37 protein-coding genes and 1 rRNA gene (1 of these 38 cut by a window edge) are annotated in these 43,018 nt (G+C 74.9%); 10 read left to right on the top strand and 28 right to left on the bottom strand.

Annotated elements, in window-relative coordinates; genetic code table 11:
• Nucleotides 1-85: ribosomal RNA gene (locus ACFCZN_RS12795) — 16S ribosomal RNA — on the bottom strand; the annotation flags it as partial.
• A 528-nt stretch (nt 86-613) separates the two neighbouring features.
• Here ACFCZN_RS12795 and ACFCZN_RS12790 point away from each other — a divergent pair.
• On the top strand, nt 614-1,222 hold the full coding sequence (locus ACFCZN_RS12790; protein ID WP_430557030.1) for a GNAT family N-acetyltransferase: 609 nt from the start codon (nt 614-616) through the stop codon (nt 1,220-1,222).
• A 64-nt stretch (nt 1,223-1,286) separates the two neighbouring features.
• Here ACFCZN_RS12790 and ACFCZN_RS12785 read toward each other — a convergent pair whose 3' ends face one another.
• From ACFCZN_RS12785 to ACFCZN_RS12760, 6 genes are all read right to left on the bottom strand, one after another.
• Nucleotides 1,287-2,264 (bottom strand): sugar phosphate isomerase/epimerase family protein, encoded by a 978-nt coding sequence (locus tag ACFCZN_RS12785; RefSeq protein ID WP_430557029.1) that lies wholly within the window; start codon nt 2,262-2,264, stop codon nt 1,287-1,289.
• 79 nt (nt 2,265-2,343) lie between these two features.
• Nucleotides 2,344-3,345 (bottom strand): sugar phosphate isomerase/epimerase family protein, encoded by a 1,002-nt coding sequence (locus ACFCZN_RS12780; protein WP_429766845.1) that lies wholly within the window; start codon nt 3,343-3,345, stop codon nt 2,344-2,346.
• A 58-nt stretch (nt 3,346-3,403) separates the two neighbouring features.
• Entirely contained in the window at nt 3,404-4,597 is a 1,194-nt protein-coding gene (locus ACFCZN_RS12775; protein WP_430557028.1) for a Gfo/Idh/MocA family protein, read from the bottom strand.
• Nucleotides 4,598-4,664: 67 nt separating this feature from the next.
• Nucleotides 4,665-5,726 (bottom strand): substrate-binding domain-containing protein, encoded by a 1,062-nt coding sequence (locus ACFCZN_RS12770; protein WP_429766848.1) that lies wholly within the window; start codon nt 5,724-5,726, stop codon nt 4,665-4,667.
• A gap of 103 nt (nt 5,727-5,829) precedes the next feature.
• Nucleotides 5,830-6,834 carry an ABC transporter permease gene (locus tag ACFCZN_RS12765; RefSeq protein WP_430557027.1) on the bottom strand — a complete coding sequence of 335 codons (1,005 nt, stop codon included), beginning with the start codon at nt 6,832-6,834 and terminating at the stop codon, nt 5,830-5,832.
• A complete protein-coding gene (locus tag ACFCZN_RS12760) occupies nt 6,831-8,384 on the bottom strand; it encodes a sugar ABC transporter ATP-binding protein (RefSeq protein ID WP_429766851.1) in 1,554 nt (517 codons plus the stop codon). Before ACFCZN_RS12760 ends, ACFCZN_RS12765 begins: the two co-directional genes overlap by 4 nt.
• 77 nt (nt 8,385-8,461) lie before the next feature.
• On the opposite strand from ACFCZN_RS12760, the gene ACFCZN_RS12755 reads away from it, so the two are divergent.
• The gene (locus ACFCZN_RS12755; protein WP_429766852.1) at nt 8,462-9,643 is read left to right on the top strand and encodes an ROK family transcriptional regulator; all 1,182 of its coding nucleotides are present in this window, start codon (nt 8,462-8,464) and stop codon (nt 9,641-9,643) included.
• Between the two features lie 174 nt (nt 9,644-9,817).
• Here the strand turns inward: ACFCZN_RS12755 and ACFCZN_RS12750 are convergent, their stop codons facing one another.
• Both ACFCZN_RS12750 and ligA read right to left on the bottom strand, forming a co-directional pair.
• Nucleotides 9,818-10,924 (bottom strand): hypothetical protein, encoded by a 1,107-nt coding sequence (locus ACFCZN_RS12750; protein WP_430557026.1) that lies wholly within the window; start codon nt 10,922-10,924, stop codon nt 9,818-9,820.
• Nucleotides 10,925-10,946: 22 nt separating this feature from the next.
• A complete protein-coding gene (ligA, locus tag ACFCZN_RS12745) occupies nt 10,947-13,340 on the bottom strand; it encodes an NAD-dependent DNA ligase LigA (RefSeq protein WP_430557025.1) in 2,394 nt (797 codons plus the stop codon).
• 144 nt (nt 13,341-13,484) lie between these two features.
• On the opposite strand from ligA, the gene ACFCZN_RS12740 reads away from it, so the two are divergent.
• A complete protein-coding gene (locus ACFCZN_RS12740; RefSeq protein WP_430557024.1) occupies nt 13,485-14,972 on the top strand; it encodes a flavin-containing monooxygenase in 1,488 nt (495 codons plus the stop codon).
• 45 nt (nt 14,973-15,017) lie between these two features.
• On the opposite strand, the gene ACFCZN_RS12735 is transcribed toward ACFCZN_RS12740, so the two are convergent.
• From ACFCZN_RS12735 to ACFCZN_RS12715, 5 genes are read right to left on the bottom strand one after another with little or no spacing between them, the layout of a single operon-like run.
• Nucleotides 15,018-16,247: a hypothetical protein gene (locus ACFCZN_RS12735; protein WP_429766859.1), complete on the bottom strand. Its 1,230-nt coding sequence runs from the start codon at nt 16,245-16,247 to the stop codon at nt 15,018-15,020.
• A complete protein-coding gene (locus ACFCZN_RS12730; protein ID WP_429766861.1) occupies nt 16,244-16,861 on the bottom strand; it encodes a GTP-binding protein in 618 nt (205 codons plus the stop codon). The genes ACFCZN_RS12735 and ACFCZN_RS12730 overlap by 4 nt, the downstream gene beginning before the upstream one ends.
• Nucleotides 16,842-17,192, bottom strand: a complete 351-nt coding sequence (locus ACFCZN_RS12725; protein WP_429766862.1) for a DUF742 domain-containing protein — start codon at nt 17,190-17,192, stop codon at nt 16,842-16,844. The genes ACFCZN_RS12730 and ACFCZN_RS12725 overlap by 20 nt, the downstream gene beginning before the upstream one ends.
• Complete coding sequence (locus ACFCZN_RS12720; RefSeq protein ID WP_429766864.1) at nt 17,189-17,650, bottom strand: roadblock/LC7 domain-containing protein; 462 nt, start codon at nt 17,648-17,650, stop codon at nt 17,189-17,191. The genes ACFCZN_RS12725 and ACFCZN_RS12720 overlap by 4 nt, the downstream gene beginning before the upstream one ends.
• Nucleotides 17,647-19,023: an ATP-binding protein gene (locus ACFCZN_RS12715; protein WP_430557023.1), complete on the bottom strand. Its 1,377-nt coding sequence runs from the start codon at nt 19,021-19,023 to the stop codon at nt 17,647-17,649. Before ACFCZN_RS12715 ends, ACFCZN_RS12720 begins: the two co-directional genes overlap by 4 nt.
• A 191-nt stretch (nt 19,024-19,214) precedes the next feature.
• On the opposite strand from ACFCZN_RS12715, the gene ACFCZN_RS12710 reads away from it, so the two are divergent.
• Nucleotides 19,215-21,446, top strand: a complete 2,232-nt coding sequence (locus ACFCZN_RS12710; RefSeq protein ID WP_430557022.1) for a prolyl oligopeptidase family protein — start codon at nt 19,215-19,217, stop codon at nt 21,444-21,446.
• 39 nt (nt 21,447-21,485) lie between these two features.
• Here the strand turns inward: ACFCZN_RS12710 and ACFCZN_RS12705 are convergent, their stop codons facing one another.
• The 6 genes from ACFCZN_RS12705 to ACFCZN_RS12680 form a co-directional block, all read right to left on the bottom strand.
• Entirely contained in the window at nt 21,486-22,565 is a 1,080-nt protein-coding gene (locus tag ACFCZN_RS12705) for a Gfo/Idh/MocA family protein (RefSeq protein ID WP_430557021.1), read from the bottom strand.
• Nucleotides 22,562-23,365 carry a ThuA domain-containing protein gene (locus ACFCZN_RS12700; protein WP_430557020.1) on the bottom strand — a complete coding sequence of 268 codons (804 nt, stop codon included), beginning with the start codon at nt 23,363-23,365 and terminating at the stop codon, nt 22,562-22,564. Before ACFCZN_RS12700 ends, ACFCZN_RS12705 begins: the two co-directional genes overlap by 4 nt.
• A gap of 76 nt (nt 23,366-23,441) precedes the next feature.
• Complete coding sequence (locus ACFCZN_RS12695; RefSeq protein WP_430557019.1) at nt 23,442-24,452, bottom strand: LacI family DNA-binding transcriptional regulator; 1,011 nt, start codon at nt 24,450-24,452, stop codon at nt 23,442-23,444.
• A 208-nt stretch (nt 24,453-24,660) separates the two neighbouring features.
• Nucleotides 24,661-27,138 carry a glycoside hydrolase family 65 protein gene (locus ACFCZN_RS12690; protein WP_430557018.1) on the bottom strand — a complete coding sequence of 826 codons (2,478 nt, stop codon included), beginning with the start codon at nt 27,136-27,138 and terminating at the stop codon, nt 24,661-24,663.
• Nucleotides 27,135-27,881 (bottom strand): HAD family hydrolase, encoded by a 747-nt coding sequence (locus tag ACFCZN_RS12685; protein ID WP_430557017.1) that lies wholly within the window; start codon nt 27,879-27,881, stop codon nt 27,135-27,137. Before ACFCZN_RS12685 ends, ACFCZN_RS12690 begins: the two co-directional genes overlap by 4 nt.
• 181 nt (nt 27,882-28,062) lie before the next feature.
• On the bottom strand, nt 28,063-29,112 hold the full coding sequence (locus tag ACFCZN_RS12680; RefSeq protein WP_430557016.1) for a hypothetical protein: 1,050 nt from the start codon (nt 29,110-29,112) through the stop codon (nt 28,063-28,065).
• Nucleotides 29,113-29,267: 155 nt separating this feature from the next.
• Between ACFCZN_RS12680 and ACFCZN_RS12675 the strand changes: the two genes are divergently transcribed.
• A complete protein-coding gene (locus ACFCZN_RS12675; RefSeq protein ID WP_429766880.1) occupies nt 29,268-29,762 on the top strand; it encodes an ester cyclase in 495 nt (164 codons plus the stop codon).
• Between the two features lie 30 nt (nt 29,763-29,792).
• Nucleotides 29,793-30,605, top strand: a complete 813-nt coding sequence (locus tag ACFCZN_RS12670) for a TrmH family RNA methyltransferase (protein WP_430557015.1) — start codon at nt 29,793-29,795, stop codon at nt 30,603-30,605.
• 28 nt (nt 30,606-30,633) lie between these two features.
• On the opposite strand, the gene mnmA is transcribed toward ACFCZN_RS12670, so the two are convergent.
• The 6 genes from mnmA to glp all read right to left on the bottom strand — a co-directional run bounded on the left by mnmA (nt 30,634) and on the right by glp (nt 38,501).
• Entirely contained in the window at nt 30,634-31,758 is a 1,125-nt protein-coding gene (gene mnmA / locus ACFCZN_RS12665) for a tRNA 2-thiouridine(34) synthase MnmA (RefSeq protein ID WP_430557014.1), read from the bottom strand.
• Nucleotides 31,755-32,942, bottom strand: coding sequence for a cysteine desulfurase family protein (locus ACFCZN_RS12660; protein ID WP_430557032.1), 1,188 nt, complete (start codon nt 32,940-32,942; stop codon nt 31,755-31,757). Before ACFCZN_RS12660 ends, mnmA begins: the two co-directional genes overlap by 4 nt.
• 216 nt (nt 32,943-33,158) lie before the next feature.
• Nucleotides 33,159-35,426 (bottom strand): PhoX family phosphatase, encoded by a 2,268-nt coding sequence (locus ACFCZN_RS12655; RefSeq protein ID WP_430557013.1) that lies wholly within the window; start codon nt 35,424-35,426, stop codon nt 33,159-33,161.
• Between the two features lie 164 nt (nt 35,427-35,590).
• Nucleotides 35,591-36,685, bottom strand: a complete 1,095-nt coding sequence (locus tag ACFCZN_RS12650) for a molybdenum cofactor biosynthesis protein MoaE (protein ID WP_430557012.1) — start codon at nt 36,683-36,685, stop codon at nt 35,591-35,593.
• Complete coding sequence (gene moaC / locus ACFCZN_RS12645; RefSeq protein ID WP_429766887.1) at nt 36,682-37,215, bottom strand: cyclic pyranopterin monophosphate synthase MoaC; 534 nt, start codon at nt 37,213-37,215, stop codon at nt 36,682-36,684. The genes ACFCZN_RS12650 and moaC overlap by 4 nt, the downstream gene beginning before the upstream one ends.
• On the bottom strand, nt 37,212-38,501 hold the full coding sequence (gene glp, locus ACFCZN_RS12640; protein WP_430557011.1) for a gephyrin-like molybdotransferase Glp: 1,290 nt from the start codon (nt 38,499-38,501) through the stop codon (nt 37,212-37,214). The genes moaC and glp overlap by 4 nt, the downstream gene beginning before the upstream one ends.
• A gap of 91 nt (nt 38,502-38,592) precedes the next feature.
• On the opposite strand from glp, the gene ACFCZN_RS12635 reads away from it, so the two are divergent.
• Genes ACFCZN_RS12635 through ACFCZN_RS12620 form a run of 4 tightly spaced genes read left to right on the top strand, consistent with a single transcriptional unit; the run spans nt 38,593 to nt 41,627 of the window.
• Nucleotides 38,593-39,000: a TOBE domain-containing protein gene (locus ACFCZN_RS12635; protein WP_429767122.1), complete on the top strand. Its 408-nt coding sequence runs from the start codon at nt 38,593-38,595 to the stop codon at nt 38,998-39,000.
• Complete coding sequence (gene modA / locus ACFCZN_RS12630) at nt 38,997-39,758, top strand: molybdate ABC transporter substrate-binding protein (protein WP_430557010.1); 762 nt, start codon at nt 38,997-38,999, stop codon at nt 39,756-39,758. Before ACFCZN_RS12635 ends, modA begins: the two co-directional genes overlap by 4 nt.
• A 7-nt stretch (nt 39,759-39,765) precedes the next feature.
• Nucleotides 39,766-40,575 carry an ABC transporter permease gene (locus ACFCZN_RS12625; protein WP_429766892.1) on the top strand — a complete coding sequence of 270 codons (810 nt, stop codon included), beginning with the start codon at nt 39,766-39,768 and terminating at the stop codon, nt 40,573-40,575.
• Nucleotides 40,572-41,627 carry a sulfate/molybdate ABC transporter ATP-binding protein gene (locus tag ACFCZN_RS12620; protein ID WP_430557009.1) on the top strand — a complete coding sequence of 352 codons (1,056 nt, stop codon included), beginning with the start codon at nt 40,572-40,574 and terminating at the stop codon, nt 41,625-41,627. Before ACFCZN_RS12625 ends, ACFCZN_RS12620 begins: the two co-directional genes overlap by 4 nt.
• Here the strand turns inward: ACFCZN_RS12620 and ACFCZN_RS12615 are convergent.
• Both ACFCZN_RS12615 and cobA read right to left on the bottom strand, forming a co-directional pair.
• The gene (locus tag ACFCZN_RS12615; protein ID WP_429767124.1) at nt 41,615-42,748 is read right to left on the bottom strand and encodes a uroporphyrinogen-III synthase; all 1,134 of its coding nucleotides are present in this window, start codon (nt 42,746-42,748) and stop codon (nt 41,615-41,617) included. The two genes, ACFCZN_RS12620 and ACFCZN_RS12615, sit on opposite strands and share 13 nt — an antisense overlap.
• A gap of 37 nt (nt 42,749-42,785) precedes the next feature.
• Nucleotides 42,786-43,018 carry the 3' portion of a uroporphyrinogen-III C-methyltransferase gene (cobA, locus tag ACFCZN_RS12610; protein ID WP_430557008.1) on the bottom strand. It continues 571 nt past the right edge of the window, so 233 of the gene's 804 nt are visible here — the last part of the coding sequence; its start codon lies off the right edge, out of view; it ends in the stop codon at nt 42,786-42,788.

Below are 43,018 nucleotides of genomic sequence, written 5' to 3'. Positions count from 1 at the left end.
GCAAGCTGGGACTTCACCGTTCGACTTGCATGTGTTAAGCACGCCGCCAGCGTTCGTCCTGAGCCAGGATCAAACTCTCCGTAAAAGAAGAGAAACACCACGAACCCCCGAAAGAGCCCGCAGCATTCAACGATACTGGCCAGACCAAGCTGAACTGCTCAGTCCGATCCAAAGGAACCACAAAGGGTTCAAAAATTTGGCATTGACTATCAAACACACTGTTGAGTTCTCAAACAACCGACGCACACCGCAGAACCAGAACCACTCTCAGTTCCGACCCCGCCGGGGCAACCCCTCAAACTTACCAGACTTTTTCGGCCGTTCCGACCGCCCGTTTCCAGTCGATCGAACTGCCCGAAGTCGTCGGAAAGCCCCCACACCGGTGCTCGGGGCGCACGAATGCGACCTGATCCTCGATGTGAGTTCCAGCCCCGGTCGGCCACCTGAGCTCCGGTCTCCCGGATCGTGCTCCTTGGTGTCCGTCTCCCTGTCGGGCTGACGTCGTAGAACATTACACGCTCCGGAGCGCGCGGCCAACTCCGTCCGCGGTGACGCGGGGCACACCCCACCCCGCCCTCGGACGAGGGCTGGGGACCGGGTCCAGAATCGTGCCGTGAGCACCCCGCAGACCGCCCCTCAGCCCCCGGCGTCCGTCGTCGTCCGGCCCGCACGTCCCGACGAGAGCGCCCACGTCGCGTGGCTCGCCGCGCTCACGTTCCCGCTGGCGTGCCCGCCCGGGACCTCCGTGGCCACGATGGCCGCTCACGTGGCCACCCACCTGTCCCCTTCCGCCGTCCGCGGGTGGGTCCGGTCCGACGCGCACGCTCTCCTGGTCGCCGTCGACGAGGAGCTCGACGCGCGCGCCGACGGTCCGACGGCTCCCCTCGGCTACGCGCTCGTGTCCCTCGGCGAGCCCTCCGGCGACGAGGAGCAGTGCGTGCTCCGCTCCGTCGTCGGGACCGCCCCGTACGTCGAGCTCTCCAAGATCTACGTGCACCCGGACGCGCTCGGCAGCGGGGTCGCGGCGCGGCTGCTCGACGCGGCCGTCTCGGCCGCCACAGAGCTCGGCGGCGACGCGCCCGTGTGGCTGGGCACCAACGCGCAGAACGCCCGGGCGCAGTCCTTCTACCGCAAGCACGGCTTCGAGGTCGCCGGCACGCGGACCTACGACGTCGGCGGCGTGCGGCACGACGACGTCGTCATGATCCGTCGACCGGCCTGACCGCGCGCGACACGGCGGGCGGGGCGACTCGTGCGCCTTCCCGCCGGCCGCGCTCCCGCCGTCCTCAGCCCCGCAGCGCGAGGATCGCGTCGGCGCTGCGCTCCGCGTTGCCGAAGGAGTCGACGGGGAACGGCGGCTCGGCGACCGTCGACGCGTTGTCCTGCTCCCAGATGCCGTGCTGGCGTCCGGACCCGTTCAGCGCGCCGAGGAACGCCTGGTAGTCGAGGTCGCCCACCCCGAACTCGACGATGTCGTAGCCGTTCGACGACTGCGGGTTCACGCGCCCGTCCTTGAGGTGGAACATCGGGTAGCGGTCCCGGTGGGCCAGCACGTACTCCACCGGCTCGAACCCCGGGTAGAGGTGTCGGCCGACGAACGCCCAGAACACGTCCATCTCGAGGAAGACGGCCGCCGGGTCCGTGTTCTCCAGGAAGACGTCGTACAGCCGCGTCGCAGGGTCGTCGGTCGCGAAGCCGAACTCGTGCTGGTGGTTGTGCTGGTAGAACTTCAGCCCGCGCGCCGCGGCCGCCGCGCCGAACCCGTTGAACTGCTCCGCGGCGTCGAGGTAGCCGCCCACGGTGCGGTCGCTCGTCGGCGCGTTCGCCGTGCCGACGTGCCCCGTGCCGAGGGTCTCGGCGATGTCGAGCTCGGCCTCCATGTTCCGGGCGAAGTCGGTGATGCCTCGGTGCGACCCCACGGCGACGAGGCCGTTGTCGTCCAGCAGCGTGCGGATCTCGGCCGGCGTGATCGCCCCGACCGCGCCCTGCGTGTACCCGGCGAACTCCACCTCCCGGTAGCCGAGCGTCGAGAGCCGCTCGAAGACCGCCCGGAACCCGAGCGCGTTGACCTTGTCCCGGATCGAGTACAGCTGGATCCCCAGCTTGCCCGGCGGGACGAGCCGGCGTCCTCCGCCGGCCGCGAGCGCCGACGAGGCCGTCGCCGCGCCCAGGCCCACGGACGTGACGGTCGCGGCACCCACCGCGACGGTGGAGCCCGCCAGGCGCAGGAACGTCCGGCGGTCGAGCTCGGGACGACCGGTCATGCTGATCCCCTTCGATCAGGACGCCGGACCACCCGGCGCCACGCCGCCGCGAGCCGTCACGAGCTGCGGGAGGTCGGTCTCAGCGCTGCGAGAACGCCGCGTCGAAGGCGGCCTCCGGGGCGTCGAACGCGAGCCGACGCACCAGCTCCAGTGCCTCGGGGGCGCCGACCAGGCGGTCCATGCCGGCGTCCTCCCACTCGATCGAGATCGGCCCCGCGTACCCGATCGTGTTGAGCATCCGGAACGCGTCCTCCCACGGCACGTCGCCGTGGCCCGTGGAGATGAAGTCCCACCCGCGCCGCGGGTCCGCCCACGGCAGGTGGGACGACAGGCGCCCGTTGCGGCCGTTGCCCATCCGCTTCTTCGTGTCCTTGCAGTCCACGTGGTAGATCCGGTCCTTGAAGTCCCAGAGGAAGCTCACCGGGTCGAGGTCCTGCCACACCATGTGCGACGGGTCCCAGTTGAGGCCGAACGCCTCGCGGTGCCCGATCGCCTCCAGCGTGCGCACGGTGGTCCAGTAGTCGTAGGCGATCTCGCTCGGGTGCACCTCGTGCGCGAACCGCACGCCCACCTCGTCGAAGACGTCGAGGATCGGGTTCCACCGGTCGGCGAAGTCCTGGTAGCCCGCCTCGACCATCGCCTCCGTGGCCGGCGGGAACATCGCCACGTACTTCCAGATCGACGACCCCGTGAACCCGACGACGGTGTCCACGCCGAGCCGCGCCGCCAGGCGCGCGGTGTGCTTCATCTCCTCCGCCGCGCGCTGCCGCACCCCCTCCGGGTCGCCGTCGCCCCACACGACGTCCGGCAGGATGTCGCGGTGCCGCTCGTCGATCGGGTCGTCGCAGACGGCCTGGCCCTTGAGGTGGTTGGAGATGGCGTACACCTTCAGCCCGTGCCGCTCCAGCAGATCGAGGCGGGACTGCACGTACGCGTCGTCGTCCCACCGCCACGGGTCCAGGTGGTCGCCCCAGCAGGCGAGCTCGAGGCCGTCGTAGCCCCAGCCCGAGGCGAGCCGGGCCACCTCCTCCAGGGGCAGGTCGGCCCACTGGCCCGTGAACAGGGTGATCGGTCGTGCCATGGTGCGGTTCTCCTCGTCGAGATCGGCGGTGCAGGTGCAGGCGTCGGGCGGGGCGTGGTCAGCCGGGCAGGTCGACCCAGGTGTGGCCGGCGTCGGAGCTGCGCTCGACGGCGTCGAGCACGCGCTGCACGGCGAGGCCGTCGGCGAACGACGGCGTCGGCTGCTTCCCCGCCGCCAGGTCCCCGACGAGGTCCACGACCTGATGGGTGAACGCGTGCTCGTAGCCGAGCCCGTGCCCGGCGGGCCACCAGTGACCGCCGTAGGGGTGCTCCGGCTCGGTGACGACGATGCGGCGGAAGCCCGCCACCTCCGCGTCGTCCTCCGCGTCGAAGTAGTGCAGGAGGTTCATGTCCTCGAAGTCGAAGGCGAGCGAGCCACGGGTGCCGCTGACCTCGAGCCGGATGGCGTTCTTGCGCCCCCACGCGTACCGCGTGGCCTCGAAGGTCGCCGTCCCTCCGCCCGACAGCCGCCCGAAGAAGATCGCCGCGTCGTCGACGGTGACGGGACCCGTGCCCTCCCCCGCCTCCCCGGACAGGCCGGAGAACGACGCCGGGACCGGCCGCTCGCGCACGAACGTCTCGAGCATGCCCGCCACGCCGACCAGCCGCTCCCCCGTGACGAACTGCGCCAGGTCGACGACGTGCGCGCCGATGTCGCCGAGCGCCCCGGAGCCGGCCTTCGCCTTGTCGAGCCGCCACGACAGCGGCGTGGCCGGGTCGGACAGCCAGTCCTGCAGGTACTGCGCGCGCACCTGCCGCACCTCGCCGATCCGCCCCTGCTCGACCAGGCGGCGCGCGAGCTGGATCGCCGGGACGCGGCGGTAGGTGAACCCCACCGACGCGTACACCCCGCGCGCGGCCGCGGCGTCGGCCGCCCGGACCATCTCCTCCGCCTCGGCCACCGAGTTCGCGAGCGGCTTCTCGCACAGCACGTGCTTGCCCGCCTCGAGCGCCGCGACGGCGATCTCGGCGTGCGTGTCGCCCGGCGTGCAGACGTCGACGAGGTCGACGTCGTCGCGCGTCAGGAGCTCGCGCCAGTCGGTGACGGCGTCGTCCCAGCCGAGCCGGTCGGCGGCCGCCCGCACCCCGTCGGCGCTGCGGCCCGCCACGACCCGCATCCGCAGGGCGAGCGGGAGGTCGAAGAACCGCGGCGCGGTCCGCCACGCGTGCGAGTGCGCGGCCCCCATGAACGCGTACCCGACCATCCCGACGCCCAGCGTCGGCGTGCCCCCTGCCGTGGCGTGCTCGCTCATCGAGCGACCTCCGTTTCCTCGTGCGGCTGTCGTGCGTCCGTGCGTGCTCTGCGGGACCCGTCCGACCTCAGGACCGGAACCCGATGGACATGTACTGGTCGACGTTGTCCGCCGTGACCACGGGGGCGAACAGCTGGGTGGTGCGCGGGACCCCGGCCGAGACCAGGTCGCCCATGTTCTTGTCGTGCACCACCAGGCGGGCCAGCTTGATGCCGTCGGCCGCCTGCGTCGACGGGTAGACGACGGTCGCCTTCAGCACCGAGTCGTCCGCCTGGATGTGCTCCATGACGTCGAGGGAACCGGCGCCGCCGACCATGAAGAACTCGTCGCGGCCGGCGTTCTCGATCGCGGCGAGCACGCCGACGCCCTGGTCGTCGTCGTGGTTCCAGATGGCGTCGATCTTCGGCTCCGCCTGCAGCAGGTTCGACGTCGCCGTCTCCCCGCCCTGGACCGTGAAGTCGGCGGCGACCCGGCGGTCGACGTCGAGCCCGCAGTCGGACAGCGCGTCCTCGAAGCCCTTGCTGCGGTCCTGGGTGAGCGGGAGCGACTCGATGCCCTGGATCTCGGCGACGATCGCGTCCGGGTTGTCGCCGAGCTGCTCGCAGATGTAGGTGCCGGCGCTCACGCCCATGCCGTAGTTGTCGCCGAGCACCGTGGCGCGCGCGGCGAACGGGCTGGAGAACTCGCGGTCGACGTTGATGACCGGGATGCCGGCCTCCATCGCCTTGGTCGCGACCTCGGTGAGCGCGGCGCCGTCGAACGGCAGCAGCACGATGGCGTCGACCTTGTCGTTGATGAACTGCTCGATCTGGCTGATCTGGACGTTGACGTCGTTGGTCGCCTCGGCCTGCCGGAGCTCGACGTCCGAGTACTGCCCGGCGGTGTCGACCGCCGACTTGGTGATGGCGCCCATCCAGCCGTGGTCGGCGGCGGGGGCGGAGAAGCCGATGACGACCTTCTCGCCCGGCTCGTCGTTGCCCTCGGCGGCGACCTGCGGGGCGGCCGAGCCCTCGTCCTCGGGCGGCTCGTTGCTGGTGCAGCCGGCGGCGAGCAGGACGGCGGACACGGCCACCGCGGCCACCGCGGCGCTGCGCCGGGCGCGACTGTTCAGCAAGGTGCGTGCGGACATGTGATCATCCTCGATTCGGTCCGGCCGACCCGGGCGGGTGGCCCGGTGCGGGATGGTGCGGGGTGCTGCAGGGACATGCGGGGAGGGACAGGGCGGCGGCGCGTCAGGTGGACGCGGAACGCCGGGCGAAGCGCTGCTGGAGCAGGACGGCGACGACGATGATCGCGCCCTTGGCGACGTTCTGGGCGGAGATCGACAGGTTGTTGATCGTGAAGACGTTGGTCAGCATCGCGAAGATGAGGACGCCGATCACGGTGCCGACGATCGTGCCGCGACCGCCGATGAGCAGCGTGCCGCCGACGACCACGGCCGCGATCACCTCGAGCTCGTAGTACAGGCCGTTCGTGGAGGTGCCCGCCGTGGTGCGGCCCAGCATCATCACGCCCGCGATGCCGGCGGTCAGCCCGGACAGCGCGTAGATGTACAGCAGGTGCCGCTGCACCTTGATGCCCGCGAGCCGCGACGCCTCGAGGTTGCCGCCCACGGCCACCGTGCGCCGTCCGAAGGTGGTGCGGTTGAACAGGAACCACCCGGCGATGGCGACCACCGCGAAGATCCACACGAGCACCGGCACGCCGATGACGTCGGCGCGGAAGAAGTCCAGGAACCCGTCCACGCTGACGACCTGGGTCTGGCGTCCCGAGATCATCTCCGCGAGGCCGCGGGCGGCGATCATCATCGCCAGCGTCGCGATGAACGACACGACCTTGCCGTACGCGATGATCAGCCCGTTGACGACGCCCGCCGCGGTGCCGACCACGAGCGCCGTGAGCACCATGACGGTCCAGTGCACGTCCTCGGCCATCGTCTGCGTGGCGAGCGTGCTGGCCCACACGGAGGCGAGCCCGGTCAGGGACCCCACCGAGAGGTCGATCCCGCCGGCCGTGATGACGAAGGTCATCCCGATGGCGAGGACCCCGGTGACCGATGCCAGCCGGAGGATGGTCATGACGTTGTCGAGGCTGGCGAAACGCTCGCCGCCCGTGATCACGCCGACCACGGCGACGAGGACCAGGGCCACGACGAGCCCGATCGTGCGGCCTGCCGGGCCCGACAGCCACGAGGGCCGCGACGTGCCGGCGGCCGGCGACTCCACCTGGGTGCTCATGCGGTGGTTCCTTCCATGACGAGGTCGAGCACGCCGTGCTCGTCGATGTCCTGCGCGGGTGCCCGGTGCACGACGCGCCCTTCGGAGACCACGAGCACGTGGTCGGCGAGGCCGAGGACCTCGGGGATCTCGCTGGAGACGACGACCACCGCCGTCCCGGCGTCGGCGAGCCGGCGCACGAGGGAGTAGAGCTCCGACCGCGCGCCGACGTCGACGCCGCGGGTGGGCTCGTCGAGTAGCAGCACGTCGCAGCCGTGGACGAGCCACCGGCCGAGCAGGGCCTTCTGCTGGTTGCCGCCGGACAGGGTGCGGGCCGCGCGGTCGACGTCCGTGGGCCGCAGGTCGAGGGCCGCGACCTGCTCGCGCGCCGCCGCGCGCTCGGCGCGCTCGTCGAGCCAGCCGCCTCGGGCGAACCGGGCGAACGTGGAGAGGGTGACGTTCCGGTAGACGGGCTCGTCGAGGACGAGGCCCTGGCTCTTGCGCTCCTCGGGGCACAGGCCGATGCCGGCGGCCACCGCGGCGTCGACCGACCCTGCGCGGAGGGTGCGGCCGTTCACCGCCACGCTGCCCGCCGTACGCCGCCGCGCGCCGTAGAGCGTCTCGAGGATCTCCGAACGTCCCGCGCCGACGAGGCCGGCCAGACCCACGATCTCCCCGGCCCGGACCTGGAACGAGACGTCGTCGAACGTGCCCCCGAGGCCGAGCCCCTCGACGTCGAGCACCACCGGGGCGTCGTCGGGGACGCCCGGGCGCTCCGGGAACGCGTACTCGACGTTGCGCCCGGTCATGAGGCGGATGAGCTCCGCGGTGGGCGTGGTGGCCGCCGGGAGGTCGCGGCCCACCGTGCGCCCGTTCTTGAGGACCGTGATGCGGTCACCGATCTCGCGGATCTCCTCCAGGCGGTGGGAGATGTACACGACCGCGACGCCCTCCTCCGTGAGCGCGCGGACCACGCGGAAGAGGTTGCGCACCTCCCCGGCGTCGAGCACGGCGGACGGCTCGTCCATGACGATGACGCGCGCGTCGTGGGACAGGGCGCGCGCCATGGACACGACCTGCTTGCCCGCGGCCGAGAGCTGGCCGACCTCGCGGTGGGGCGCGATCTCGGGGTGGCCGAGCCGCGCCAGCAGCTCGCGCGTGCGGGCGGCGACCTCGCGCCGCTGGGTGAACCCGCCGCGGTCGAGCTCGTGGCCGAGGAACACGTTCTCCGCGACGGTCAGACCGTCGACGACGTCGAGCTCCTGGTAGATCGTCGCGACCCCGCGCTGCAGGGCCGCGACCGGGTGCGGGATCACGACCTCCTCGCCGTCCAGCACGATCCGGCCGGCGGTGGGCTGGTGCGCCCCCGCGAGGACCTTGATGAGCGTGGACTTCCCGGCGCCGTTCTGACCGAGCAGGCAGTGCACCTCGCCCGGCAGCACGTCGAGGTCCACCCCGTCGAGCGCCTTGGCGCCCGGGAAGTGCTTGACGATGCCCTCCATGCGCAGCAGAGGGGCGGGGGCGTCGCTGCCCTCCGGCGGTGCCGCGTCGTCGCGGTCCACGTCGACCATGAGTCCGAACCTAGGCCGCACTTCTGTCGATCGTCAAGCAAAAGACGGGTGTTATTCGATCGTGATTGACTACGGTCATGACGGAAGGCGCAGCGATCGGGCCTCGCACCCCCGGGGCCGGCGAGATGTTCCAGCTCCTGCGCGACGGCCGGGCCCGCACCCGAGCCGAGCTCGCGACCCTCACCGGGCAGGCCCGGTCCACCGTCGCCGGGCGGATCGACGCCCTCATGGCGGCGGGCCTCATCGCCCCCGCCGGCGAGGCCACCTCGACCGGGGGACGCCCGCCCGCCACCTTCGCGTTCAACCCGTCGTCGCAGGTGGTGCTGGGCGTCGACCTCGGCGCCACCCATGCCCGGCTCGCCGTGACCGACCTCGCGTCCACCGTGCTCGCCGAGCTCGACGCGCCCCTCGCCATCGCCGACGGGCCGGAGCCCGTGCTCGGCTGGGTCGCGGACACCGGGCGCAAGCTGCTCGAGACCGCGGGCCGCTCGCTGGGCGACCTCGCCGGCGTGGGCGTCGGGCTGCCCGGCCCCGTCGAGCACGCGACCGGGCACCCGAACAACCCGCCGATCATGCCCGGCTGGGACGACGCGGACGTGCCCGGCATCCTCCGCGGCCACTTCGACGCGCCGGCGCTCGTCGACAACGACGTGAACATCATGGCGCTCGGCGAGCACCGCATCGCCTGGCCCGACGTCCCCGACCTCATCCTCGTCAAGGTCGCCACCGGCATCGGCGCGGGCATCATCGCCGACGGCGCGCTGCGGCGCGGCGCGCAGGGCGCCGCGGGCGACGTCGGGCACATCGCCGTGCCCGGGGCGGAGGACATCGTCTGCCGCTGCGGCAACGTCGGCTGCCTCGAGGCGATCGCGAGCGCGCAGGCCCTCGCGGTCCGGCTCCGCACCGAGGGCCTGGACGTGTCCGGGCCCTCCGACGTCGTCGCGCTGGTCCGGGGCGGCGACGTGACCGCAGGCCGCGCGGTGCGCCAGGCCGGGCGCGAGATCGGCAGCGTCCTCGCGGCGACCGTCAGCCTGCTCAACCCATCCGTCATCGTGCTCGGCGGCATCCTCGCCGAGGCGGGCGAGCACCTGCTCGCCGGGATCCGCGAGGTCGTCTACCGGCGGTCCCTGCCGCTGGCCACCCAGCACCTGCGCATCGCCGTCGCGCGCACCGGCGCGCAGGCCGGCGTGCTCGGCGCCGCCGCCATGGCCGCCGACCACGCGCTGTCCCCCGAGGCCGTGGACGCGCTCACGGCCTGAGCGCGCCGCCCCTACGGTGCGCGGCACGACCTCGGCGCCCACCGGACGCCTCGCCTCTCCGATCACCCCGCCGGCCGAGGACGGGTCGGTCGACATGGGCGGCCTTGGGGCCTCGTCGGCACGGCCGTGTCCGCCGGCGCGGACGGCGTCGTCGTGCAGGCGACGACGCCATCGTCAGGCCGCGCGCTCGAGCACCGCGACGTGCAGGTCCAGCAGTGCCGCCGTGCGCTCGCTCGGGCCGCGACCGAAGCCGCACTCGGTCGCGACGCCGACGGTCCGGCCGCCCAGCACCTGCGCGGCGGCGGCGAGGCGGCGAGCGGCGCCCTCGATGCCGTCCTCGTGGTGCAGGACGCCGAGGTAGAGCTCGGTGGCCGGGTCCAGCGCGAGGTCGCCGAGCGGGGCGACGTACGCTACGTCGTCGCGGTCGATCGGGACGGGCAGGTGCACCCAGGTGATCGGGCGCGGCAGCGCCGCGACCAGCGCGTTCGCCATCTCCACCAGGTGGCCGGTGTCCGCCGGCTCGACGAAGTGCTTCTCCGCCACGTCGCCGTAGCAGAGGTGGAAACCGAGCTCGACGCCCTCCGGCACGTGCGCCGCGAACCGCGCCGCCCGGGTCGCGCACCCCTCGACGACGCCCTCGTCCCCGCCGGCGCCGGCGTCGAACCACGCCCGCGCGGCGCCGCCGCCGAGGTTCGCGCCCTCGACGAAGGCGAACTCCGTGGCGAGGTCGACCTGCACGGCGAGGTCCTCGGACGGGACCGCCGCGAGGATCTCCTCGAGCTCACGCACGAGCGCCGCCTCGTAGACCGGGTGCACGGCGGCGCGGTCGGCGGGCGCGACGAACGTCGTCACGGCCGCGAGCGGCGAGGGCAGGCAGACCTGGAACCGCGTGCCGGGCGCGATCACGCCCTCCGCGCGCAGGGCGACGAAGTCCGCGTACGAGGCGCGCGCCGCGTCCGCGTAGCCCAGCGGCCCGAAGCGCAGCCCGTCCGCCGGCACCGAGCCGTCGAGCACGTGCGGCCGCACGTCGAAGCCCGCCACGACGACGGGCTCGTCGCCCACGCGGACCAGCCCCTCGACCGCCTCGAACCGCGAGCCCTGGAACAGGATCCAGTGGAACCGCTCGCCCACCTCGCCGTCGGGGATCCGGCGGACGTGCGCGCCGAGCCGCGCCGCGACGGTGCGCAGGGTGTCCCGCGCGGAGGGCAGGTTCACGGAGCCCACGAGGTGGGCGCCGCGCAGGCTCGGGGCGGTCTGGTTCGGGGCGAGGGTGTCCGGCACCCGCGCATCGTAGCCCCGGGCGTCAGCCGTCCAGCGCCGCGGGTCCGCCCTCCAGCAGCCGGGTGAACGCGGCCTCGTCGAGGATCGGCAGGCCGAGCTCCTCCGCCTTCGCCGCCTTCGAGCCGGCGTTCTCGCCCACGACGACGTAGTCCGTCTTCTTCGAGACCGACCCCGCCGCCTTGCCGCCCGCGGCGAGGACGGCCTCCTTGGCGCCGTCGCGGCTGTACCCCTCGAGCGAGCCCGTCACCACAACCGTCAGGCCGGCGAGCGGCCCGGTCGGCCCCTCGTCCGCCTGCGCCGCCATCGCCTCCGGCCCCGGGTGGTCCGGGATCCAGGTGCGCACCCCGGCCGCCTGCCAGCGGTCGACGATCTCGCGGTGCCACTCGACGTCGAACCAGGCCAGCAGCGCGTCCGCGATGATCGGGCCCACGCCCTCGACGGCGGCGAGCTCCTCGCGCGTCGCCGCGCGGACCGCGTCGAGCGAGCCGAACCAGCCCGCGAGCGCTCGGGCCGCCACGGGCCCGACGTGCCGGATGTTGAGGCTGACGAGGATGCGCCACAGGTCCTTCGTCTTGGCGAGCTCGAGCTCGTCGAGGAGCTTGGTGGCCGCGGCCGTCGGCTCGAGCTCGGGCAGGGTCTCCCCCGCCGCCTCGGCCTCGGCGCGGCGGGCCTTGGTGTAGGTGACCTTCTTGCGGAACGGCGTCCTGCGCCGGGCCACGCCGTCGTCGTCGAGCTTGGGCAGCCCCGTCTCGGCGTCGCGCACGACGACCTCGATGGGCAGCAGCTGGTCCAGCGTGAGGTCGAACAGGCCCGCCTCGGTGCGCAGCGGCGGGACCTCGGGCACCTCGGGCTGGGTGAGCGCGGACGCCGTCACCTCGCCGAGCACCTCGACGTCCAGGCCCCCGCGCGAGCCGATGTGCTCCACCCGGCCGCGCACCTGCGCCGGGCAGGACTCGGCGTTGGGGCAGCGCAGGTCGACGTCGCCCTCCTTCATCGCCCGCAGCGGGGTGCCGCACTCGGGGCACCGCTCGGGCATGACGAACTCCTCGCGCGGGTAGCCGTCGTCGGCCAGCGCGGTGACGGGCCCGAGGATCTCGGGGATGACGTCGCCCGCCTTGCGCAGCACGACCATGTCGCCGATGCGCACGCCCTTGGCCTTCACGACGTCCCGGTTGTGCAGCGTCGCCTGCCGCACCGTGGACCCCGCCACCAGGACCGGCTCCATCACGGCGTACGGCGTCGCGCGGCCGGTGCGGCCCACGCCCACCTGGATCGCCACGAGGCGGGTGGTGACCTCCTCCGGCGGGTACTTGTAGGCGATGGCCCACCGGGGTGCGCGGCTCGTCGCGCCGAGCCGCCGCTGGTCGCCCAGCGCGTCGACCTTGACGACGATGCCGTCCAGCTCGTGCTCGATGTCGTGGCGGTGGGCGCCGAACCACTCGATCATCTCGACGACGCCGTCGATCCCCTCGACGACGCGGTTGTGCGGCGAGACCGGCAGCCCCCACCGCGCGAAGTGCTCGTACGCCTCGGACTGCCGGGCCAGCTCGGTGTGCTCCCCCGCCGTCCACTGCAGGGCGCCGATCCCGTGCACGTAGAGGCGCAGGGACTCCACGCGGGCGACCCCGGCCTCGAGCTCCATGCCCTCCTTCTTGTCGAGCAGCTGGCGCAGCCCGCCGGCCGCCGCGTTGCGCGGGTTGGCGAACTGCGGGAAGCGGCGGAGGGCGGCGACCCGGGCGCGCTCCTCGTCGAACGGGCGGGCGGACGTCGTGCGCCCGTCGTGCCGCGCGCGGGACTCGGCGACGACGCGGTCGCGCAGCTCCGCCTGCAGCGCGTTCAGCCGCTCGAACGAGGCGACGGGGATGAAGACCTCCCCGCGGACCTCGACGAGGTCGGGGTGGCCCTCGCCCGCCAGTCGTCGCGGGATGTCGGCGATCCGGAGCGCGTTCTGCGTGACGTCCTCACCGGTGCGGCCGTCGCCGCGCGTCGCCGCGCGCACCAGCCGGCCCTTCTCGTACAGCAGGGCGATCGCGAGGCCGTCGATCTTCACCTCGGACAGGTAGCCGACGCGCTCGGCGCCCAGGTCGCGGGCCACGCGGGCGTCCCACGCCCGCAGCTCGTCGACGGAGAACACGTTGTCGAGGCTGAGCATGCGCTCGACGTGCTCGACCGTCGCGAACCCGGCGGCGGCCGCGCCGCCCACCCGCTGCGTCGGCGACTCGGGAGTCTGCAGCGCCGGGTGCGCGGCCTCGATCGCCTCCAGCTCGTGCATCCGCGCGTCGTACTCGGCGTCGGACACCCGGGGGGCGTCGTCCTCGTAGTAGGCGCGCTGGTCCTCCTCGACGAGGGCGACCAGCTCGGCCCAGCGGCGCTGTGCGGTGGCCTCGTCGAGCAGGGTGTTCTCGGTGTCCGTCACGGGCCCATCTTGCCGCGTGCCGCCGACACCGGCCGGGTCGGGCACCTCGACCCGCCCGACCTGCGAGAAGGCCTGTCCCGATGCTGTCCGAACCGCTACGATTCTGGCGTTTTGGCCCCCTCTCGACCGACAGCAAGGACGCCCATGAAGATCGCCGTCGTCGGCGCCGGCTTCGCCGGCCTGGCCAGCGCCAAGGTGCTCCGCGAGTTCGGGCACGACGTCACCGTGCTCGACAAGGCCCCCGACGTCGGCGGCGTGTGGAGCGCGAGCCGCCGCTACTCGGGCCTCACCACGCAGAACAACAAGGGCTCGTACGCCTTCTCCGACCTGCCCATGCCGAAGGACTACCCCGAGTGGCCCAGCGGCCAGCAGGTGCAGGCGTACCTCGAGCGGTACGTCGACCTCCACGACCTGCGCGGCTCGCTCCGGCTGTCGACCGAGGTGGTGCGCGCCGAGCTGACCCCCGCGGAGGACGGCTGGTTCGTCACCGCGCGACGCGCGGGCGAGCCGGTCGGCGAGCCCGAGCGCTTCGACCACGTCGTGGTCGCGAACGGCATCTTCTCCGACCCGGTGATCCCGCGCTTCGAGGGCCTGGCGCAGCTGCTGCGCGCCGGCGGCAAGGTCGTCGCCTCGAGCCAGCTCACGTCCCTCGAGGACGCGCGCGGCAAGCACGTCGTCGTCGTCGGGTACGGCAAGTCCGCGTGCGACGTCGCCGCCGAGATCGCCCCGGTCGCCGCGAGCACCCAGGTCGTCGCGCGGCACCTGCTGTGGAAGCTGCCCAAGCGGCTCGGCAACGCGCTCAACTACAAGTACCTCCTGCTCACCCGGATGGGCGAGGGCCTGTTCCGCTACGAGACGCTGTCCGGCGGCATGGAGAAGTTCCTGCACGGCCCCGGCGACCGTGTGCGGAAGTCGATGCTCGCCAGCGTCGGCGCGGTGTCGGTCAAACAGTTCCACCTGGAGAAGCTCGGGCTCGTGCCGCGCGGCGAGTTCGCCGACATCGCCCGCTCCACCGTCTCGCTCGCCACCGACGGCTTCTTCGAGCAGGTGTCCGAGGGCAGGATCGACGTGCACCGCGAGTCCGAGATCGAGCGCCTCGCCGTCGACGACGACGGCGCCCCCGTCGCCGTGCTCGACGACGGCACCACGGTCCGCGCCGACCTCGTGGTGTGCGGCACCGGCTTCCACCAGCGCGTGCCGTTCCTCGACGACGACCTGCAGGCACGCCTGCTCGACGACCGCGGCAACTTCCAGCTCTACCGGCAGGTGCTGCCGCACGACGTGCCGCACCTGACCTTCGCCGGGTACAACTCGTCGCTGTTCAGCCCGCTGTCGGCCGAGGTCGCAGCGCTGTGGACCGCCGCCCACCTCGCCGACGCCGTCGACGTGCCGCCCGTCGAGGAGCGGCGCGAGCTCGTCGCGAGCCGCGTGGAATGGATGGAGAAGCGCACGGAGGGCAAGCACGCCCGCGGGACCAACGTCATCCCGTTCTCGCTGCACCAGATCGACGAGATGCTGACGGACCTCGACCTGCAGCTGCCCGCGACCACCCGCGCCGGCCAGTGGCTGCTGCCGGTGGACCCGAAGGCGTACCGGCACCTGCCCGGCCGGCTGCGCGCACGGATCGGCTGACCGCGGGCGGATCGGCCGACCCGTCAGGGTCCGCCGGTCCGCCGGTCACCGGAATCGGACGGGCAGCTCCTGCGGGTAGCGCGCCCACGCCGAGCGCACCGGCTCGACGTCGGCCGGCGCGACGGTGAGCTCCATGTCCGCGACCCGGGCGAGGAAGTGCCCCACGACGGTCCGGGTGATCAGCGGCGCCGTCCGGTGCGCCGGGCACGCGTGCGCGCCCGTCCCCCAGGTGAGGTGGAAGCGCGCGTCGACCTGCTCCCACGGGTCAGCGGCGCGGACCGCACGGTCGGCGTTGGCGGCCGCCACCGCCGGCACGACGGCGTCGCCCGCGGCGATCGCCTGACCGCCCAGCTCGCCGTCCGCGAGGGCGTAGCGCGGCCGCAGGTGCGGCAGCGGGGGCGCGTCGCGCGCCACCTCGTCCAGCGCGTCGTCGAGCGAGAGGCGGCCGCCGTGCAGGCGGGCGGCGAACGCCGGGTCGGCGAGCAGCCGCTGCAGCGTCGTGGCGATCCACGCGATCTCGGCGTCGTGCGCGGTGGCGAACACGAGCCCGACGGCGGCCATCACCTCGAGGTCGTTCTCGTGCGCGGGGTGCGCGAGCAGCGCGGACGTGAGGTCGTCGCTCGGTTCCGCGCGACGCCCGGCGACGAAGCCCGCGAGCAGGTCCTCCGCCTCGACGGACGCCGGGTGGGCGTCGTCCGCGCCGGAGCGCTGGGCGACGGTGAGCTCGTGCATCCGGCGCGCGTCCGCGAGCGTCATGCCGAGCAGGTCGGCCAGCACCCGCACCGGGACGTCGACGGCGTACTCCGCGACCATGTCCGCCGTGCCGCGGGCGGCCAGGCGGTCCAGCGCCGACGCGCACGCGACGTCCGTCGTGCGCCGCACGCGGCGGTCCTCGACGGCGTCGAGCGCGTCGGCCAGGGGCGTGCGCAGCCGCCGGTGCTCCGCGCCGTCGCGGTCGTGGGCGCCGTCGCGCGGCGCGAGGAGCGCGCGGGTCGCCGAGCGCCGACCGACCAGGCCCTCCGCCTCGTACCGCCAGTGGCGCGCGTCGCGGGAGAACATCGCCTCGTTGCGCAGGACGGCGGCGACCTCGGCGTGGCCGAGCGCGAGCCACGCCGGCACGCCCGGCTCCAGGTCGACGGGCGCGAGGGCGCCCCAGCGCGAACGCAGCGCCTCGTACCGAGCCGCCGGGTCGGGCGCGCCCGCCAGGTCGGCGAGCAGCGGCCGGTCGGCCACGTCCTCGAGCCGCACCACGCGCACCGCCCCGGTGAGGCTCATGCGGCGTCGCCTGCGCGCGCGAGGCGCACCGCGTGCGCGACGAGCGCCTGGAGCGCCTCCACGGCCTGGCGTCGCTCGCGCAGGTCCCCCGCGACGACGGGGGTGTCCGCCGGCAGGTCGAGCGCGGCGCGCACCGCGTCGGTGGTGTGCCGCGGCGCGTCCGGGAACTCGTTGACCACGATGGTCACCGGCAGCGCCGTGTGCTCCTCGAGCTGGTCCAGCACCTCGAAGCTGTCCTCCAGCCGCCGCGTGTCCACGACCACGAGGGCGCCCACCGCGCCGTCCGCCAGCCCCGCCCACAGGTCCCAGAAGCGCTTCTGCCCGGGCGTGCCGAACAGGTAGAGGGCCGTGGTGCCGCCCACGGTGACGCGCCCGAAGTCCATCGCGACCGTCGTCGTGGTCTTCTCCCCCAGCCGCGGGTCGACGCCCAGGCTGGCCGCCGTGATCGTCTCCTCCGTGCTCAGCACGGGGATCTCGCTCACCGCGCCGATGAGCGTCGTCTTGCCGACGCCGTACGCGCCCACCACGAGCACCTTGACCGACCGCTCGACGGTGGACGCGAGGTGCAGGGAGGCCGGGTCGACGGGTGGCGCCTCAGAACCGGCGGAGACCATCGAGGACCTCCTCCAGCAGGTCGACGCCCGGCAGGTCGTGGGTCGCCGGCGACCGGACCGCCAGGTAGCCGGCGTCGAGCAGGTCGGAGGCGAGGACCGCGACCAGGCTGGTGGGCAGGCGCAGGTACGCGGCGAGCTCGGCGAGGGCCAGCGTGCCGCGGCAGGTCTCGAGCAGGGCCCGCTCGTGCCGGCCCGCGCCGACGGGCAGCTCGCGGCCGTCGTCCACCGCGCACAGCAGCGTCTCCGGTCGCAGCGTGTTGCGGCTCGGGTGCGCGCGCCCGCCCGTGAGGACGTACGAGCGCACCGGGTGGTCGCGGTAGCCGTCCGTCATCGCGCCTCCCCGTCGGCGGGCACGGGGGCGGGGACGGCGGCGGGGCGCAGGACGTCCGTGCCGAGCGTCCGCTCGCCGATCATCAGCACCTGGGCCTGCATCTGCTGGGCCACGAGCCCCGGGTCGACCGCCGCGTCGGTGACGACCGCCAGCCGCGAGCCGTCGCCCGCTCCGCGCACGAAGAGGAAACCGCCGTCGAACTCGACGAGCACCTGGCGCAGCGCGTCGCCGGCGCCGAACTCCCGCCCCATGCTCATGCCGAGCGCGACGAGGCCGGCGCACGCCGCGGCGACCTTGTCGGCCGTGTCCGGGGGCGTCACGTCCGTGCGGACCTTCACCAGGCCGTCCGAGCTGAGCACGACGACGTGGCGCACGCCGCGCACCCCCGCGACGAGGTCGAGCATCCAGCTGTCCGGGTGCGCGGGCGCGGGCGTCGCATCGGTGGTCGGGGTCGTCATGAGTCCTCCGAGGTCACGTCCGGCACGGCGGACGGCTGCTGGCTGGGATGGTCGGTGGTCGGGGCGCCGTCGGCGGTGGCGTCGCGGTCGGCGGAGAAGAACGCGCCGATCCACGCGCCGGCCTCCTCCGCCGTCTGCGCCGGGACGGCCGCGGTCGGGGCGGACGGGGGCGCGGCGGGCACCGCGCGCTGGGTCCCCGTGGCGGTGCCGCGGCGCGAGCGCCGCTGCGGCAGGGCCGGGGCGCCGTCGGGTCCCCGCGTCGTGCTCTGGGCCTCGGCCGCCGCCGTCTCCGGCGTGGCCGGGGCCTGGGGGGCGGGCCCGGGCCACGGGTCGTCGACGCTCGGGGCGAGCGTGCCGGGAGCCGCGGCCGCCGCGGTGACGAGCTCGGCGGGCACCATGACCACGGCGCGCAGGCCGCCGTACACGGACTCCGTGAGATCCACCCGCAGGTCCAGGGCGCGGGCGTACGACCCGACGACCGCGAGGCCGGTCTGCGGTACCTCGCCCAGGTCGGCGATGCCCACGGGCCGCGCGCCGGACGCGACGGCGCGCACCCGCTCGAGCTCGCGGGCGGCCATCCCGACGCCGCAGTCGTCGACCTCGACGACCGCGCCCCGCTGCACCTGCCGGATCGCGACGAGCACCTGGGTGCTGGGCGGCGAGCACTGCGTCGCGTTGGCGAGCAGCTCGGCGAGGACGTGCACGACCGGCTCGACCGCACGCCCGACGACGGCCAGCCCCGGGTCGCCGGAGACCTCGACGCGCTGGAACGCCGTGATCCGCCCGGCGGCTGCGCGCACGACGTCGGGCAGGGCGAGCGGGTCGTCCCACGTCTGCCCCGGACGCCGGCCGCAGAGCGCGACGAGGTTCTGCGCCTGACGGGCGTGCTGCGCGGCGGCGTGGTCGATCCGCATGGACGTCTGCAGCACGTCGGGGTCGGCCGCGTGCCGCTGCACCATGCGCGCCGCCTCCTCCTGGATGCGGTGCGCCGACGCCTGCACCTTGCGCCCCAGGGCGACGACGGCGGTCTCGACGGCGGCGCGCTGGTCGTCGCGTGCCTCGCGGGTGCGCGCGAGCCCGGTCGTCGCGTCCTCGAGCGCCCCGGCGGCCGTCGCGAGCTCGGCCGCCAGCGCGTCGCGCTCCGCCCGCAGCGCCGCCCGGTCGCGGTCGCCGCGCGCGACGGCGCGGGACAGGGCCACGGCCGCGACGACGACGAGCAGCGCGGCGGCGCCGGACAGCGACGCCGCGCCCGCGGGCGACAGCCGGTCGCCGAGCAGCGGCACGGCCGCGAGGCAGAGGACGGCCGCGGCCGCGCAGAGCTGGGCCGGCACGCGCGTCGTCGCGCGCGCTCCGGCAGAGGTCGTCGTGCTCACCGCACCCCCGTGGGTGGAAGGATCGGGTTCCGGCGGACGTGACCGTGCCGCTCCGAAAGCGGCGTTCTCCGCGAAACCCTTGGAACGTCCATAGCGGGATCAATGCCCTGACCAGGAGTTTCTACCACGGGCACCCCCCGGGTGAAAGGCACCCGCGCCCCTCGGCGCGCCCGGCGGCTAGGGTGCCGAGCATGACCGCCGAGCACGTCGACACCGCCGCACCGTCAGCCCCGCCCGCCGCGCCGCCGTCCCCGCTCGACCCGGCCCGGCCGGACCCGTTCGCGTGGCTCGAGGAGGTCGAGGGCACCGAGGCGCTGGCGTGGGTGCGCGGCCGCAACGACCACGCGCACACGACCGTGGGTGCCGCCCCCGGGTTCGCGGAGACCGAGGCGGCGGTCCGCGAGGTGCTCGACTCCGACGAGCGCATCCCCGACGTCTCCCGGATCGGCGACCACCTGTACAACTTCTGGCGCGACGCCGCGCACGAGCGCGGCCTGTGGCGCCGCACCACCCTCGGCTCCTACCGGACCGACGCGCCGGAGTGGGAGACCGTGCTCGACCTCGACGCGCTCGCCGCGGCGGAGGGCGAGAGCTGGGTGTGGCACGGCGCGTCGCTGCTGCGCCCGACGCCCGAGCAGCTCGCGGCGGGCGAGCCCTGGCGCCGGGCACTGGTCGACCTCTCCCCCGGCGGCTCGGACGCGGACGTCACGCGCGAGTTCGACCTCGTCGCCAAGCGGTTCGTCCCCGCCGCCGAGGGCGGCTTCGAGCGCGACACGGCGCGCGACGACGGCCGCACCGGCGCCAAGGGCGGACTGGCGTGGGCCGACGAGGACACGGTGTACGCCTTCACGGACTTCGGCCCGGGCACGACGACGCCGTCGGGGTACCCGCGCATCGCGAAGCTCTGGCGCCGCGGCACGCCGATCGAGGACGCCGTCGTCGTCTACGAGGGCACCGACGACGACATGTACATCTCCGCGCGCCGCTCGCGCACGCCAGGCTTCGAGCGCGACCTCGTGAGCCGCTCGATCGCCTTCTACCGGTCGGAGACCTTCCTCGTCGAGGCGGTCGGGACGCCCGAGCAGCGGCTGGTGAAGATCGACGTGCCCGAGTCCGCGGAGGTCGGGCTTCACCGCGAGTGGCTGCTGGTCGAGCTGCGCGACGACTGGGCGCCGGCGGGCACCACCTACGCCGCGGGCTCGCTGCTGGCCGCGCCGGCGGACGCGTTCCTGGCCGGCTCGCGCGACCTCACCGTCCTGTTCGAGCCCACGCCGTCGACGTCGCTGGTCGGCGCCACGTGGACCCGCCACCACCTGGTCGTCAACGTGCTCGACGACGTGAAGAACGCCGTCCACGTGCTCACCCCGCCCGCCGGCACGTCCCCCGGCACGGCGGCCGGCGCGCCCTGGACCCGCTCGGAGCTCCCGCTCGGCGGCGGGCTGCTCACCGTCGGCGTGCGCGCCGTCGACGCTCTCGACAGCGACGACGTCTGGGTCACGACCACCGGCTACCTCACGCCGTCCACCCTCGCGCTGGCGACCGTCGCGGGGCCCGGGGCGGAGCCCGGCGCGCCCGAGCCGCTCAAGGCCGCGCCGGCGTACTTCGACGCCGACGGCATGGTCGCGGTGCAGCACTTCGCAGCCTCCGACGACGGCACGCGCGTCCCGTACTTCGTCGTGGGCCGCGAGGACCTGGTGGACCCGTCCGACCCGACGACGCCGGGGACCGCGCCGACGCTGCTGTACGGGTACGGCGGCTTCGAGATCCCGCTGCTGCCGGGATACTCCGGCACGGTCGGGCGGGCGTGGCTCGCCCGCGGCGGCGTGTACGTCGTCGCGAACATCCGCGGCGGCGGCGAGTACGGGCCCGCGTGGCACCAGGCCGCGCTGCGCGAGCGGCGGCACAAGGCGTACGAGGACTTCGCCGCCGTCGCGCGCGACCTCGTGGCCCGCGGCATCACGACGCCCGGGCACCTCGGCGCGCAGGGCGGCTCCAACGGCGGGCTGCTGGCCGGGAACATGCTCACGCAGTACCCCGACCTGTTCGGCGCGGTCGTGGTGCAGGTGCCGCTGCTCGACATGAAGCGGTTCTCGCACCTGCTCGCGGGCGCGTCGTGGGTGGCGGAGTACGGCGACCCCGACACCGACGACTGGGAGTTCGTCCGCACCTTCTCGCCGTACCACCTGCTCGACGGCGACCGCGCCTACCCGCCGGTCCTGTTCACGACGTCGACCAAGGACGACCGCGTGCACCCGGGCCACGCGCGCAAGATGGCGGCGCTCATGCTGGCCACGGGCGGGCCCGGCGCGGACGTCACGTACTACGAGAACGTCGAGGGCGGCCACGGCGGCGCGGCCAACAACGCGCAGGCCGCGCACATGTCCGCCCTGGCCTGGACGTTCCTGCGCGAGCGCCTCGCCTGACCGGCCGGGCCCCGGCGGGCAACCCGCCGGGACCCGGTGTCAGGCCGGCCCGAGGGCCGCGCGCACCGACGTCCACGACGCGAGCTGCACGCGCACGTCCTCCCGCGTCTCCGTGGCGAGGGCCTCGGCGTAGGCGCGCTCGAGCAGGTCGTCGACGAGGACCCTCGCGCCCGTGGCGGCCGACTCGACCGCCGCCGCCACCATGACGAGGCTGAGCACGTTCTCGTGCACCTCGCCCATGGGCGTGGGACCGCCGTCGAGCGCCGCGAGGAAGGTCGCCAGCGACCCGGCGATCCCGTCGCCGGGGTCCGCACCCTCCGCCGCGTCACGCGGCCCCTCGACGACCGGCTCGTGGTCGCCGTCCCAGCGGGCGGTGCCGTCGCGGCCCGACAGCCGCCAGGCCCCGTTCCACGACGTCTCCTGGCCGGGGCTGCACCAGCTGCCCGTGTAGGAGTAGCGGACGCCGCCCGTCATCTCGAAGATCGCGGTCGCCGCGGCGTCGCCGTCGTACCAGCTCCACGACGGGTTGAACTCCTCGCAGTACACCGAGACGGGCTCGGCACCCAGCAGGAACCGGGCGGTGTCGAAGGGGTGGATCGCCATGTCGAGCAGCAGCGGGTGCGCCATCGCGTCACGGAACCCGCCGAAGCGGGGCGCCTTGAAGAACTCCGTGGTGAGCACCCCCAGGTCGCCCAGGGTGCGCGCCTGCTCCCGGAAGGCGAAGAGCTGCCGGTTGTAGCGGCGCGACTGGCTCACCACGAAGAGCTCCCCCGTCACCTCCGCGGCCGCGACGAGCGAGAGCGCGCGCGGCACCGACTCGGCCACGGGCTTCTCGCCGAGCACGGGCAGCCCCGCGAACAGCGCGGCCGTGGTGACGGGGTGGTGCGCGGCCGGGACGGTGACGTTCACGACGGCGCGCGCACCGGTCTCCCGGGCGAGCGCGACGGCGTCCGTCCCGACCGGGACGTCCGCGAGCCCGGCGTCGGCGAGCGCCCCGCGGGCGGCGTCGAGGTCGAGGTCGACGACGCCGGCGAGCTCGGCCCCCGGCTCGGCCCGGATGGCGGACAGCCAGGCCCGGCCCATCCCCCCGGCGCCGACGAGGACCAGCGGCACGCTCACCGCGCGGCCTCCGCGGCGGCGGCGCGGGCTTCGTCGTCCAGCGCGCCGCCGTAGCCCTGGCCGCGGTAGAAGTCCTCGGTCTCGTAGCGCAGCAGCGTGGGGGTCGTGCGCTCGGGACGCACGGTCACGGCCCACCCGACGGCGTTGGAGATGACCTTGCGGACCCCGTCGTGGAAGTACGTCGGGTACTCCTGGTCGCCGGGGCGGAAGTAGAAGATCTTGCCGAAGCCGCGCCGGTAGGTGATGCCGGAGCGGAAGACCTCTCCGCCGGAGAAGGTGCTGAGGAAGACGGTCTCGTCCGGGGCGGGGACGTCGAAGAACTCCCCGTACATCTCGTCCTCCTCGATGATCATGGGGTGCGGGATCCCCTGCGCGATCGGGTGGGTCGGGTCGACCGTCCACACCAGCTCCCGGTCGTGCTCCGCACGCCAGCGCAGGGTGCAGGTGGTGCCCATGAGCTTCATGAAGATCTTCGACCAGTGCCCGGAGTGCAGGACGACGAGGCCCATGCCCTCCAGCACGTGGCGGTGCACCCGCTCGACCACCTCGTCGGCGACCTCGCCGTGCGCGGCGTGGCCCCACCAGGTGAGCACGTCGGTGTCGCGCAGCACCTCCTCGGTGAGCCCGTGCTCGGGGTCGTCGAGCGTCGCGGTGCGCACGCGCACGCCGTCGCCGAGGTTCTCCTCGATGCCCTGCGCGACGGCGCCGTGCATGCCGTCGGGGTAGCGGGCGGCGACCGACGGCTCGAGCTGCTCGTGGCGGTTCTCCCCCCAGACGGTGACGCGGATCGGTGCGGTCATGATGTCTCCTTCGCTCGGTGCCGGGTCGGTGCGGTGGCGGGTCGGTGCGTGGCCGTGGGTGGCAGGTCGGGCCGGGTCAGCCGGCCGCCGGCGTGGTCCGTGTCGACCTGCGCCGCACCAGCACCGCGGGCGCGAGCTCCCGCTCGCCGCCGGGCGGCGCGTCGCCGTCGAGCAGGGCGAAGACGCGCTCCATCACGCGCCTCGAGACGTCGCGCGGCCGCGGCGACGTGGCGGTGAGGCCGTGCGGCTCGGCCTCGGCGTCGAGGGCCAGACCGACGACGTCGACGTCCCGACCCGGCCGGCGACCCCGGTCTGCCAGCGCGCGGAACGTCGCGGGGACCGCGGTCGCGAGCACGAGGCCGGGCACCTCGCCGGACGCGAGGGCGCCGTCGACGACCCGCCCCACGTCCGGCTCGCCGGCCGGCTCGTGCCAGCGCAGCTCGACGCCGCGCCCCGCGGCCGCCGTGCGCGCCCCGCGCTCGAACCGCGGCACGAAGTTGACGCCCTGCGCGGTGACGTCCGGCCCCCAGCCCAGCACGTCCACCGTCCGGTGCCCCAGGTCGGCGAGCTCGGCCACGAGCAGCCCGCCCGCGGCCTCGAAGTCGAAGTCGAGGCAGTCGAGCCCCTCGGCGTCGTCCGGGATCCCGATGAACACGACGGGCAGCGGCAGCTCCCGCGCCACGTCGACGCGGTCGTCGTCGGTGCCGACCCCCATGACGACGAGGGCGTCGCACAGCGAGCGACCCGCCACCCGGCGCAACCCGGACGGGCCCTCGTCGGCGGTCACGAGGAGCACGTCGTGGTCGCGCCGCCGCGCGGCCAACAGGATCTCCTCGACGAACACCATGAGACGCTGCACGCTGGAGTCCGGGTCGACCGGCACCACGACCGCGACGGTGCTGGTGCGGTGCCCCGCCAGGGCCCGCGCCCCGGCGTGCGGCTCGTAGGTCAGGCGGTCGATGGCGTCCTGGACGCGCCGCCGCGTCTCCGGGGAGATCGGGCGCTTGCCGCTCATGACGTAGGAGACCGTCGACTGCGACACCCCGGCCTCGCGCGCGACGTCGGCGCTGGTCGGCCCCTTCGGCACGTCGTCTCCCGTCGTCGGCGGACGTCGCCGGGTCCCGGCGAAGGTCATCGATGCGCATCGATGCGCACTGGTCGACGACCCTAGCGACGCGCCGCCGGGGCGGCAAGGGTGTCGGCGGGCCTGCGGGTCGGGGGGGGGGGGGGGGGGGGGGGGGGTTGGGGGGGTGGACTTTGGGGGGGGGGGGTTCGGGGCGGCCTCGACCGGCGGCTCAGGAGTGCGGCACCGTCGCGGTGATGAGGGTGCCGTCGTCGCGGCGGTTGCCGGACAGGGCACGCAGGCTGGGGCGCCCCGGCCGCACCGGACCCTGGCCGTCGAGGGCGACGACGACCGGCTCGTCCGCGGTGACCGCCACCTGCTCGCCCCGCACGAAGACCGTCGCGCCCTCGCCGGTCTCGGCGACGAGCTCGAGCTCGTCCGTCCGCACCGTGACGCGCAGGCGCGACCCCTGCCACTGCACGCGGAAGGTCAGGGCCTCCCAGCCCTGCGGGAGGCGCGGGTCGAACGACAGCACCCCGTCGTGGTCCCGCATGCCGCCGAAGCCGAACGCGAGCGCCGACCAGGTGCCGCCCGCCGACGCCACGTGGACGCCGTCGGCGGCGTTGTCGTGCAGGTTCGCCAGGTCCACGAGCAGCGAGGACACGAAGTACTCGAGCGCGAGCTCGTGGTACCCGACCTCGGCCGCGACGATCGACTGCACGACGCCGGACAGCGTCGAGTCGCCGGTGGTCAGCGGGTCGTAGTACTCGAAGTCGGCCAGCTTCTGCTCGGCCGAGAAGTGCTGCCCCTGCAGGAACAGCGCCAGCACCACGTCCGCCTGCTTGAGCACCTGGTACCGGTAGATCACCAGCGGGTGGTAGTGCAGCAGCAGGGGGCGCTTGGTCACCGGCGTCGCGGCCAGGTCCCAGATCTCCCGCTCGAGGAAGTGGGAGTCCTGCGGGTGGATGCCGATGCTCTCCGCGTACGGGATCGACATGTGGTCGGCGGCCCGGGTCCACTCGGTGGTCTCGTGCACGCCCAGGGACAGGCGGTCCGCGAGGCGCTCGTAGTCCTCCGGGAAGTCCTCGCGCATCGCCTCCACGACGAACGCCGCGGCCCGCAGGTTGAACCGCGCCATGACGTTGGTGAACAGGTTGTCGTTCACCACGGTCGTGTACTCGTCGGGGCCGGTCACCCCGTGGATGTGGAAGTTGTCGTCGCCGTTGGCGCGCCAGAAGCCGAGGTCCTCCCACATGCGCGCCGTCTCGACCAGCACGTCCACCGCCTCGCGGCGCAGGAAGTCCGTGTCGCCCGTGGCCCGCACGTACTGCACCAGGGCGAAGCTGATGTCCGCGTCGATGTGGTACTGCGCAGTGCCCGCCGCGTAGTAGGCGGACGCCTCCTCGCCGTTGATGGTGCGCCACGGGAACAGGGCGCCCTTCTGCGACAGCTCCTTGGCGCGCCGGCGCGCGGCGTCGAGCATCTGGTAGCGGAACCGCAGGGCGTTGCGGGCGTACCGCGGGCTCGTGTACGTGAGGAACGGGAGCACGTAGATCTCCGTGTCCCAGAAGTAGTGGCCCGAGTAGCCGCTGCCGGTCAGGCCCTTGGCGGGGACGCCGGAGCCCTCGGCCCGCGCGGTCGCCTGGGCGAGCTGGAACAGGTTCCAGCGCACCGCCTGCTGGATCTCCGGGCGCCCCTCGATCTCGACGTCCGACCGCGCCCAGTAGTCGTCCAGCCAGGTGCGCTGGTGCGTGAACTGCTCCTCGATGCCGCCGGCGCGCACCCGGTCCAGGGTGCGGCGGCAGCGGTCGACGAGCTCGCGCGTGGGGACGCCGCGGGACGTGTGGTAGGTGACGACCTTGGTGAGGCGGATGGTGTGCCCCGCCTTCGCGTCGACGCGGAACACGTGCTTGGCGAGGTCGTCGTCGACCTGCGTGCGCACGTCCCACTCGTCCACGGTCTCCAGGCGGTGATCGGCCGCCACGGCGAGCGTCATGCCGGAGTTGGTGCAGCGGTACGACAGCACGAGCCGCTCGTCGTCGCCCCACCGGGTCTGCGGCTGCAGCACCCGGCCGGCGAACGCCTCCGCCTTGCGGGGGTCGAAGCCCTCGCCCAGCGACGCGGCGGGCACGTGGTACTCGTCCTGCCCGTCCTGCCGGTTGAGGATCTGCGACGAGATCGCCACCGGCCCGTCGGCGTCGAGCAGCGTGACCTCGAACGTCATGACGCCCAGGTGCCGCTCGACGAACGACACCATGCGCTCCGAGGCCACCTTGACCCGCTTGCCCGACGGCGTGCGCCACAGGATCTCGCGGCGCAGGACGCCGTCGCGCAGGTCGAGCGCGCGCTCGTAGCCGATGAGGTCGGCCACCGGCAGCAGCAGCGGCTCGTCGTCCACGTACAACCGGATCACCTTGGTGTCCGGGGCGTTGACGATGGTCTGGCCGACCTTGGCGAAGCCGTACGCCTCCTCGGCGTGCCGGATGGGCCACGTCTCGTGGAAGCCGTTGACGAACGTGCCGTGCGAGTGGGACTCACGCCCCTCCTCGACGTTGCCGCGCATCCCGAGGTAGCCGTTCCCCACCGCGAAGAGGGACTCGGTGACCCCGAGGTCCTCCGCGGAGAACTCGGCCTCCACCAGGCGCCACGGCTCGGCGGGGAAGCGCAGGCGGTCCACGGACCGCTGCTCGTCGGCGGTGCGGCGGATCATGCCCGACCCTCCTGCCGGTCGGCGGGCTCGTCCAGGATCGACGCGTCCAGCTCGCCCAGGTCGGCGACGACGCGGTCCGCACCGTGCGCGGCGAGCGCCTGCGCCCCGACGCCGCGGTCGACGCCGAGGACGAGGCCGAAGGGCCCCGCCGCGCCGGCCTGCACGCCGGACAGGGCGTCCTCGACGACGACCGCCTCGGCGGTCGGGACGCCGAGCAGCTCGGCGGCCCGGAGGTACGTGTCCGGCGCGGGCTTGCCCGGCAGGTGCTCGCGGGCCGCGACGTTGCCGTCCACGACGACCTCGAACCGCTCGGTCAGCCCGGCCGCGGCGAGCACGGCGGGCGTGTTGCGCGACGACGAGACCACGGCGACCTGCGCGCCCGCGGCCGTCACGGCGTCGAGGAAGCGCACCGAGCCCGGGTAGGGCGCGATGCCCTCCTCGTCGAACATCCGGTTGACGATCGCGTCCTTGCGGTTGCCGAGCGCGCACACGGTGTCCTCGCCGGGCGCGTCGTCGGCGGTGCCGTGCGGCAGCTCGACGCCGCGCGAGGCGAGGAACGTCGCCACGCCGTCGTACCGCGGCTTGCCGTCGATGTGCGCGAAGTAGTCGGCGGACGTGTACGGCGCGAGGCCACGGGCCTCGCAGTAGGGCGCGAACAGGCGTTCCCACGCCCGCATGTGCACCTCGGCGGTCGGGGTGAGCACGCCGTCGAGGTCGAACAGCACGGCTCGGAGGCTGGTCACGGGCGTCCTTCGCGGGTCGGGGTCGGGTCGCGGGCACCGTCCCCCTGCGGGCCGACGCCGGGGTTCAGCCTACGCAGTCACCGGGGCGCTCCGGGAGCACGCGCCGCGCCTCGGTGAGATCTTCGCGGATCGGTCCCACGACCGTCCCGGTCCCGTCCCGCTCAGGCCAGGTCAGCTCCGGTCAGGCGGCGGCCCGCTCCGCGAGCGCCTCCGCCACCCGCCCGAGGTTCGCCAGCTCCGCGCGACGGGTGTCGACGTCGGCGAGGCTCCGTCGCGACGCGGCGAGCAGCGTCACGTCGGCCAGCCCGGCCGCGGGCAGCCCGATGCGGCGCCACGGCTCGGCGACCAGGCGGACCAGCGCGCCGAGCTGCGGCCCGGAGCACTGCGAGACGGTGGCGGGCGGCAGCCCGGCCCACAGGCCCATGCCCCGCTCGGTCGCGCGGGCGAGCAGCTCCCAGGCGCGCTCGTTCCAGCCCGCCGCCTCCCCCGCGCCGCCGACGTCGGCGAGGTCCAGCCCGACGGCGTCCGCCCCCGCCAGCGCGACGGGCGGCACGCCCACCCAGGTGGCGCCGAGGTGCACGACGACGCGGGAACCGGCCTCGTGCGCGGCGTCGACGACGGGTCGCAGCCCCTCGACGACGTCGGGCCCGGGCACCGCCCGCAGGCGGGAGTAGCCGGAGAAGCTGGGCAGGACGCCCGCGTGCACCTGGCCCAGCAGGGGCTCGGTGAGCTGCACGACCGGCGTCGCGCCGGGGACCTGGGCGCGCACGTCCGCCACGTGGCGGCGGACCGCCTCGGCCAGCGCGAGCGACAGGTCGCGGCGGGCGCCGGCGTCGGCCAGGACGCGGTCGCCGCGCGCCGACCACAGCTGGGCGGCGAGGGTCCACGGGCCGGTGAGCTCGACGGCGAGCGGGCCGTCGTGCCCCACGGCCGCCACCGCCAGCGCGGACAGGTCCTCCCGCAGCAGGGACTCCGCGCGGCGCAGGTCGGCGCCGGGGTGGTCGGTCAGCTTCCAGCCGTGCGGGCCCAGCTCGACCGGCATCTCCGCCAGCAGCGCCGCCGTCCGGCCGACGGCGTCGGCCCCCGGCCCGCGACCGGTGAGCTGGGCGAGGAACGGGACCGGGTCGACGCCGGTCGGCAGCGACGCCAGGTCGTCGAGCACGGTCTGCTGCGCCACGAGCTCGTCGCGCGCGCCGCCGGGCCACGGCCCGTGGCCGGAGACCGCCGTCACGCGTCCGCCCTCGCTCCGGCCGGGCGCCCGCCCACGACCTCCACCACGCTGTCGCCCGATGTCACCCGATGTCACCTCTCCCACCCCGTCATGGCACGGCCGGTCGCCGCTCTCGAAGGGTAGGAGCACGGTAACGGTCCGACGAAGGAGTCCCGATGTCCGTCATCCTCGACCAGGCGCCCGCGGCACCCGCGGGCCGGGCCCCCACGTCACCGCTCGTGCACCCCTCGGGCGGGTCGTCGACCGTGCTGTCCACCCCCCGGGCGGTCGCCACCCGCGTCCACGCCAACGCCATGCCGTCGGGCGCCGAGGCGGTGCTGCGGCGCCAGCTCGCGCCCGGGTTCCGCAACCACGACGTGCTGCCGGGCTGCGCCGGCGGCCCCGACGCGCTCGTGGCGACGATGCACTGGTTCCACGACGCGTTCGACGAGCAGCGCGTCGAGGTGCTGCACGCCGTCACCGAGGGCGACCTGGTGTCGCTGCACGTCGCGTTCAGCGCCCTGCACTCGGGGTTCTTCCTCGGCGTCGCGCCCTCGCACCGGCGCTTCACCGTGCGCGAGATGCACCTGGTGCGCGTCGCCGACGGGCTCGAGGCCGAGCACTGGGTCATGCGCGACCAGGTGTGGTGGGAGCACGAGCTGCGTCGCTGAGCGCCACCGCCGCCGTGGGAGACTGCGCCCATGCGGATCACCGTGCGCAACGCCCGTTTCCAGCAGCTGCAGACGCTGCTCACGAACCGCACCAAGCGCGGTCGCGCCGGGGAGTTCCTGGTGCAGGGCGTCCGCCCGATCACGATGGCGGTCGAGCAGGGCTGGCAGGTGCGCACGCTGCTGCACGAGACGGACCGCCGGCTGTCGTCGTGGGCCCAGGAGATGCTGCAGGCCACGGGCGCCGAGACGATCGCGATGTCGCCCGACCTGCTCGCCGAGCTCGCCGAGAAGGACGAGGGCGCCAGCGAGCTGCTGGCCGTGGTCGCGATGCCCGCAGACGACCTGGCGCGCGTCCCGGTGGGTCCGTCGTTCCTGGGCGTCGTCTTCGACCGCCCCACCCAGCCGGGCAACGTCGGCGCGGTCGTGCGGTCCGCGGACGCGTTCGGCGCCGACGGCCTGGTCGTCACCGGCCACGCCGCCGACCCCTACGACCCGAAGGCCGTGCGCGCGACCACCGGCTCCCTCTTCGCGCTGCCCGTCGTCCGGGCGGCCTCGCACGGCGAGGTCATGGACTGGGTGGGCGCGCACCGTGCCGCCGGGCGCCCGGTGACCGTCGTCGCGACCGACGAGGACGGCGACGCCGCGCCCGCCGACGTCGATCTCACCGGCCCGGTTCTCCTCGCCGTCGGCAACGAGACCGCCGGGCTGTCGAGGGGCTGGCGCGAGGCGGCCGACGTCACGGTGGCGATCCCGATGGCCGGCTCGGCCAGCTCGCTCAACGCCTCGAACGCCGCGTCGATCGTGCTGTACGAGGCGCGCCGGCAGCGGCTCGCGCGGGGCTGAGCCCGTCCGGACCCGTTCGGGGACGGCGTCAGCCGCGCCAGGCGCGCGCGACGGTGCCCTGGCCGAGCACCCGCGTGCCGCGGTACACCACCAGCGACTGCCCGGCCGCGACGCCGCGCAGCGGGCGGCCGGTGAGCTCCACCTCCATCGCCGGGACGCCGTCCGCCGTCGTCGCCCGCACGCGGGCGGGCACGGGGGCGCCGTGGGCGCGGACCTGCACCTCGACGTCGTCGAGCCACGTGCTCCCGGCGTCGCCCTCCGGGGCGGCGAGCCACACCGCCTTCCCCGCCTCGATCCGGTCCACGCTGAGCAGCTCGGCCGGCCCGACCACGACGGTGTTGGTCGACGTCTGCACGTCCACCACGTACCGGGCGCGCCCGTCGGCGGCGGGGTGGCCGAGGCCCAGGCCCTTGCGCTGGCCGACCGTGAACGCGTACGCGCCGTCGTGCGCGCCGACGACGGCGCCGTCGGTGTCCACGACCTCGCCCGGGCGCGATCCGAGCCGGTCGCGCAGGAAGCCGCGGGTGTCGCCGTCGGCCACGAAGCAGATGTCGTAGGAGTCCGGCTTGGCGCTCACGGACAGGCCGCGCCGCTCGGCCTCCGCGCGCACCTCGGCCTTGGAGGCGAAGCCGCCGAGCGGGAACATCGCGCGCGCCAGCCGCTCCGGGCCCATCACGGCCAGCACGTAGGACTGGTCCTTCTCGTCGTTCGGCGACCGGTGCAGCTCGCGGGTCGCGGTGCCGTCGGCGGCCTCGCGCGTCACGACCTGCGCGTAGTGGCCGGTGGCGACGGCGTCGAACCCGAGGGCCGTGGCCTTGTCGAGGAGCGCCTCGAACTTGATGTGCTCGTTGCAGCGCACGCACGGGTTCGGGGTGCGGCCGGCCGAATACTCTCGCAGGAAGTCGGCGACGACGGTCTGCTCGAACGTCTCCGAGAGGTCCCAGACGTAGTACGGGATGCCGAGCACGTCCGCGGCGCGGCGCGCGTCGCCGGCGTCCTCGATGGAGCAGCAGCCGCGCGAGCCGGTGCGGAACTGGTCGCGGTTGCGGCTCAGGGCCATGTGCACGCCGACCACGTCGTGCCCCGCCTCCACGGCGAGCGCCGCGGCGACGGCCGAGTCCACGCCGCCCGACATGGCGGCCAGCACCCTCATGCCGTGCCCCCCGCACCGGCCGGCGCGGACACGAGGCCCGCCGCGCGGGCCCGCTCGACGACCTGGGGCAGCGCGGCGACGAGGCGGTCGACGTCCGCGGCGGTCGACGTCGCGCCGAGCGAGAAGCGCAGCGCGCCCCGGGCCTCGAGCTCCGGCACGCCCATCGCGAGCAGCACGTGCGACGGCTGCGGCACGCCCGCCTGGCACGCCGACCCGGTGGAGGCCTGCACTCCCGCGGAGTCCAGCAGGTAGAGCAGCGAGTCGCCCTCGGCGCCGGGGAACGTGAAGTGCGCGTTGGCCGGGAGCCGCGCGGCGGCGCCGTCGCCCGCGGTCGGGCCCGGGTCGGGGCCGCGCAGCACCGCCTCCGGGTCGACGGCGCGCACGCCCGCGACGAGCCGGTCCCGCAGGGCGCCCAGGGCCGCGGCGCGCTCGGGCCGGGCGGCGACGGTCTCCGCGAGCGCGACGGCGAACGACCGGATCGCGGGCACGTCGAGCGTCCCGGAGCGCACCCCGCGCTCCTGGCCGCCGCCGTGCTGCACGGCCTCGAGCGGCAGGTCGCGGCGGGCGAGCAGTGCGCCCACGCCGATCGGCCCGCCGAGCTTGTGCGCCGTCACCGTCATCGCGTCGACGCCCGAGGCCGCGAAGTCGACGTCGACCTGGCCCACGGCCTGCACCGCGTCGGTGTGCACGGGGACGCCGTGCTGGTGCGCGAGCCGCACGACGTCACGCACCGGCTGCAGCGTGCCCACCTCGTTGTTGGCCCACATCACCGAGACGAGCGCGACCTCGTCGCCGTGCTCCGTCAGCTCGGCGCGCAGGGCTGCGAGGTCGAGCCGGCCGTCGCCGTCCACGGGGAGCAGCACGATCTCCGCGCCCGCGTGCCCCGCGAGCCAGAACGCCGGGTCGAGCACCGCGTGGTGCTCGACGGCGGAGACGAGCACGCGGGTGCGGCGCGGGTCCGTGCGGCGCCGGCCCCAGAAGATCCCCTTGATGGCGAGGTTGTCGGACTCCGTGCCCCCGCCGGTGAAGATCACCTCGCTGGGCCGCGAGCCCAGCGACGCGGCGACGGACTCGCGCGACTCCTCGACGGCCCGTCGCGCCGCGCGCCCCGCGGAGTGCAGCGAGCTCGCGTTGCCGGTCCGGCCGGCCTCCGCCACGTACGCCTCGAGCGCCGCCCGCGACATCGGGGTCGTGGCGGCGTGGTCGAGGTAGGCGCCGGCGGGCGCCTCGGGGGTGGTCACGGTCCCCCAGTCTACGAACTGCGCCGGCGCCCACCGCCACCGCGAGATAGAGAACCCCGAGTCGCGAGATAGAGAGGCTGCGACGGGGCCGCTAGCGCTGCGGCCTCGTCGCGGCCTCTCTATCTCGCGACTCGGGGTTCTCTATCTCGCGCCCAGGGGTCAGCGGTGGCGCGGCCACGGGAACGGCCCGGGGCCGTCCCAGCCGTCGCCGCCCTTGCCGTGCCCGTTGCCGTTCCCGTTGCCGTGGCCGTTCCCGTGACCGTGGCCGTTCCCGTGACCGTGGCCGTTCCCGGGGTGCTCGCCCCGGCCGGTCCTGTAGACCTGGATCGTGGACGGGCGAGGCCCGCGCCACGCGCCGGCGGGGGCCCGCTCGCCCTCGGCGAGGTAGTCCGGGAAGTAGGAGTTCGGCGCGGCGAACGTGCCGTCCTCGCCCGGGTGCTGGACGTTGACGTAGACCATCGCGTCGCGCGAGTCGACGACCGGGCCGCACGTCTCGGCGTCGCGCGGCACGGACAGGAACTGCTCCACACGGCCCCGCTGGCGGCCCGTGAGCGTCACCTTGAACAGGCCGTCGCACTTCTGGATCGTCGACGGCGCGCCGTCCGTGGAGATCCACAGGTTGCCCTCGGCGTCGAACGCGAGGTTGTCGGGGCACGAGATCGGCGAGACCCGGTCGGCGGGGAAGCCGGAGAAGTACGTCGAGTCGTTCACCGACGGGTCGCCCGCGACGAGCAGCAGGTTCCACGTGAACGTCGTGGCGGTCTGGTCGCCGCGGTCCTCGATGATCTCCACGACGTGACCGTCGCGGTTGGTGGTGCGGGGGTTGGGCTCGGTGGCGCCCTCCTTGCCGTCCTTGCCGCGGTCGGTGTTGTTGGTGCACGCCACGTAGATGCGGCCGGTGAGCGGGTTCGGCTCCACGTCCTCCGGGCGGTCCATCTTGGTGGCGCCGACGGCGTCCGCGGCCAGCCGCGTGAAGACGAGCACCTCCTCGGTGGTCATGCCCGGCACCTGCGACTCGCCGTCCTTGACGAGCGGGACCCACTCGCCGGTGCCGTCGAAGCCGCCGTCGGAGGGGACGGCGCCCGAGCCGTCGATCTCCGACGCCGGGGAGTCGCCCCGGAAGCGCGCGACGAACAGGTCGCCCTCGGACAGCAGGGTCTTGTTGTGGCGGCGCGCCCCGCGGCTGCTGCCGTCGCGGAAGCGGTTCTTCGACACGAACTTGTACACGTAGTCGAAGCGCTCGTCGTCGCCCATGTACGCGACGGCGTGGCCGCGGCGGGACAGGATGACGTTGGCGCCCTCGTGCTTGAAGCGACCCATCGCCGTGTGCTTCACGGGCGCCTCGTCGGGCTCGTACGGGTCCACCTCGACGATCCAGCCGAACCGGTGGCTCTCGTACTCGTAGCCCGGGTTGCGGCCGTCGAACCGCGGGTCGTCGAGCTCCCAGCCGTAGCTCGTCGCCGCGTCCTTGAGGCCGTACCGCGCGTCGCGCGGGTCCTTGCCGTTGACGCGGAAGTTCGCGTTGTAGTTCTCCTCCCCGGAGACGACCGTGCCCCACGGCGTCGTACCGCCCGCGCAGTTGTTGAGCGTGCCGCGCACGCGGGTGCCGGTCGGGTCCTCGACCGTCTTCATGAGGTACGAGCCGGCGGCCGGGCCGTCCACGTGGAACTCCGTGTCCACGGTGATGCGGCGGTTGTAGCGGCTGATCCGCGAGTACGTCCACGGCGAGCCCTCGCGGTCGCGGCGCACCTCGACCACCGATAGCCCCCAGGCGGCGCGCTCGATCGCGCGGCGCGTGGCGGCGTCGTACGAGTCGTCGAACATGATCCCGGCGTTGGTGTACTCGTGGTTGCTCACCAGCAGGCCGCGCGTGCCGCGCTTCGTCGTCCCGCGGGGCCGGACGGCGTCCGGGTCGGCGGGCAGGATGTCGAGGTAGTCGACGTTGTAGCCGAACTGCTTGGCCTGCTGCTCCGGCGTCTGGCGCGCGGCGTCGAACGCGCGGCCGCCGGGCAGTATCGGGTCGCCCCAGCGGATGATCGGCGACCACTCGTACCCCTCGGGCACGACGAACGCGTCCACGCCGGCGTCCTGCGGTGCGATGGCGCCGAAGGCGAGGCCCTTGCCGGCACCGTGGCCTCGGCCCGCGGCCGTGACGGCGCTCGCTCCGGGCGCGCCCGCCACCTGGGCGCCCACGACGACGGTGGCGGCCGCGGCGGCCAGGCCGCCGAGCATGACGCGGCGGGACAGCGCCCGCGCCGCGACGTCGCGGAAGTACTCGTTGGCGGACTCGTTGGGCGCGGGGTGCGAGCACGCGTCGGCGCACTTGAGCCGGCACGTGACCGGGCTGCGCTTGCCGCGCGCGTAGTGAGGGCTGTGAGGCGCGGCCGCGAGCTCCAGCAGCGGGCGCGACTCGGGGGCGATCGTCATCGGGCACTCCTGAGGGTGAAGCAGTGTCGGGACAGGGGGTGACGTGCCCGAACGTAGGGAGCACCGATGGCGGGCGGCCGTCGTGACACCGACCCTCAGGTGAACAGCAGGTGACCTCGGGGTCGACCTCGGAGTCGACCTCGGAGTCGGCCTCGCGTCCGACCTCAGCCGAGCGAGGCCACCCACTCCGACGTGCCGTCGTCGAAGCCCTGCTCCTTCCAGATCGGCACCTCGGCCTTGAGCTCCTCGACCAGGTCCGACGCCGCGGTGAACGCCGCCTGCCTGTGCCCCGCCGCTACGGCCGCCACCACCGCGACGTCGCCGATCGTCAGGTCGCCGGTGCGGTGCACGACGGCGATGCGGACGCGGTCCCCCGTCGCCGCGGCCGTGCGGCGCGCGACGCGTTCCGCCACCGTCCGCAGCACCGTCGCCGCGTCCGGGTGCGCCTCGTAGTGCAGGCGCAGGACCCCGCGCCCGCCGTCGTGGTCGCGCACGTAGCCCGAGAACGTCGCCACCGCGCCGCACGCGTCGTCGCGCACCAGCGCCCCGAGCTCCGCGACCAGCGGGTCCAGGGGCGAGTCGACGACGTCGGCGCGCAGCACCACCGCCGACGGCTCCCCTGAGGTCGAGCCGGAGGCGTCCCGGTCGAGACCTGCGCGCTCGACCTCGGCAGCTGAGGCTCGACCTCGCGGCGTGGGGCCCGCGGGGTGGTCGCCGCCCGCGAGCTGGTCGACGGCGTGCGGCAGCACGTCGGCCAGCGCGTCGAGGCCGTCCGTCACGCCGCCGACGGAGCCGGGCAGGTTGACCACCAGCGTGCGGCCGGCCACCCCGGCGACGCCGCGGGACAGCGCCGCCGCCGGGACGGCCCGCTTCGCGGGGTCGGTCGGCGCGGTCGAGCGCGCACGGACGAGCTCCGCGATCCCCGGCACCTCGCGGTCCAGGACGGCGCGGGTCGCCTCCGGGGTGCGGTCGCGCGGGCCGAGCCCCGTGCCGCCGCTGGTGACGATCAGGTGCGGCACGTCGTCCGGCGCCTCCCTCGCCCCCGGTGCGAGCAGCGCGGCGAGCGCCTCGCGCACCGGCTCGCCGTCGGGCACGACGACGGGCTGCGACGTGCGCCAGCCCCGGGCCGCGAACCACGCGACGGCCGCCGGGCCCGAGCGGTCCTCGTACTCCCCCGCCGCCGCGCGGTCCGAGGCCACGACGACGGCGACGCGCCGCTGTGCGTGAGCGCCGGCGTGGTGCTCGTGCGTGCCGGTCATGCGTCCTCCCGGCCCGACTCGGAGGTGGACGCCGCGCGCGCCCAGTCGCCGGACGTGCCGCCCGACTTCGCCACCACCTGCACGTCGGTGAGCACGGCGGCCTTGTCGACGGCCTTGATCATGTCGTAGAGCGTCAGCCCGGCGACGGTGACCGCGGTGAGCGCCTCCATCTCGACGCCGGTGCGGCCGGTGGTGCGCACGGTGGCGGAGATCCCGACGGTGCCGGACCCGTCGGAGGCGGGCACGACGTCGATCTCCACGCCGGAGATCGGCAGCGGATGGCACAGCGGCACGAGGTCGGGCGTGCGCTTGGCGCCCAGGATCCCGGCGATGCGCGCCGTGGCGATCGCCTCCCCCTTCGGCAGGTCGCCGGACGCGATCCGCTCGACGACGTCCGCGCGCGTGCGCAGCACGCCCGTCGCGGTCGCCTGCCGCTTCGTCACGTCCTTGGCGGAGACGTCGACCATGTGGGCAGCGCCGTCGGCGCGGTAGTGGGTCAGGCCCTGCGTCGGGTCGTTCGGGTCGGTCAACGGAGCTCCTGGTAGTCGACGAGGTCGCCGGCGTCGAGGTGCGCGACGCCGGGCGGCACGTGCACGAGGACGGTCGCGGCGGCGAGGTGGGTCAGCAGGTGCGAGCCGGGTCCGCCGGTCATGCGCACACGGCCGTCGGTGTCGAGCGCGCCCCGCCGCACCTGGTGCAGCGCGGGCGGCGAGTCGAGCGGCTCGGCGAGCGGCGCGCGGCCGGTCGCGCGGCGGGCCGGCGACGCGCCCGTCGCCGCGGCGAGCACCGGGCGCAGGAACAGCTCGAACGACACGTACGCGCTCACCGGGTTGCCGGGGAACGCGACGAGCGGCACGTCCCGCCCGGACCCGAGGGTGACCGTGCCGAGGCCCTGCGGCCCGCCCGGCTGGACGGCGACGTGCCCGAACCAGGCGTCCGTGAGGGTCTGTCGCACCACCTCGTACGCCCCGGCGGACACGCCGCCGGTCGTGACGACGAGGGCGACGTCGCCCGCCGCGTCGGCGAGCACCCGGAGCAGCGCGTCGGGCCGGTCCGGCGCGACGCGGGTCGTGACCCGGGCACCTGCCTGCCCGAGCGCCGCGGTGAGCGCGGCGCCGTTGGCGTCGTGCACCTGCGCCGGGCCGAGCGGCGCCCCAGCAGGGGCGAGCTCCGAGCCCGTCGACACGAGCAGCACGTGCGGCGGGGCCGCGACCTCGACGGTCGTGACGCCCGCGGCGACGAGCGCCCCGAGCTGCGGGCCTCCGAGCGGCGTCGCGGCGGGGACCAGCACGTCGCCGGCCGCGACGTCGGAGCCCGCCGTCCGCACGAACGTGCCCCGCGTGACGGGAACGGCGAACCGGACCTCCGCGGACGTGGCCGGGTCCGGGAAGCGCGGCGGGTCGGCGTCCTCGATCCTGACGACGGCGTCGGCCCCGGCGGGCACGGGCGCACCCGTCATCACGGGGGCCGCGGTGCCCGGCTCCAGCGTCGGCGGCTGGGTCCCGGCGGGGACGGGCGCGACGACGGGCAGCACCACCGGGTCGCCGACGGACGCGCCGGCGAGGTCCGCGGAACGCACCGCGTAGCCGTCCATCTGGGAGTTGTCGAAGCCGGGCAGCGCGGCGGCGGCCGTCGCGTCGCGCGCCAGCACGCGGGGCGACAGCCCGGCGCCGGCGCCCACCTGCGTCAGCAGGGTCGCGACGTCGATCCGCGCGGACGCCCGCCCGCGCGCCGCCGCCAGGGCGGGCTCGACCGCCTCGGCCACCGCGGCCGCGTGGTCGGCCACCGACCGTCGCCGCGTCACGTCGTCATGCACGGGCGTCAGCCTATGTCCCCCGCCGCCCACGGTCCCCGGCGGGAGCCGCATCCGCAGCGTTCCCCGCAGATGCGGGGCTATGCTGCTGCCCGTGCCGCACATGCGAGTTTCGGAAGCGTCCGTGTACCTCGGCGTCAGCGACGACACGGTGCGCCGCTGGATCGACCGCGGGCTGCTCGGGTCCACGACGGACGCGTCGGGCCGCAAGGTCGTCGACGGGTACGAGGTGGCGATGGTGGCGCGCGAGCACGCGACCGTCCCAGCCCTGCCCGGCGGGATGAAGAGCTCGGCGCGCAACCGCTTCGTCGGGCTCGTCACGGACATCCAGAGCGACCCGGTCATGTCGCAGGTGGAGCTGCAGTGCGGCCCGTTCCGCGTGGTGTCGCTCATGAGCAGCGAGGCCGTGCGCGACCTCGGTCTCGAGCGCGGCTCCGTGGCGGTGGCGGTCATCAAGTCGACGACGGTCGTGATCGAGGCAGAGGACAAGGGTGTCGCATGAGGAAGCACATCGCCGCCGGGGCCGCGGCGCTCGCAGTGACGGCGCTGGCGGGCTGCGGCGCGCCGGCGTCGGGCGACGACGGCGGCACGACGACGCTCACCGTGTTCGCGGCGGCCTCGCTGAAAGGCTCGTTCGAGGACCTCGCCGAGCAGTTCGAGGCGGCGCACGACGGCGTGGACGTCCAGCTCAGCTTCGCGGGGTCGTCCGACCTGGTGGCGCAGATCCAGCAGGGCGCGCCCGCCGACGTCTTCGCCTCCGCGGACACGGCGAACATGGACAAGCTCGTCGGAGACGACCTGGTGACCGACCCGCGGGACTTCGCCACCAACACGCTGGAGTTCGCCGTCCCGCCGGGCAACCCGGCCGGCGTCGAGTCCCTCCAGGACCTCGCCTCCCCGGACGTGAAGCTCGTGCTGTGCGCGCCCGAGGTGCCGTGCGGGGCCGCGTCCGCGAAGGTCGCCGACGCCGCGGGCCTCGACCTCCGGCCCGTGAGCGAGGAGCAGAGCGTGACCGACGTCCTCGGCAAGGTGATCGCGGGCGAGGCGGACGCCGGGCTCGTGTACGTCACGGACGTCGCCGCCGCGGGCGACGACGTCGAGGGCGTCGAGCTCCCCGAGGCGTCCGAGGCCGTCAACACGTATCCGATCGCGCCCGTCGCCGACGCCGAGCAGGCGGAGCTCGCGCAAGAGTTCGTCGACCTCGTCCTGTCGGACGACGGCCGGCGGACCCTCGCCGGGTTCGGCTTCGCGGCCCCGTAGGCGTCCCGTGCGGGTGTCGCCGGGCTCGACCACCGGGGGGACCGCCGTCGGCCTGCCGCGATGGGCGTTCGTGCCCGCCGCGGTGGGCGGGCTGTTCGTGCTGCTGCCGCTGGTCGCGATGGCGACGCGGGTCGACTGGTCGAGCTACTGGTCGCTGATCACCAGCGAGTCGGCGCGGGCGGCGCTGCTGCTGAGCCTGCAGACGTCGGCCGCGAGCACGGTCGCGTGCCTCGTGCTCGGCGTCCCGATGGCGCTCGTGCTGGCGCGGTGCCGCTTCCCCGGCATCGACCTGCTGCGCTCGCTGGTCATGGTGCCGCTGGTGCTGCCGCCCGTGGTGGGCGGCATCGCGCTGCTCTACACGTTCGGCCGCCGCGGCCTGCTCGGCGAGACGCTGGAGGTGGCGGGCGTGCAGATCGCGTTCTCGACGACGGCGGTGGTGCTGGCGCAGACGTTCGTCGCGCTGCCGTTCCTCGTGACGAGCCTCGAGGGCGCGCTGCGCACGGCGGGCGCACGCTACGAGGCGGTCGCGGCGTCGCTCGGCGCGCGCCCGACGACGGTGCTGCGCCGCGTGACCCTCCCCCTCGTGTGGCCGGGCCTGCTGTCCGGGGCGGTGCTGTCGTTCGCCCGCGCCCTCGGCGAGTTCGGCGCCACCATCACGTTCGCCGGCAGCCTGCAGGGCGTCACCCGCACCCTGCCGCTGGAGATCTACCTGCAGCGCGAGACCGACCCCGACGCCGCCGTCGCGCTGTCCCTCCTGCTCGTCGTCGTCGCCGTCCTCGTCATCGCCGCCACGCGACGCGACCGGAGCCCGCTGTGACGCTGACGTTCGCCGCCACGCTGCCCGCCCGCGGCTTCGACGTCGAGCTCGACGTCCCCGAGGGCCGCACCCTCGCCCTGCTCGGCCCCAACGGGGCGGGCAAGTCGACGGCGCTCGGCCTCACGGCGGGCACGCTGCGCCCGCACGACGGCGAGATCGCGCTCGACGGCCGCCCCCTCGTGCGCGCCGCCGGCGGCCGCGTCCGCACCTGGGTGCCGCCGCACGACCGGCACGTCGCGCTGCTCGCGCAGGAGCCGCTGCTCTTCCCGCACCTGTCCGTGCGCCAGAACGTGGCGTTCGGGCCGCGGTCCCAGGGCGCCCGACGGCGCACGGCCGCCGCGGCGGCAGACCGGAGGCTCGAGCAGGTCGGGCTCGCGCACCTGGCGGACCGTGCGCCGTCGACCCTGTCGGGCGGGCAGGCGCAGCGCATCGCCGTCGCGCGGGCGCTCGCGGCCGAGCCGCGGCTGCTGCTGCTCGACGAGCCCATGGCCGCGCTCGACGTCGACGTCACGCCCGAGCTGCGCCAGACCCTCCGGCACCTGCTCGAGGGGCAGACGGCCGTGATCACCACCCACGACGTCCTCGACGCGCTGCTGCTCGCCGACGAGGTGGCCGTGGTCGAGGGCGGGCGCGTCGTCGAGCGCGGCCCGACCGCCCAGGTGCTGAGCCGGCCGCGCAGCGCGTTCGCGGCGAAGATCGCCGGGCTCAACCTCCTGGCCGGGTCGTGGACCGGCGACGGCGTGCGCACCCCCGCGGGCGAGGTGGTGCACGGCCGCACCCCGGCCGACGGGATCGCCGCGGGCACACCCACGACCGCCGTCTTCCGACCCGCCGCCGTCGCCGTGTACCTCGACGAGCGGCACGGCTCCCCGCGCAACACGTTCCGCGCCACCGTGCGGTCCCTCGAGCCGCGCGGCGACCTGGTGCGCGTGCGCACCGACCGTCTCGCCGCCGACGTCACGCCCCAGTCCGCCGCCGAGCTCGCCCTCGTGCCCGGCGCGCCGGTGTGGCTGTCGGTCAAGGCCGCGGAGGTCGACGTCTACCCGGCGTGACCCTCGGTGGCCGTCCAGTGCGCGTCGTCGTGCGCGAGCTCCAGCCGGTAGCCGCGCTTGACGACGGTCTTGACCAGCTCGCGCCGGCCGGTGGCGTCGCGCAGGCGGGCGACGGCGACCTCGACGGCGTGCGGGTCGCGGGAGCTGCCGGGCAGCACGTCGAGCACGCGCTCGCGCGGCACGACGTCGCCTCCGGCGGCGGCGAGCAGCCGCAGCACCTCGACGCCGGTCGGCGACAGGGGCAGCACCTGCTGGTCCAGGACGGCGACGCGCGCCCGGATGACGAGCGGCCCGGCGACGGTGGCGAGGGCCACCGATTCCAGGTGCTCGTAGTGCCCGACGATCGACCGCACGAGCGCGCCGAGCCGGCCGCGCTCGGGCTGCAGGGTCGGGATGCCGCGCGACTCCAGCGGGCGCGCGGTGACGGGCCCGACGGCGGCGGCGACCATCGACCCGTCGACGAACCGCGCCACGACCGCGTCCCGCAGGCCCTGGGTCTCGACCGCGCGCAGCCACGCCTCGGCGCCGGGCGCGGACGTGAAGGCGACGGCGTCGATCTCGCCCGCCGCAGCGGCGCGCACGGAGTCCTCGACGGCGGCCGGGTCGGGCGGCGGTCCCCATCGGTACACGACCAGCGCGGACACCCGGGCGCCGGCCTTCTCGAACACGGCGTCCAGCCCGTCGGCGCCCGCCCCGTGGTGCTGGATGGCGACGTGCAGCCCGCCCACGCCCTCGCTGAGCAGCACCTCGGCGACCTCGGCCGACGTCTCAGACTCCGCGACCCAGTCGGCCTGCAGCCCCGCGGCCTGGATGGCGCCGCGCGCCTTGGGGCCGCGCGCGACGATCCGCGACCGGCCCAGGACGGCGAGCAGGTCGTCGGCGAGCCCGTGCGCGTCGGCGGCCTCGATCCACGCGCGGAAACCGACGCCGGTGGTCGCGACGACGACGTCCGGCGGGTCGGCGACGAGGGCGCGCGTCGCCGCGATCAGGGCGTCGTCGTCCACGTGCGGGATCATGCTCAGCGCCGGAGCGTGCCGGACCGAGGCGCCGCGGCGCTCCAGGGCGGCGGCCAGCTCGCCCGAGCGGCGGTCGGCCGTGACCAGCACCGTGCAGCCCGCCATCACCTGGCCCAGCGCCGGCCGGGGGCCCGGCGCGGTATCAGCCACCGACCTGCCCTGCGGCTCCTCCTGCGTCACGCGCGACCTCCAGCAGCTCCTCGTGGGCCACGTCGCCGATCACGACCACGGCCGGCGCGCGGACCCCGACCTCCTCGGCACGCTTGGCGGCCAGGTCGAGGGCGACGCGCGTGACCCGCTGGTCGGGCAGCGAACCTCGTTCCACGATAGCGACGGGCGTCCCCGGCGCGGCGCCCGCGTCCAGCAGGCGGGCGA

Origin of the sequence: Isoptericola sp. NPDC056134, assembly GCF_042264825.1 — a bacterium.
Taxonomy (GTDB): domain Bacteria; phylum Actinomycetota; class Actinomycetes; order Actinomycetales; family Cellulomonadaceae; genus Isoptericola; species Isoptericola nanjingensis.
The sequence above is the reverse complement of the archived record's forward strand: the minus strand, read 5'-3'. Positions and strand labels throughout refer to the sequence as shown.

Excerpts from the sequence above, each read along its gene's own strand:
- ACFCZN_RS12785 (WP_430557029.1), bottom strand. The coding sequence starts at position 2,264 with ATGACCGGTCGTCCCGAGCTCGACCGCCGGACGTTCCTGCGCCTGGCG.
- ACFCZN_RS12780 (WP_429766845.1), bottom strand. The coding sequence starts at position 3,345 with ATGGCACGACCGATCACCCTGTTCACGGGCCAGTGGGCCGACCTGCCC.
- ACFCZN_RS12775 (WP_430557028.1), bottom strand. The coding sequence starts at position 4,597 with ATGAGCGAGCACGCCACGGCAGGGGGCACGCCGACGCTGGGCGTCGGG.
- ACFCZN_RS12770 (WP_429766848.1), bottom strand. The coding sequence starts at position 5,726 with ATGTCCGCACGCACCTTGCTGAACAGTCGCGCCCGGCGCAGCGCCGCG.
- ACFCZN_RS12765 (WP_430557027.1), bottom strand. The coding sequence starts at position 6,834 with ATGAGCACCCAGGTGGAGTCGCCGGCCGCCGGCACGTCGCGGCCCTCG.
- ACFCZN_RS12760 (WP_429766851.1), bottom strand. The coding sequence starts at position 8,384 with ATGGTCGACGTGGACCGCGACGACGCGGCACCGCCGGAGGGCAGCGAC.
- ACFCZN_RS12755 (WP_429766852.1), top strand. The coding sequence starts at position 8,462 with ATGACGGAAGGCGCAGCGATCGGGCCTCGCACCCCCGGGGCCGGCGAG.
- ACFCZN_RS12740 (WP_430557024.1), top strand. The coding sequence starts at position 13,485 with ATGAAGATCGCCGTCGTCGGCGCCGGCTTCGCCGGCCTGGCCAGCGCC.
- ACFCZN_RS12735 (WP_429766859.1), bottom strand. The coding sequence starts at position 16,247 with ATGAGCCTCACCGGGGCGGTGCGCGTGGTGCGGCTCGAGGACGTGGCC.
- ACFCZN_RS12730 (WP_429766861.1), bottom strand. The coding sequence starts at position 16,861 with ATGGTCTCCGCCGGTTCTGAGGCGCCACCCGTCGACCCGGCCTCCCTG.
- ACFCZN_RS12725 (WP_429766862.1), bottom strand. The coding sequence starts at position 17,192 with ATGACGGACGGCTACCGCGACCACCCGGTGCGCTCGTACGTCCTCACG.
- ACFCZN_RS12720 (WP_429766864.1), bottom strand. The coding sequence starts at position 17,650 with ATGACGACCCCGACCACCGATGCGACGCCCGCGCCCGCGCACCCGGAC.
- ACFCZN_RS12710 (WP_430557022.1), top strand. The coding sequence starts at position 19,215 with ATGACCGCCGAGCACGTCGACACCGCCGCACCGTCAGCCCCGCCCGCC.
- ACFCZN_RS12700 (WP_430557020.1), bottom strand. The coding sequence starts at position 23,365 with ATGACCGCACCGATCCGCGTCACCGTCTGGGGGGAGAACCGCCACGAG.
- ACFCZN_RS12690 (WP_430557018.1), bottom strand. The coding sequence starts at position 27,138 with ATGATCCGCCGCACCGCCGACGAGCAGCGGTCCGTGGACCGCCTGCGC.
- ACFCZN_RS12675 (WP_429766880.1), top strand. The coding sequence starts at position 29,268 with ATGTCCGTCATCCTCGACCAGGCGCCCGCGGCACCCGCGGGCCGGGCC.
- ACFCZN_RS12670 (WP_430557015.1), top strand. The coding sequence starts at position 29,793 with ATGCGGATCACCGTGCGCAACGCCCGTTTCCAGCAGCTGCAGACGCTG.
- mnmA (WP_430557014.1), bottom strand. The coding sequence starts at position 31,758 with ATGAGGGTGCTGGCCGCCATGTCGGGCGGCGTGGACTCGGCCGTCGCC.
- ACFCZN_RS12660 (WP_430557032.1), bottom strand. The coding sequence starts at position 32,942 with ATGTCGCGGGCGGCGCTCGAGGCGTACGTGGCGGAGGCCGGCCGGACC.
- ACFCZN_RS12655 (WP_430557013.1), bottom strand. The coding sequence starts at position 35,426 with ATGACGATCGCCCCCGAGTCGCGCCCGCTGCTGGAGCTCGCGGCCGCG.
- ACFCZN_RS12650 (WP_430557012.1), bottom strand. The coding sequence starts at position 36,685 with ATGACCGGCACGCACGAGCACCACGCCGGCGCTCACGCACAGCGGCGC.
- modA (WP_430557010.1), top strand. The coding sequence starts at position 38,997 with ATGAGGAAGCACATCGCCGCCGGGGCCGCGGCGCTCGCAGTGACGGCG.
- ACFCZN_RS12615 (WP_429767124.1), bottom strand. The coding sequence starts at position 42,748 with ATGGCGGGCTGCACGGTGCTGGTCACGGCCGACCGCCGCTCGGGCGAG.